This is a genomic window from Shimia sp. (assembly GCF_039969785.1).
In the GTDB taxonomy this organism is placed as follows: domain Bacteria; phylum Pseudomonadota; class Alphaproteobacteria; order Rhodobacterales; family Rhodobacteraceae; genus Shimia.
On record NZ_JBDVNC010000020.1, the window covers coordinates 1 to 56,270 of the forward strand.

Sequence of the window (56,270 nt, forward strand, 5' to 3'; positions counted from 1 at the left end):
TTTGGAGGGACACACTATGATCAAATTCATCAAAAACTTCCGCAAAGACGAAAACGGCGCTGTAACTGTTGACTGGGTTGTTCTGACCGCTGCTGTTGTTGGCCTGGCTGTTGCCGCATACACAACCATCGAGACAAACACCAAAACTCTCGCAGATGCAGCCGGTGGCCGCATCCTGACAGAAAACACCCTGGCCGCTGACTAATCCCAGCCGTCACTTAGGTATGGAAGGGGGCCGCGTCATTTGGCGATCGGCCCCTTTTTTCGCCTCTTTTGCTGTTTAACACCCTGTTTACGAGTTGCTGCCAATCAAGTCGGACCTGAAGCAAGACCAACCTGTTTTGCATATCCGGCCATTTATCCATTGAAAGGGTATCTGCATGAAAAAATTCCTAGCGCGCTTCCGAGTGAGCGAAAATGGTGCTGTCTCGGTGGAATGGGTTGTCCTTACCGCCGCAATGGTCGGCCTGTTGTTTACAATTATGAACACTCTGGGGGCGGATGCCAAAAAATCCGCCAGCGACACCGGAAGCTTTATTGGCGATCGCGCCAGCTTCTGACGAAACACCGCGCCCCAAGGAACAAACCAGCCACGAAAGATGCTTTAAGCGACCCTCAAATCGCCACATTCGTCTCAGATACTAGGCCGGTACAAATCCCCGCACGGGATAGAAATCCCGGCACCAGATGGAAGATGAGGTAACGAGACATGCGTGCGATATTTGCAGTAGTGCTACTTGTCGGCCTGGGACTCGCAGGGTTTGCGGTCTACATGGCCCAGAACTATATTCAGGGATATCAAGCCGCGCTGGCTAAGGAACGTGCCGGGCGCCAGGATATTGAACTTGTGGACGGTTACACCGTCTCCCGCGCCATGAAATACGGCGAAACCCTCCTGAAAGAAGACGTCCGGATCGTGAAATGGCCCGCCGCCGCCATGCCCGAAGGCATGTTCACATCCGTAGAAGAGTTGTTCCCCAAGGGTGATAATCGCAGTCGTGTCGTTGTGCGCGCCATGGAAAAAGGCGAAGTGCTGATTGCCGCCAAACTCACCAAACCAGGTGAAGAAGCCGGCATCACATCCCGCCTTGCCCGTGGCCAACGCGCTTTTGCCATCAAAGTGGACGTGGCCAGCGGCGTTTCGGGCTTTCTGCGCCCCGGTGATCGTGTTGATGTCTACTGGACCGGCCGCGCAGGCAGCAAAAATGACAGCCGTGGTGACTTTACCAAACTGATCGAAGCAAATGTGTCGCTGATCGCAATTGACCAAACTGCGGACGAAGAGGTCGACACCGGCAACATCGCCCGAACAGTCACGGTTGCCGCCTTACCACAACAGGTTGCCGCACTGGCGCAGGCTCAATCAACCGGCAGTTTGTCTCTGTCGCTCGTTGGTGCCGAAGATGACACGATCGCGTCCGCCATCGAAGTCGATCAGCGCGCTCTGCTTGGCATTGAGGCCGAAGTTGAAGAAGTTGTGAAACAAGAAGCCAAGGCGCGGGTCTGCACGATCAAAACCCGCAAAGGCGGCGACGTTCTTCAGATCCCGATCCCTTGCACAAACTGATCCAACAGCAATATTTTCAGGGGCGTCCGACGATCGGGCGCCCCTTTGCTTTGCGTCTCTGTGGCACCACACCCACATGCAATATGCCCTCGAAACCATTGATTCTTGCAAAATTTTGCGATCTGGCGCACAGTGCTGACAAATGTGGGCAAAAGACCCGCGAACCGAGGCGTGATCGAGAGGCAGGTCACATGAAATATCACAGTACTCTGGGGGCCGTCCTGTTGGGCGCTACCTTGGCCATTCTCCCTGTTTTGGCGGGGCCATCTTTGGCCGAAACATTGCGCGTTGTGCGCAGTGGTGCATCCTCAACGCTCGGGGTTCCGATGAACCGCGCCGTTGTGGTGGAAAGCGACGTTCCCTTTGCGGAACTCTCTATCGCCAATCCGGCCATTGCCGACATCTCGTCGCTTTCGGATCGAACCATCTATGTCTTGGGCAAGTCGCCCGGCATGACCACGCTGACTTTGCTGGACGCAGCCGGAAAGCTGATCACCAATGTCGAAGTCCGGGTCGCACCGGACATTTCCGAATTCAAAGAACGCCTGCGCCAGATCCTTCCAACCGAGAAGATCGAAGTGCGCACCGCCAATGACGGCATCGTGTTGTCAGGCACTGTAACCTCTGCGCAGAAACTGGAACGCGCCATGGAGCTGGCTCAACGCTATGCGCCCGAGCGGGTTTCCAACCTGATGGTGGTCGGCGGTGTTCAGCAAGTGATGCTCAAAGTACGCTTTGCAGAAATGCAGCGGTCCGTATCCAAGTCGCTCAGCTCATCTCTCGCTATCGCGGGCGAAGGCTTTGGCGTTGAAACCGGCACATGGTTGTCTGGAGACAATGGCATCGGCAATCCAATTACGCCGGCAACCGGCACACTGGGCGCGTTGGGCTTTCAATTTGGTGTCGGCGCGTTCGAAGTCGGAATTTTGTTGGAAGCTCTGGAAAACAAAGGTGTTTCCCGGACGCTTGCAGAACCGAACCTGACCGCATTGTCAGGACAAGAGGCCAAGTTTCTGGCTGGCGGCGAATACCCGGTGCCAGTGGCTCAGGAAGACGGGGCCATCACAGTTGAATTCAAACCCTTTGGCGTTGAGCTCAACTTTATCCCGCGCGTGATCGACAGCGACCTGATCAATCTGGAGCTGACCGCGGCCGTGTCCGCAATCGACAGCACCAATGGCTATTCAGATGGCACGCTGACGATCAATGCGTTCAGCCGCCGTGAAACATCCACGACAGTTGAGATGCGTGACGGCGAAAGCTTTGCCATCGCTGGTTTGCTTCAGGATGATTTTCTGGACAACAATGCTCAGGTTCCATGGCTTGGTGACATTCCTGTGTTGGGCGCCCTTTTCCGCAGTGCGGATTATCAACGCGAACAGTCAGAACTGGTCATTATCATTACGGCCCATCTGGTGACACCGACACGCGGCGAAGCACTGGCCTTGCCCACGGATCGTGTAAAACCCCCGACGGAACAGGATTTGTTCTTGTTCGGCCATGTCGCCCGAGACGCAAAACGCCCCAAAACGGGTGCCGCCGGCGAAGTTGCGAAACAGGACTTTTCCGGGTCCTACGGCTATGTGATGGACTGAGGAGAGACGAAAGATGTGGAAACTTATCGCAGCCTCCGCCCTAATACTGATGAGCGCATGTTCGGACGGCGACCATGACGCCGTTCCATCCTGGTTCCGCGAGGCTGGCGCCGTTGTTGATCCAGGGCACTTTGGATACGCAACCAAAAATAACACCTCGATCCAAAACGGCGACAAGCAATACATCCTAAGCCTTGCCAACCGCTTTTCAGAAGAGGTCAATTCAACTGTAAACTTCGCATTTGACAGCGCGCAGCTGGATCAGAATGCGCGCAACACATTGCGTCAACAGGCCGTTTGGATTCAGCAATTCCCCGAAGTGCGTTTCAAAGTGTTTGGCCATACCGACGCCGTGGGCAGCAACAACTATAACAAATCTCTTGGCATGCGCCGTGCACGGACTGTTGTGAATTACCTTGTGTCTCAGGGTATTGGCCGCGACCGGCTCGAAGCCGTTGTGTCGCTTGGCAAAACCCAGCCATTGGTCGTAACACAGGGACGTGAACGTAAAAACCGCCGCACAGTGACCGAAGTGACCGGGTTTGTCGCCCGCCACCCCACGGTTCTGGATGGCAAATACGCCGCCATTGTTTATCGCGAATATGTTGCAAGTGCGATACCGCGGTCCGGACTTGAAGGCCTTTCCGCAACAGGCACCACAGCAGAATAACAACAAACGTTAAAAATCAAACTCTTAGACCGGCCACTGGCCGGTCTTTTTCATTGCGGAAACGATATTGGAAAATCCCGGGTATCGTCGCACATTTCCGCACAATTTCGGTTTTTTGGCCCCAATGTTGCCTAACTTGCAGGCGACTTTCAGAACAACGGGATCGTTGTGCCAATCCGAGTCGGACAATCGATTCCCAACAAAAGGGAAGTTGAGTTGCTTAGAATTGCGACCAGCCAGCCCGCAGAAGGAATTGCGGTCCGCCGCGAATGAGGATTATGGGGCTTATGACGAGTAGCGAGCCGAACCAGACAGAACAGAGCCCGATCCTGGCATGCACCATTTGCCGGGACGTGCAGAACTTTGAACTCCTTATCGTCGATATGGAGGAGTGTCTTGGCGAGCAATGGGGTGATCTGGGCTTTGAAGACGCTATTCCCTTTATGGAGCAACCAGATGCCGATCATCTGGAATTCATCGCGCTGGCCATTGATGACATGGACGAGGACAACCTTGACCAGCTGACAGAAATCATCAGCGCCGCCCGGGATCGCAATATCCGCACACTTCTGATCGCCGAAGACGTCACTCCGGCCTCGCTGCACCACTTGTTGCGTCAGGGTGCTAACGAATTTATCCCCTACCCGCTCCCGCCGGGCGAATTGCAGTCTGTCATAGACAAACTGCACGCAGAAGAGCCCGCGCCAGCAGCGCCCACCCCACAAAAGTCATCGGTTGCTCTCAGCTCAAACGCGGAATCGCTCGAAGGTGTTCTGATTGCGGTTCAAGGCCTGGCTGGCGGCACCGGCGCAACCACGCTGGCCGTTAATCTGGGCTGGGAACTAGCCACAATCGACAAAAAGAACCCGCCTTCGGTCTGCCTGATCGACCTTGATCTGCAATTTGGCTCTGTGTCGACATTCCTTGATCTGCAACGCCCGGATGCGGCGTTCGAAGTGATCACCGATACCGAGGCCCTGGACAGCGAAAGCTTTGGGCAAGCTCTTCAGACTTACGAAGAACGCCTGCATGTGTTGACCGCGCCACCCGACATCATCCCAATGGATTTGGTATCTCCCGAAGATATTGAACGTGTACTTGGCGTCGCGCGTCGTCACTTTGATTATGTCATTGTCGACATGCCGTCGGTTCTTGTTCAATGGTCCGAAGTCGTGTTGCACGCGGCGCATGTTTATTTTGCCACTATGGAAATCGACATGCGTTCCGCCCAGAACGCCATTCGTCTTAAGCGCGCGCTTCAAGCCGAAGACTTGCCATTCGAAAAACTTCGTTATGTCATGAACCGCGCTCCGAAATTCACAGATCTCAGCGGCAAGAGCCGTGTGAAACGTCTGTCTGAAAGCCTTGGCATCTCAATCGACGTAAATCTGCCGGACGGCGCAAAACAAGTCGCATCCGCTGGGGATCACGGCCAACCCCTTGGTCTGAACGCCCCCAAGAACCCGCTTCGCAAAGAAATCATCAAGCTCGCGACCAGCTTACACGAGCTGGACCAATCCGACGAAAAAGCAGCCTGAGGGAAGGAATAAATAATGTTCTCTCGATACAAGAAAACCGCCGATCCCAAGCCGAACCCGGCCGTCGCCGAAAAGGCCGCCAAATCGATCAAGCGTGGCGAAAAGGCGAAACCCGCTGCGGCGCCCGCCGCCGCGCCAGAGGCTGCGGCCCCAAAATCTTTCATGCGCAAAGCGCCTGCCAAGACAGCCGCACAACCCGTTGCTGGTGACAAGGAACGCCGTCGCAAGGAACGCCTGGGCGAAATCAAACTCGAACTGCACCGCGAACTTCTGGACAATCTCAACCTGTCCGCGCTCGACAAGGCGTCAGAAAAAGAACTGCGCGCGGAAATCGGGTCGATTGCCACCGAGGTTCTTCAGGAAAAAGCCATCGTTCTGAACCGCGAAGAACGCGCCACTGTTTTTAAAGAGCTGTTTGACGAAGTCACCGGGCTCGGCCCGCTGGAAACCCTGCTTCAGGATGAATCGGTCAACGATATTCTGGTCAACGGTCCCAAACAGATATTTGTGGAACGTGACGGTAAACTGCAGCTGACCGATGTGGTCTTCAAAGACGAAAAGCACTTGTTGCGGATCATCGACAAGATCGTGTCCGCCGTGGGTCGTCGCGTTGATGAATCCAACCCCTATGTTGACGCCCGTCTGCAGGATGGATCGCGTTTCAACGCCATGGTTCCCCCGATCGCGGTGGATGGGTCGCTGGTTTCCATTCGTAAATTCAAAAAGGACAAGCTCGGTATCGACGATCTTGTTGGCTTTGGTGCCTTTTCCGAACAAATGGCCGCTTATCTCCAAGCTGCCGTATCAACCCGTCTGAACGTTATCGTCTCAGGTGGTACCGGTTCTGGTAAAACCACAACGCTGAACGCACTTAGCTCCTTCATTGATGACGCAGAACGCATCCTGACAATCGAGGATACGGCCGAACTCCAGCTGCAACAGACCCATGTCGGTCGCATGGAATCCCGCCCACCCAACGTTGAGGGCAAAGGCGAAGTCAGCCCGCGCGATTGTCTGAAGAACGCGTTGCGGATGCGCCCGGATCGCATCATCGTTGGCGAGACTCGCGGCGAAGAAGTGATCGACATGCTGCAGGCCATGAACACGGGCCACGACGGATCGATGACCACCATTCACGCCAACTCGGCGCGCGACGGTGTGTCCCGCCTTGAAAACATGATCGCGATGGCAGGTATCGAAATGCCGCTCAAGGCCGTGCGCTCTCAGATTTCTTCGGCCGTGAACCTGATCGTCCAGGCCTCGCGCCTTCAGGATGGCTCGCGTCGCATGACATCCATTACTGAAATCACCGGCATGGAAGGTGACGTGATCTCGATGCAGGAAGTGTTCCGCTATCAGCGGACTGGCCTGACACCGGAAAACAAGATCATCGGTCACTTTACCGCCACCGGCGTGCGCTCGCACTATTCCGAGCGTTTCCGGATGTGGGGCTATGACTTGCCTGCCGAAATCTACGAACCGACTGCGGGGTAATCGATATGCCATTTTCACCCGAACTCATTGTCTACGGTCTTATCTTTATTGGCGTATTCGTCCTGGTCGAAGGCGCCTACCTGACGATCTTCGGCAAATCGATCAGCCTGAACAGCCGCGTCAACCGACGCCTTGAGATGCTGAACAAGGGCGCACGCCGCGACGAAGTGCTGGAACAGCTCCGTAAGGAGATGAAACAACACGGCGAAAACCGCACCATACCGCTTTATTCGATGCTCGCGGACAAAGCCCAAAAGGCCGCCATTGCCTTTACGCCCAAGCAGCTGATCATGATGATGGGGGCTGTCACGGTATTTGCCTTTGTCGGATTGTCCATTGGCACCCAAACCGCGCCAGCCACAACGGCCGTAATCTCGGTCATGATGGGTGTCGGAGGGGTCTATTTCTGGGTCAGCATGAAGGCCGGAAAACGCGTCGCCCTGATCGAAGAACAACTGCCTGACGCGATTGAACTGATGGTGCGTTCGCTGCGTGTCGGACATCCGTTTTCGTCCGCCATTCAGATCGTTTCCAAGGAAATCGACGACCCGCTGGCCACCGAGTTTGGCGTTATCGCTGACGAAAGTGCCTATGGCCGCGATCTGGGTGAAGCGCTCAAAGACATGGCCGAACGTCTCGACATGCAGGACATGCGGTTCCTGGCCGTGGCGGTCACGATCCAACAGCAGTCAGGTGGTAACCTTGCAGAAATTCTCGCAGGCCTGTCCAAAGTGATCCGCGCCCGTTTCCGTCTGTTTCGCCGGGTCAAAGCCATCACCGCCGAAGCAAAATGGTCCGGCAAATTTCTGTCAGGTTTCCCGATTGCCGCCCTGATCGTGATCAACGTTCTGGACCCGAATTACTATGACGAAGTCAAGACGCACGAACTGTTCATTCCCGGCTGTATCGCTGTTGGCATGTTCCTTGCCGTCAACCTGTTCGTGATGCGCGTTCTGACGGATATTAAGGTCTGAGGAGACGATAAAATGAATACTTTTGAAGCTCTCAACCTGATGCTGACCGACATGCTTGGTCCAAACGGGCCGTTGATCGGAATAGGCGTCGTCGGTGCCTTTGTGATCCTTCTGATTGTCTCTTTGATGCTCAGCCGCAAGGAAGACCCAATTGACAAGCTCAATCGGGTGCAAAAAGAAGGCGCCTCTAAAAAGGACCAGCGCAAAGAAGCCCTGCGTCGCAAAGGCGCCAATGCCAAGCTCGACAAATACAAAGCGTTCCTTGAACCCAAAAGCGAAGAAGAACTCAGCTCTGTTCGCCTTACCCTGATGCAGGCCGGGTATCCTTCGCGGGATGCCGTACGAGCCTATCATCTGGCGCAAATGATGCTGGGGATCGGCGGACTTATCGTTGGGGTTCTGTATTTTGTCTATGTTAAAGGCACCGAAGGCGCGACCACACAAGACACGTTGATGTATACGCTTGGCCCCGGCATCGTTGGGTACATGTTGCCGAAATACTGGGTGACACGTCGGGTCAATGCCCGCAAAGAGGAAATCACATCCGGCTTCCCGGATTCGCTCGATATGATGCTGGTTTGCGTTGAGGCAGGCCAGTCTTTGGACCAGTCCATTGTCCGCGTCGCAGGTGAACTGCGCTCTTCCTACCCAGCCTTGGCCGACGAATTTCAAATCGTCGCATACGAGATGAAAGCTGGTAAAGACAAAGGTCAGGTTTTGTCTGACATGGGCGAACGCTGCGGTGTTCAGGACGTTTCATCTTTTGTAACCGTTCTGATCCAGTCCGCCACTTTCGGGACATCCATTGCCGATGCTCTTCGTGTGTATGCAGGGGAAATGCGTGACAAACGCGTGATGCGCGCCGAAGAAGCTGCAAACAAGTTGCCAACCAAGATGACACTTGCAACAATGATGCTCACGGTGCCGCCATTGCTGATCATTCTGGTGTCGCCATCCATTATCGGCATCAACAACCTTGGTGCGCAATAACGCGACGACACGCATGACAAGAATTTGGGCTCTTGCCCTAAGCCTAGCGCTAGCATCTTTGGCCGCCTGTTCGTCAGGCGGCCTTAGTGCGTCAAAAGAAAGCCCGTTCGCCCCGGATGTCGACACCCGCAAAGACGCCGTCGACGGTTTGCTGGTCGGCTGGCGCCTGATGGAAGCCAATGAATATGAATTAGCCCTTGACGCATTTGCACGCTACGCCGTCGAACATGGCACCACACCTGACGTTAAGGCAGCCGTCGGCACGGCCTATATCGGCCTTGGCCGTTTGGGGCAGGCTGAAAAACTTTTGCGCGAAAGCCTGAAGGAAGATTCTAACCACCCGGAAACATGGAATAATCTCGGGGTCGTTTTGATGGAACGCGGGGAATTTGGCCAAGCCGAACAAATCTTTCGTAAAGCCTATGCGCTCGATAATGGCGAAAGTGACTCGATTCGCGATAATTTACGCTTAGTGCTCGCAAAATCAGAAAATACTGGTTATGATGATGGAAAAACACAAGAATATAAATTGGTGCGGCGAGGCAGCAGCGACTACCTCATCCGGTCAACGCCATAAAAGGGCACGAGCAGTAAAAGGACGCAAAAAATGCGCCATCCTTTCCTTGGGACAGTCTGCATGGCAGCTTTTGCCATCCTGTCGGCATGCGGAAATTCCGACGACGAGAGCGTAGAACGCGCGATCCAGAATGTGAACGCTATCGACGATAGCAACCTGTCAGATGTGATGCTGACTGTTGCTGATCCAAACGAAGGCGTCGTGTATTTCCAACGTACCCTCAACGATCACCCCGAACGCATTGACCTGAGACGCGGACTGGCCATTTCTTATGTCCGCGCCAAACGATTTACCGAAGCCGTGCCTGCATGGGTCAATGTGGTCAAACACAAAGACAGCACCAGCAATGACAAGGTCGATCTGGCAGACAGCCAGATCCGCGCCGGCAAATGGGAAGATGCTGAAAAAACGCTTGATGGCATCCCGCCCACACATGAAACATTCAAACGTTACCGCCTCGAGGCAATGATTGCTGACTCCAATCAGGAATGGAACCGCGCGGACAGCTTTTATGAAACCGCCGTCGGCCTGACCACCCGCCCTTCCGGTGTCATGAACAACTGGGGGTATTCCAAACTCACACGTGGCGATTATGCCGAGGCTGAACGTCTGTTTGGCGAAGCGATCCGACAGGACAGCACCTTGTTTACCGCCAAGAACAACATGGTTCTGGCCCGCGGCGCCCAGCGAAAATATACCCTGCCTGTGATCCCGATGGTTCAAACCGAACGCGCGCAATTGTTGCACACAATGGCCCTCTCGGCGATCAAACAAGGCGACACCGAAACCGGCAAAACGCTGTTGCGTGACGCAATTGAAACCCATCCCCAGCATTTCGAAGCCGCGGTGCGCGCTCTGCGTTCACTGGAAAACTCGTAAGAGCCTCTGATGCAGATCACCGCTCTTTCGGCAATGTGGTTCCTGCCCTTCGTACTGCCAATATGCTTTTATGTGGCCTGGTCAGACATGCGCGCCATGCGCATCCCAAATCAGGCTGTGCTGGCCCTGCTGGGAGTGTTTCTTGTGGTTGGCCTAATCGCAATGCCCCTGTCTGAATATGTCTGGCGTCTGTCGCATATCGTCGTCGTTCTGCTGCTTGGAATGGTGCTGAACGCCGGTGGCCTTGTTGGCGCAGGAGACGCCAAATTTTCCGCCGCCGCCGCGCCGTTTATTGCTTTTGGCGACACCCGCTTGATGATGGCAGTCTTTGCCGCAACACTTTTGGCCGCATGGGTCACGCATCGCATCGCCAAACATTCCCCGATCCGCCGCGCTGTGCCCGATTGGGACAGCTGGGATCAGGGCTGGGATTTCCCCATGGGACTCGCTCTGGGGGGGGCTTTGGCCATCTACCTCGTTCTGGGTGCCATGTACGGGGCCTGAGCTGGCCTGAAATTTGCCATGTTCCCATGCTCAAACAGAGTATGGATTTCGGCGCCCCCGGTGCGCCTTGCAGGAGTAGACGCCCATGACCATGCAGTCGTCAAACGTGATGGCACCGCCGCCTCCCAAAAGAATGGAGGAAATGCGTCTCCCCATTGTGATGATGCGGGATATTTTGCTCAAAACTATGTTCCGCAAAAACATCGACATGGTGTCTGACATTGCCACCGCGATCTGCCTGCCCCGCGCTGTGACACAAGAACTGGTCGACATGGCCCGCGAACAACGACTTTGTGAGGCGACGGGCACACTGAACGCCAATAGCGGCAATGAGATGGGCTATCAGCTCACCGATATGGGCAAAACCCGGGCGCAGGACGCCCTGGCGCAATCCGAATACTTTGGCGCCATGCCCGTGCCTCTGGATGTCTACCGCGAACAGATCAAACGCCAGTCGATCCGCAATATTCAGATCACCCGTCAGCAACTGACCGACGCGATGGGCCACCTGATCCTGCCAGACAGCCTGCTGGATCACCTCGGCCCCGCCGTCGGCGCCGGCCGCTCTATCCTGATGTACGGACCTCCGGGCAATGGGAAATCCTCGATCTCCAACGGCATCCGCGATGCCATGGGCGACAAGGTCTATGTGCCGCGCGCCATTGAATACGCCGGTCAGGTCATCACCGTGTATGACCCCATCGTGCATTCTGCCGCAGAAGAGGACGATCAGGACCCTAACAGCCTGCGCCGCGTGTCCCGGTTTGACACCCGGTATGTCAAATGCGACCGCCCCACCGTGATCACCGGCGGGGAATTGTCACTGGATATGCTCGACCTTGTCTACAACCCCACCGCGCGCACCTATCAGGCGCCGCTGCAGCTGAAATCAACCGGTGGCATCTTTATCGTGGACGATCTCGGACGTCAGGCCGAACCGCCCCAATCTCTGGTCAACCGGTGGATTGTCCCACTCGAGGAAAACAAGGACATCCTCGCGCTGCAATCCGGTGAAAAATTCGAAGTGCCGTTTGATACGCTGGTGATCTTTTCCACCAACTTCCACCCAAACGAAATCTTCGACCAGGCCGCGCTGCGCCGGATCTTCTTCAAGATCAAAATCGACGGCCCCAATCAGGAAAACTTCCTGAAAATCTTTGCCATGGTCGCCAAGAAACGCAAAATGCCGCTGGACGAAGAGTCGCTGGTGCATTTGCTCAAGCACAAGTACCCGACCATCGACAACGTCTATGCCAATTATCAGCCGATCTTCCTGATCGACCAGATGATATCGATCTGCGAATTCGAAGGCATCCCCAACCAGATGTCCCCTGACCTGATCGACCGCGCTTGGGCCAACATGTTCGTCAAGGATGAACATATCGTAAAATAATAACCGGCCCCCTTCATTTTGTCAGAAATACTCGGGGGTGAAATGGGCGCTTGCGCCCATGAGGGGGCAAGGCCCCTTTTCCCGGCAGCCTCAATCCCCTAAATAAACTTCATGTCTCCTCTCGCCCATATTGCGGCACTTCCGGTGCGCGCCTATCGTCTGATCTTCAGCCCCTGGGTCGGCTTCAATTGCCGCTATCAACCCACCTGCTCTGCCTACGCGCTGGAAGCCCTCGAACAACATGGCGCGATCAAAGGCAGCTGGCTGGCCATGCGTCGGATCGGACGCTGCCATCCCCTCGGCAACAGCGGATACGATCCGGTACCCCCTAAAGAAGATTAGTTTTCAAATGGTTGAACCCGTTTGATACGGAACAACCCACGGTCCGCGACGCGCGTTTGCAACTCTTCATATCCCATCACCGTGTAAAGAGACGTGACCTGCAACGCGTCTTCAAGAGTGATTGGAGACTGTTCAAACCGGGCGCGCTTAAAACTGCCTTCGGCCGCCTCTGCCGCAATCCTGTCCAACGCATCCGCGCCGTCAATAATGGCCCCGTCAAAATCAACCGACCGCAAGTCCGTGCCGACAAATTCCGGCGCTAACAATACAGTTCCACGAAACGTACCCGCCGAAATCCGCGCGTCCTGAAACTGTGGCTCAACCAGCGTTGCGCCATCAAACTGCACCGCCAGCCCGTCAATATTGCTAAAATCCGGGCGCAGCAAATGCGCGTCGTGAAAATCGACCCCCGCCATATTCGTGTTATAAAACGCCAGGTCCTTGCTATAGGGGGGCCGGATTTCCGAACCGGGCACCGACGCAAAACTGACATCCTTCAGAAACGTGTTTCTCAATCGCGCCCCGGTTAAAGATGCGCCGCCAAAATCTGTCTCCAACATCTGAGAATACGACAAATCCGCATAGGCCAGCCGCGCCGCCTGCGCCGATACATCCGGCAACAACAACCCGTGCGCATAGGCGTAACTCAGGTCCAGCCCATAAAAGCTCAGCACTTCGGTATCACGCACCCCTGACTGCAACAGCGCCGTCAGCAATTGCCCCCGCTCCGGGCTGGCCGGGCGATCAACAAGGTCAAGGCTGTTCGCCACCTCGCCATCCCACCCAAACCCAGCAGACAACGCCGCCCAGGTCTGGGGTAAATCCTCTTTGCGCCGGGCCAGAGCATCTTTCAGAATTGCCGACTGATCTTCGGTCGCAATCCCGCCGCGTAAAAACCGATAGGGCCGCGTCGCCCGGCTGGCTGCGGCAATACGCATGATCAAACCCAGATCCAGATCCTGCAAAGGATCAAGCACCGGCACCACGCTCTCCACACTGCGCAGCCCTGTCCCCGTTTCCGGCACGCCCTGCCGGATCATCGCCCGGTCGACCGCCTGCCCCAGTTCTGTAGCAATCGCAGTGATTTCGACCACCAATTGCGCATTGCGCGCCGCTTCTGCCAATTGCACAGTGTACCGATCCAGCTCGATCTGCTGATCAATCCGGACGTTCTGTTCGGCAAACAACTCTGACTGATCCTGCAACAACTCGTTCTGACGAAACAAAAGCGCGGTCCCGGCCAATGCCGCCATCGCCGCAATCAGCGCGGTCAGCGACCCGATGATCCAACGGCGCGTCGAAATCCACGCATAGCGCGCCAGCGCCATATGCACCAAATCACGCGCCGCATCCGTGGCCCGTTGCGGGTTGCGATCCACCGCCCCGCGCGCCACCTCGGCCAAAGGCTCGGCAAACCCTTCCAGCTCGGTCTGCGCCAAACCAAACAACCGCCGCATCAGCGGCTTGCGAAACAAAAACAACACCAGCCCCAGCGCGCTGATAAACATCAGAACCGTCAGGAAAACCAAAAGCAATATGCCCGCCGCGTCCTCGAGCACTCCCAGCCCGGAAAACGCGATCAGGAACCCAGCCGCCACGCCGAACCCAAACACCAAAAGCCCAAGCGAGCTCGAATTGAACCACTGTCCGCGCCTTAGCGTCGGTTTCACGACCTCAGAAATTGTCTCGGTGTCGCTCATTAAATGTCCCAATCATTAAAAAAGGGTGGTAAATCAAACGTAAGCTGACAAGTTTTCCCATACCAGAAAAATTAGTTTTCTTTTCGAAATTCTCGGAACACCGACGAACCGACGAATGGCTCTGGACAGCAATCCATACGGCTTCTAGCGTGGTTGTGTTCATTTAAAACGGGAGTTCCCCATGAAATTTTCAACCAAAATTGCAATCACCTTGACAGCCGCCTTTTGCGCCACATCTGCACTGGCAGAAAAGTTCGTAGGCTATGGTGCCATCGAGGGCTGGAACGTCTATGTCGACACCGAGCAAAAGACCTGCATGATCGAAACCAAAGACGATTTTGACAATGTCGTTCAAATGGGCATGACCAAAGAACCCGGTGTGGCCTATGTCGGCGTGTTCACCAAGGCAGAGACCAAAATCCGCAAAGGCCAGAAAGAAGCCGTGGCGATTCTTATCGGTGAAAACCTGTATGTTGGCGAAGTCACCGGCATGCGCGGCAACATCACCAAGGGCTATTCCGGTGGTATTGTCAAAACCGACGACCCCGAGGTGTTTGACAACATTGCCAAAGCGCACACCATGACGGTTTTCCCGGAAACCAGCTATTCGTTTTTTGTCGACCTGACCGGCACATACAAGGCCATCGAACTGGGCCGCAAATGTATAGCTGAGCAGGCCGGTTCCTAAAGACACAGTTTCGGGGGCTTTTTGCCCCCGGCACCTGGCCAAAAAGCTTCAAGTTGCAGACCTTTCGACATTGCGGCGCGCTTTTGCGCGACCATGTTTTTAACGTTTGACCGCGTGACGCTTGCCCGTCAGCCCGCTTTCCCCTAAATCCCCCACATGCTTGACGATCTAGATGATATCCACCCGCTGTTTCACGGCGCGCCCTCTTCGGCCAGTTTCAAGAAACTGCGCAAGCGCATTGTGCGTCAAACCCGCGAGGCGATCGACCAGTACGGAATGATCGAACGCGGCACCCGCTGGCTTGTGTGTCTGTCCGGCGGCAAAGACAGCTATACGCTGCTGGCCGTTCTGCACGAACTGAAATGGCGCGGCCTTTTACCTGTGGACTTGCTTGCCTGCAATCTGGATCAGGGCCAGCCCGGTTTTCCGTCTACAGTCTTGCCGGAATTCCTTGAAAAGATGGGGGTCGAACACCGGGTCGAATATCAGGACACGTATTCCGTGGTCAAAGACAAGGTGCCGGCGGGGCGGACCTATTGTGCGCTGTGTTCACGTCTGCGCCGCGGCAACCTGTATCGTATCGCGCGCGAAGAAGGCTGCTCGGCGGTTGTGCTGGGCCATCATCGCGACGATATTCTGGAGACGTTTTTCATGAACCTGTTTCATGGTGGACGACTGGCAACGATGCCGCCCAAACTGGTAAATGAAGAGGGCGATCTGTTTGTTTACCGCCCGCTTGCCCATGTCGCCGAAGCCGATTGCGAAAAATTTGCGCGCGACATGAAGTACCCGATCATCCCATGCGACCTGTGTGGCTCTCAGGACGGTTTGCAACGCCAGCAGGTCAAGCAACTCCTTGATCAATGGGAGAAAAATAGCCCCGGTCGCCGTCAGGTGATGTTCCGGTCGCTGATGAATATCCGGCCCAGCCACATGCTCGACCCAAAACTATTCGACTTTGCGGGGCTAATGCGCGGGTCTGTCAAATTTGAACAAATAGACACGGAAATTCCACAGTTGCGTTAACCGACGGCTTAAGAAGTGGCCCTAGTCTTGGTGGGAATCGTTGCCATCAGGGACACATCAGATGCTGCTGCAGCTGGGATCGTTACAAAACGCCCTCCGAACTTGCGCCCGCAAGGTTTTTACCCTGTGGTGGTCGCTGCCTGTCGCCGTGCCATTGCTGACGCTCGCCACCTGGGCAGTGTGGGGGGAAACCGGGCTGTTGGTTGCTGCGATGTTCCTGCCGCTTCCATGGATCATGAGACGGAATATTAGTGCTGGAACGTCGCGCAAACCCGCGCCGGAAACGGACGGACTGACCGAACTTCTGCTGCCAGCCGCATTCAATCGAAAATTCACAGCACTGGTATCGTCCCTGCCAAAAACCGGATCCACAACCGCTTGTTTTTCAATCCGAATTGACGAATACGCTCGTATCCGTGACACTCACGGCGATGCGGATTGTGACGCAGTTTTGCAAATCACCGCCAACCGAATTCGCGGCGCTTTGCGCGCCGATGATCTGGTCGCGCGTTCCGGTGATGCAACTTTTTTAATTGCGCTTGACCCGGTGCGTCTGATCGATCTGGAAACGGCCCTGCAAATGGCGATACGAATACAAACAGCCGTCGAAGAACCCATCCCGCTCAGAATGGCTTCGATCTACACAACCTGTTCGATGGGGTTTTGTCTGGCATCCCGGTTGCGCGATGTCTCGGTCAAGGCGCTGACCCAATGTGCCGATATGGCCATGGCCGAGGCACGTCGCGCAGGCCCTTCCAACATCCGTGCCTATACCGTTGACATGCGCCACAAGGTTGTGACCCGCCGCAAAACCGAAACCGAAGCCGCCCACACGTTAGAACGGGACCAAATCAAGGCCTGGTACCAGCCTCAGATTTCCACCGACACCGGCAAAGTGACCGGGTTTGAAGTGCTTGCCCGTTGGGATCATCCAACGCGCGGAATTCTGGCGCCCAGCGATTTCCTGGATGTGTTGCAACAAACCGGCCAGATGTCACGCCTTGCCGATTACATGTTACGTCAGGCCCTGAACGCACTGCGCGCATGGGACGAATCCGGCCTGAGTGTGCCCCGCGTCGGCGTGAACTTTTCCGGGGACGAGCTGCGCAGCCCATCTCTTATGGATCGCATCCGTTGGGAACTGGACCGCACCGAACTTGACCCGGACCGGCTCGCGGTAGAAATCTTAGAAAGCGTGATCGCAGGTACGCCCGATGATATGGTTGTGCGCAATGTCGAAGCACTGGCAAAGCTGGGATGTGCCATCGATCTGGATGATTTTGGCACCGGTCACGCGTCGATCTCATCTATGCGGCGCCTGCCGATCACCCGGCTCAAGGTCGACCGGTCCTTTGTCACCCATATCGACAGCGATCCCGAACAACAACGCATGATCGCCGCCATCGTCACTATGGCAGAACGACTTGGGCTGGACACATTGGCCGAAGGGGTTGAGCACGCCGGCGAACACGCCATGCTCTCTCAACTTGGATGCCGCCACGTTCAGGGCTTTGGCATTGCCCGCCCTATGCCGTTTGCCGATACGCTCGGTTGGATCGAACGCCACCGGGCAAAACTGTGCACTCCTCCCGAAATCGGAAGAAAATCGGGGTGAGGCCGCCGATACGACCCGGCAGAACCGATATATGGCCACAATCCACTTGACCTTTGGGGCGCACCTCTGTTGAACCACTCCAAAGTTTCAAAGACAGGTGGCCATTGGCTATGGACGATCAGAACAAAAACCTCATCCTCGCGACTGCTCTTAGTTTTGTTGTGATTCTGGTTTGGTTTGTCTTGTTTCCGCCCCCGGAACCAGGTGTGGACGACCCCAACGCCCCCGTGGCATCTGCTGACGGCACAACTCCGGTTGCGCCTTCTGCATCCGTGCCCGCGACAACCGACACATCCGAGCCGGTCACGGCAACGGCGGATGACGTTACCGACGCGCCCCGGGTTGAGATTGCCACTGACCGCCTCAGCGGATCAATCTCGCTGGTGGGGGGGCGTATTGATGACCTGAAACTGAACGACTATCGCGAAACGCTGGACGAAGGCTCACCGATTGTTTCGTTCCTGTCGCCCTCTGGCCAACCCAATGCGTATTACGCACTGTATGGCTGGGCGCCCGGCGCGGGCCTGACGCATGATCAGGTACCCGGCGCCAACACGGAATGGTCTGTTGAACAAGGCGACGTACTGACCCAATCATCCCCGGTTAAGTTCAAGTGGGACAATGGCGCGGGACTGATGTTCCACCGCACGGTTTCACTGGACGAAAACTACATGTTCACCGTCGAACAATCGGTTGACAACATCGGCGCTGGCACCGTGTCCTTGGCACCTTACGGCATTCTCGCCCGTCATGGCGAACCTGCCGACAAGAAAAACTTCTTCATCCTGCATGAAGGTTTTGTAGCCATGTCCGACGGCGAACTGACCGAAGCCGACTACGACGACATGACCGAGTTTCCGTTCGAACAACGCGAGGGCGCACGCGCCGAGGTCACACAGGTTACCGAAAATGGCTGGGTCGGCTTTACCGATCACTACTGGATGGCCACGCTTGTGCCCCAACCCGGCAGCGCCTTTAAATCGGTCGCCAAATACGACGAACGCCGCGATATTTACCAAACCGAAGCCGTGATGCCGACGCTAACGGTCGAACAGGGCAAGACTGCTGCCACTGCGTCGCAACTGTTTGCAGGCGCCAAAGAATGGGCCACCATTCGCGAATACGAAAATGAAGGCGGCGTGCAGGGGTTCCTCGATTCCATCGACTGGGGTTGGTTCTTCTTCCTGACCAAACCGATTTTCGCCGTCCTGCACTGGCTGAACGGCATCATCGGCAACATGGGCTGGGCCATTATCGGTCTGACCATTACGATCAAAATCATCGTGTTCCCGCTGGCCTACAAATCTTACGCCTCAATGGCCAAGATGAAAGAGCTTCAGCCGCAGATGGAAAAGCTCAAGGCCGACGCGGGAGACGACAAACAGAAGATGCAGCAAGCCATGATGGAGCTGTACAAGAAGGAAAAGGTGAACCCGGCTTCCGGCTGCCTGCCCATTCTGATCCAGATCCCGATCTTCTTCTCACTCTACAAAGTGATTTTTGTCACGCTGGAACTGCGCCATGCCCCATGGCTTGGCTGGATAACCGACCTCAGCTCACCTGATCCGTCTTCAATCCTGAACCTGTTTGGTCTGTTGCCCTTTGCTACGCCCGATCCGGAATCGTTCATCGCTATCATCAGCCTCGGCATCCTGCCGATCCTGCTTGGTATCTCGATGTGGTTGCAGCAGAAACTCAATCCCGCGCCCACGGACCCAACGCAACAAATGATCTTTGCGTGGATGCCATGGGTCTTCATGTTCATGCTGGGCAGTTTTGCCAGCGGTCTGGTGCTCTACTGGATCACCAACAACGTGATCACGTTTACGCAGCAGTATCTGATCATGCGCAGCCACGGCTATAAACCGGATGTGTTTGGCAACATCACGTCCAGTTTCAAACGCAAGTCCAAGTCGGATACCAAGTAATGGGCCACATCGCGGCCCTCTGGCGTCACCCGATCAAAGCCCACGGACGCGAATCCGTGAGCCAGGTCTCCCTGATCAAAGGGCAGACTTTTCCGGGTGACCGCCGCTGGGCCGTGGCCCATGAAGCCGCCAAAACCGATGGCGGCGAATGGGCTAAATGCGCCAACTTTTCGCGCGCAGCCAAAGCCCCGGCCTTGATGGCCATCACCGCTCAAACGGATGAGGCCGCTGGCAAAATCACGCTGCGCCATCCTGACTTGTGGGATCTGACAATCGATCCGGCAACCCAGGGCGACAAGCTGATTGAATGGGTGCGCCCGCTGATGCCCGCCGACCGTGCCGCTTCGGCCCGGCTGGTGCCTGCGGGCGAACATGGCATGACCGACAGCATGTTCCCTTCGATTGCCATTCATACCATTGCCTCGCATCAAGCCATTGAGGACCGTCTTGACCGCAAGCTTTCAACCGAACGCTGGCGCGGCAATATCTGGCTCGACGGCTTTGCCGCGTTTGAAGAATTCGACTGGATTTCAAAGACCCTGCGTATCGGGCAGGCGGAAATCGAGATCAGAGAACGCATTACACGCTGCCTTGCAACCACGTCCAACCCAGACACCGGAATACGCGATGCTGACACGCTGGGCGCATTGAACGGCGGCTTTGGCCATCAGGATTTTGGCGTTTACGGCGTGGTCACAAAAGCTGGCGCAATATCCCTGAACGATCCTGTCGAGGTGCTTTGATGCAACTGCCCTTTCCACTTGTTGATGACCTTGACGCCAGCGCCCTCGAAAAGGGTCGCAAACTCTTTGCAGGCAACAATTCCGACTTTCTCAAGGGCGTCGTCGCCATGTCCGGCCTGCCCCCGGCGGACCGGATCGAGGTCTGCTTTGCAGGGCGCTCAAACGTTGGAAAATCTAGCCTGATCAATGCAGTCACGGGGCGCACCCGCCTGGCGCGCGCCTCCAACACCCCCGGGCGCACACAAGAGATCAACTTTTTCACCCTGACCGATAGCCACTATCTCGTCGACCTGCCCGGCTATGGGTACGCCAACGCGCCGCTGGCGGTGGTCGAAAAATGGCAGCGACTGCTGAAACAATACTTGTCCGGTCGCGCGAACCTGCGCCGCGCGTTTGTGTTGATCGACACGCGTCACGGCATCAAATCGGTCGACGAAGAAATCATGAGCCTGCTCGACAGCTCTGCAGTAACGTTTCAGGCCGTGCTGACCAAAGCGGATAAAGTCAAAGACAAAGATCGCGAAAAAATCCTGTCACAGGTGCGCGAAAAACTGTCCAAACACCCCGCGGCCTTCCCCGAGATCGTCCTCACCAGCTCCGAAAAAGGCGACGGCATTGCCACTTTGCGCGCCATTATCGCCGGCCTTGATTGACCTCACAGTCGCTGCTCAAACGCCCGGCACCAGATCAAAGCGCAACACCGCCCCTTCATTTTGCCAAAAATACTCCCGCCGGAGGCCTCCCGTCCCCGCCCCGGATCACACCACCCGTTGCACCACGCCCTCATTTGCGGCATGACGTGTTTATGACTGCCCACACCCGCGCCCTCGCCGTTCATCTCTTCACTGCCACAGGCGCGGTGTTTGCTATGCTGGCCATGCTCGCAGCCGTGGATGGCAAATGGAGCCTGATGTTCCTGTGGCTGGTGGTCGCGTTTGTCGTAGACGGGTTCGACGGCCCGCTGGCGCGCCGCTATGACGTCAAGAAATACGCTGGCGAATTTGATGGCGTTCTACTTGATTTGATCATCGACTACCTGACCTATGTCTTCATTCCCGCCTTTGCCCTGTTCAAATCGGGTCTCATGGCGGGCTGGACCGGTTGGGTTGCGATCATCGTGATCACCTTTACCTCGGCGCTCTACTTCGCTGACACACGCATGAAAACAAATGACAATTCCTTTTCCGGCTTCCCCGGATGCTGGAATATGGTGGTGATTGTAATCTTTGCGGTTGAGCCGAATTTCTGGGTCAGCCTCGCAATGGTCACGCTGCTGGCCATCGCCATGTTCCTGCCGATCAAATTCGTGCATCCGGTGCGCACCGATCGCTGGCGTGTTGTGTCACTTCCCATGGCAATCGCGTGGACATTTTTTGCAGGCTGGGCCGCGTGGGTGAACTTCCACCCCGAAAGCTGGGCGCACTGGGGATTGGTTGCGACATCGCTCTATCTCATACTGGCCGGCGCCGCCCAACAGCTCATATATCACGAAAAACTCTGACCTGCCGTCAGCTGTGTTTCGCAATAAACGCCAACGCCTCGTCGCACATGCTGTCAAATGTCGGCGTGCCTTCGACAATAAAATGGTTTTCGCCCGGTAGCTCGACATATTCCGCACCATCGATCAATCGTGCGATCAATCGACCTTCTGACGCCGGTGCCACACGATCCCCAACCGCGTGCAGAACCAGAACAGGTACCGTCAGCTTTTTTGCGTCTTCGCTGACATCCATCAAACCGTTCATCTCAAAAATGCGCAACGCGTTGTCCGGTGAAACACTCACCCGCTGCAATTCGTCAAAGGCTTTCTGCAGGTCTGGCCCGACTTCCGGCGCAAAACTCGACGTAAAAAACTGCCGGAAAATTGGATTGGTCGCACCCCAGCCATCCCGGATCATCCGGCAAGCTGTTTCATAAAGCATCGTCTGTTCCTGGGTTTTACGCGCCAACCGGCCGCGCACATACCCACCCCAGATCACGATGCAACTTACCTGATCCGGGTGCGCCAACGCATAACGCACCGAAAACCCGGCCCCCTGACTGGCACCAAACAGCGCAAACCGCTCCAACCCGGCAGCCGCAACGACCGCCTCCATATCTGCCAGCATCGCCGCTTCGGATATCTCCGGAACCTCCCAATCCGAAAGCCCGTTGCCACGCTGGTCAAACCGCACCAGCCGCACCTCGTCGGTAAAGCGTTCCAAAAACCCGGACCACATCGGGTTGCCCCATTCATATTCCAGATGGGTCATCCAGTTGGGTGCCTTTAAGACCGGCACGCCCCTGCCAACATCCGCCCAGGCAATCTGGACTCCGTCCGCCGATGTGGCGTATCGCACCCGCTGACTGTGGGCCGTGTCGTGGATGTCCACCGTCGCAGGCGCCTCACTTTGCCACTGCCAGACGCGGATGGGGCGCGAAAGGTTTTTGACCCGCTGCTGCCCCATGTCACGGAAATAGCCGCCCAACCGGTCCAGAACAGTCTGATGCACAATGTCCGAAATACACACGCTGCCCGGCTCTGCCAGCGCCTCCAATCGCGCCGCGACGTTGACACCGTCTCCAAAGATATCGCCATCCTCAAAGATAACGTCACCAATATTGACCCCGACACGGTACTGTATCCGGTGGTCAGGATCGCTGTCCGCCTCGCGCCGCTGCATGTTTTCCTGAATGTCGATGGCGCACCGCACCGCGTCCTGTGCCGAAGCAAACTCGGCCAGCATCCCGTCGCCCGTGGTTTTGACAATCCGCCCCCGGTTGCGCGCAATTTCGGGGTCAATCAATTCAACACGATGTCGCTTCTGACGCACCAGAATGGCTTCTTCATCCGCTTCCATCAATCGCGAATAGCCCACCATATCGGCAGCAAGAATGGCGGCAAGACGGCGTTCCATGGGGCGGTCTCCTGTTTTGCGCCTGCTCAGCCTAGCACAGGGCCTGATCCCCACAAAGCGTCAGATCAACAGCCCCCCAGCCTTCTCATGGCGCAACAGCCAGACCTTGCTTTCAACGCCACCCGCGCCGGAAAACCCGGTCAATCCCTTGGCCCCCATCACCCTGTGACACGGGATAATGATCGGGATCGGATTGCCGCCACAGGCTTGCCCAACCGCCTGCGGCATCGCGCCAAGGTCTTTGGCAATCTCGCCATAGGTGCGCGTGTCGCCCAACGGAATAGCCAGCATCGCGTCACACACGGCCTTTTGGAATGCCGATCCGGCGACACGCAACGGCAAATCAAACGGCGCACGCTCGTCGCTAAAATACGCGCTCAATTGGCGCTTGGCTTCGCGCAACAATTCCGACCCTTCCGGTGACGGCTCTGGCGTGCCACCCCAGTCCAGCCGCACAATCGCGCCGCCCTCTTCAACAATCCGCATCGCCCCCAAAGGGCTGTTCATCCACACTTGTTTCATGCCGCCATCCTGCACAACGTAAAAACGCCCCGCAAGCGGGACGTCTTCTTTTGCGCAAGAATCAGAGTGCGGGGCCGGTTTTCCGGGCTCCCCCGCGGGGGCCGGAAAACCGACATGCTTAGCTCAACGCGTCATTACAACGCCCACATACCGCGTCATGCGCGTGGTTGCCGACATCCGGCAGGATCTTCCAGCAACGCTGACACTTTGCGCCGTCTGCCTTTTCAAACACCACACCAACACCCTCGGTTTCCGGCATCCGAAACGCTTCTGCGGGCAACGGATCGCCAGACAGCACAATGTCAGATGTGATGCAGACATCTTCAAAGGCCACGCTCTTGAGCGCATCCAGAACCGCCGCGTCACGAACATGCACCACCGGTGCCGCTTCCAGCGACGCGCCAATGACTTTCTCGGTCCGCTGCACTTCCAACGCCGCTGTCACAACCCGACGCACGTCACGCACCTGTGCCCATTTTGCCGCCAGCGGTTCGTCCAGCCAGTCCGCAGGCGTGTCCGGGAAGTCCTGCAAATGCACCGAGTTCTTGTCACCCGGGAACCGCTCCAGCCACACCTCTTCCATGGTGAAGACAAGGATCGGTGCCAGCCACGTGGTCAGACGTTGGTACACGATGTCCAGAACCGTGCGCGCTGCCCGACGCCGTGCGGTGTCGCCATCGCAATACAGAACGTCCTTGCGAATATCGAAATAGAACGACGACAGGTCCACCGTGGCAAAGTTAAACACGGTCGAAAACACACCCTGAAAATCAAACGCGCCATAGCCGGTGCGCACTTTGTGATCCAACTCCGCCAGACGATGCAGCACCCAGCGTTCCAACTCGGGCATATCTGCGGGGTCCACGCGGTCGGCCTCGCTGAATTCATTCAGCGACCCCAACATAAACCGCATCGTATTGCGCAAACGGCGATAGCTGTCTGCCACACCTTTCAGGATTTCCGGCCCGATACGCTGATCGGCTGTGTAATCGGTCTGCGCCACCCACAGGCGCAGAATGTCGGCGCCATATTGCTGCACAATCTTCTCAGGCACGATGGTGTTGCCCAACGACTTGGACATCTTGTTGCCCTTCTCGTCCAGCGTGAACCCATGCGTCACCACATTGCGATACGGCGCGCGCCCTTTGGTGCCACAAGCCTGCAAAAGCGATGAATGGAACCAACCGCGATGCTGGTCAGTGCCTTCCATATAAACGTCGGCAATCCCGTCCGCGACACCATCTGCGCGATCCCTCAGCACAAATGAATGTGTCGAGCCCGAGTCGAACCAGACATCCAGCACATCAAACACCTGCACCCATTCATCCGCGCTGTACCCATCGCCCAAAAATCGCTGTGCAGCCCCTTCGGCATACCAGCAATCCGCACCTTCGACCTCAAAAGCTGCAACAATCCGGGCATTCACCTCCGGATCACGCAAAAGGAAATCCGGATCATGCGGCATCGCGTCTTTCTTGACAAAACACGTCAACGGTACACCCCATGCGCGCTGACGACTCAGCACCCAGTCGGGCCGCGTTTCGATCATGGAATACAACCGGTTACGCCCTGCGGGTGGGGTCCATTTCACCAGCTTATCTATCGAATTCAGCGCCCGCTGACGAATGGTTTCACCCATTTCGTCCTGCCCGTCCTCAACGTCGCGGTCCACAGCAGCAAACCATTGCGGCGTGTTGCGGAAGATCACCGGCGCTTTTGAGCGCCACGAATGGGGATAGCTATGCGTCACACGTCCGCGTGCAATCAACGCACCAACCCCGGACAGCGCATTGATCACGGCTGTGTTGGCACCGCCTTCCTTGCCCTTGGGCGTGATGATCACTTCACCGCCAAACAGCGGCAGATTAGGCCGGAATGACCCATCTTCGATCACGTTATGGGTCATCAGAAGCCCGTGCTTCACCCCAAGGATAAAGTCATCGGCACCATGGCTGGGGGCCGTGTGCACAAATCCGGTCCCCGCCTCGTCTGTCACGTGGTCACCCGGCAACATGGGCACGTCATAGTCCCACTCACCTTCACCACCCTCAACACCGCGCAGCGGATGCCCACAGATCACCAGATCCAATTGCTCGGCGGATACATCCCGCTTGCGGATATACTCGTCAACCTTGGCGGATTTCATCACCTCTTCGGCCAGATTATCGGCCAAAAGGTAATGATCCCCCTTTTGCGCCCAGTTGCCTTCAGGCGCGGCTGTGACCTTGTAAAGCCCATAAGACAGCGTTGGGTTGAATGCGACCGCCCGGTTTGACGGAATCGTCCAGGGGGTTGTGGTCCAGATCACCACGTTCACACCCAATAGCTGTGACCGCGCCCCGGTTGGCTCCACCGCGCGAACAATCGGGAATTTCACCCAGATCGTGTGGCTCTTGTGATCGTGATACTCGATCTCGGCCTCGGCCAATGCGGTCTTTTCAACCGGCGACCACATCACAGGCTTAGAGCCCTGATACAGCGTGCCGTTCATCAGGAACTTCATGAATTCTTCGGCAATCACCGCCTCGGCATGGTAATCCATCGTCAGATAAGGATCAGCCCAGTTGCCGGTGATCCCCAGCCGTTTGAACTCCTCGCGCTGAATATCGACCCATTTATCGGCAAAAGCCCGGCATTCCTGACGGAACTCGACAACGTCAACCGCGTCCTTGTCCTTGCCCTTGGCGCGGTACTGTTCCTCGATCTTCCACTCAATCGGCAAACCGTGACAATCCCAGCCCGGCACGTATCGGCTGTCAAACCCCATCATCTGATGCGACCGCACGATCATATCCTTGATCGTCTTGTTCAACGCGTGACCGATATGCAAATGCCCGTTGGCATAGGGCGGACCATCATGCAGCGTGAACGGTTCGCGGCCTTCTTTCTCGCGCAGCTTGTCATAAACCCCAATCTGCGCCCAACGGTCCAGCCAGCCGGGTTCGCGCTTGGGCAATCCGGCGCGCATTGGGAAATCAGTTTTGGGCAGGTTCAGCGTGTGTTTGTATTCAGGGGTGTCGGCGCACATGTGTGGCGTCCTTCATCTGTCAGTTCGTATCAGTATCAGGGATTTGGGGGCGGCGTGGTATCCCATACGCCTTGTCCCGGCCGCTCGTCTGGTTCAGAGCGCCGGGCAAATAATTCGAATAATGATCGCAGCAAAAGGCATCATCATGCCCGCCTTATAGGCTTGTGTTGGGGCGGGGTCCAGAGCGTCAACCTCGGTGAAATCATGAGATTGATCGCGCCGCCTAAACAGGCACATCCATGCCGCGACCTGTGCGCGAAGACATCTCGATTGCCTCAATGAGGCGATGGGTCTCCAACGCATCCCGGCCCGACACCAGAGGCGCCCGGTTATTCTGGATCGCCTCAACGAAATCTTCGATCACGCCCAGATGTAACCCGTGCGTAGTCACAACCGGCCCAGCCTCGCCAAGATCCCCCTTGTCAACCACCACCGTTTCCCGCACGCCCGACCGCCAAACCAGATCCAGAGACGTGCGGCCCAGGTGCAACGATCCGCGTTCAAAATGCAGTTTGATAACCTCTTTTCCATGCGGAAATGACGCCGTACTCGCCACCAATGACCCGACAGCCCCGCAAACAAACTGCAACCCGGCCACGGCGAAATCTTCTGCCTCCATTTGATGCAAAGGGCTCGTCGCGGTCATCGCCTGCACACGGGCCACCGGTCCAGCAAGGCTAAGGGCAAGGTTGATTGTATGGATCGCCTGCGTCATCAGAACCCCACCGCCATCACGTTCGTAAGTGCCTCGACCCAGCTCGTCATAGTAGGACTGATCCCGCCAAAGCGGCGCCTCGATCTCAACATGCCCCAGTCTGCCCAGCTCACCCCCCGCCACATAGCGCTGCGCCGCCTGCGACGATTCTTGCACCCGGTGCTGAAACAGCATCCCCAGCTTGACGCCAGCACGCTCACAGATATCAACGACATCCTCCGCCTCGCCCGTTGTGCGGGCCACTGGTTTTTCAAGAAGGATATGTTTACCCGCCATCGCCAGTGGTTCAATCAGACTGGCCCGAACACTGGGCGGCGTGGCGACGATCACCATGTGGATTTCAGGGTTATCAACCACACTCGCCAAATCCGCAGAAAACGACGGCGTCGGCCCGGCATAATACTTGGCCAGGTATTTCGCTTTTTCCGGGTGGCGCGAGATGATGCTGATCAGCCGAACCCGATCCTGAGCAGCAGACAGCGCCGCAACATGGGTCTGTGCAATCATACCTGCCCCAATCAATGCGACTCCAACGCGTTGAGCACCAGGTGATTTGGACATGACCTCTCCCTTCAGAATTCTGCATTTGCCGGGCGACCCCACGGCTGCCCCGGAAATAGCATATCTGCCAAAGGCTTGTAAGTTATGGCCCGCGCATTGAAGCAACAAGGCTGGCGTCTTGCTTCAGTCTATGTCTTTCTGGCCAGACTTTCGCACTTGCCCAAGGCCCACGCATGTCCACGATACCGCCGCGTTTTGACATCTCCCGCGCAGAAATCGCACGAGTTGTGCACGCCTTTTACGAGTTGATCCGCCAACACCCTGCACTGGGACCAGTCTTTGCAGCGCATGTCACCGACTGGCCCGCGCATGAGGAAAAGATCACCCGGTTCTGGGCCAATGCGATTCTTTTTGAGCGCAGCTATGACGGCAATCCGGCGCAGATCCACAAAGACGCGAAAAACGTCCGGCCCGGCATGTTCGAACCATGGCTCGCCCTGTTTGACCTGACCCTGCGCCAGGAACTGACCAAAGATCAGGCTGCCGCATGGTCTGCACTGGCCCACAATATTGGGCGCAGCCTGCGCGCCAGCGTGGTCGAGCGCACCAAAGGGCCAAGCGGCGTACCAATCCTTCGCTAGGTGGATTTGCTATGCGCTGTTCTGACACCGACGCAATACCGACGTGAGACCGACGCAATACCGAAGCGGCTTTAGGCGTGAAACAAAGAGCCCACCGCAAACGCGATCCCGGCGGCGGCGCCACCAATGGCCAGCGTTTCGCACCCGGACCGCCACCAAGGCTCCGGCGACCACCGCGCCTTGAGCGCGCCGATGATAAAGAAGACGACACCTGTCATGGTCGCGGACCATCCGAACGCATTCAACATACCGAAAACAAACGGCAATAACGGCACCAATCCGGCCACAAGAAACGCCAGAAACGTCGCAACAGCCGCACGCATCGGGTGTGGATCAACCCCGGCCAACCCATATTCGCCTTCCAGCATCAACTGAATCGCTGCCTCCTCATTGGCTGCAATTGCGTTGGCCGCAGCCTCCAGAACATCGCCCTCAAGCCCTTTCAGGCGCAAAATCTCACGAATCTCGCGCAGCTCGCCTTGCGGGTTTTCCTCAAGATGGCGTTGCTCCACCGCGCGCAACCGTTGCGCATGATCCAGCTCGGCTTTGGTGCCTGAATAATTCCCCGCTGCCATCGAAAAACCGTCGGCCAAAACATTGGCCAGTCCCAGGGCAACAATGATCACCGGCGACAATCCGGCACCGGCGACACCTGCCACAATGGCAAAGGTCGTCACCGACCCATCGATGCCGCCATAGACAACATCGCGCAAATATCCGCGCCCGGGCGGCGCACCAATCCGCGCCTCAACTTCGGTCTGAGAATGCCCGTGTTCCTTCATGCAACCAGCCTGACAAAACTGCGCTATGCCAGCCATGCGTCAGATCAAATACGAGTAAAAAGCCCTGATTTAGCGGGCGTTACCGGTCAAATAGCCCCGTCAGCGCACGTTTAACCAGCCCCGAAACACGCGGCTTTTGACCCTCGCCAAATGGCAAAGGTCGGCACACTTCCATGGCCGCAACCCCGACCCGCGCGGTCAACGCACCGTTCACCAGCCCCTCACCAAACCGGCGGCTCAGCTTGGCCAGCGCGCCGCCCCCTGCCATTGTCCCGATCAGATCGTCGCCCGCCGCCACTGCACCGGTGGCCACCAGATGGGTCATCACGGCGCGAAACAATCGCCAGCTTCCCAGCGTTCCGGCGCGACCTCCGTAGATTTCGGCCACGCGACGGATCATGCGCATATTGGACGTCAACGCCGCGACCACATCGGCCAGCGCCAAAGGCACCAACGCAGTGACGGCCGCCACCTGTCGCGCCGCCGCTTCGACTTCGCGTTGTGCTGCCTGATCCAATGGCGACAACATTTCGGTTTCCGCCAAGTGTAACAGCGCGTCACTATCCATGACCTCGCCGCGTCGCTCGGCGATTCGATCACGTCCCCAGGCCGTATCTGATCGTCCTTTGTAAAACGCCAAAAGCCGGTCAATCACATCACGCGCGTCACTCAGATTACCACTGGCCAGCGCGGTATCCGCCCGCGCCCGCAGCTGATCGACGCGCCGCAAACGCGCAAACCCAGCCAGCTCGCGCACGAACATCGCCATCGCCACCAGCAGTAAGGCCGCGCCAATTCCCGTGACGGTCCAACCCAACACTGGCGAGCGTGTCACCAACCCGGTGACGAAATCCCAGGCCGCAACAGACACAACCGCGCTGATAAAGGCCCCCAACAAGCCCCAGAACCAGCGCGCCAATCGCGAAGGTCGACGCGCACCCAGCCGCGCGGCCACCTGCATTGCCTGTCCCTTCGGGACAATTGGCATCACGTCGGGCACCGGCGCGGCGTCTTCCACCTTAGGCTCTGGCTGATCCTCCAGATCGATCAAAACGGGGCCGTTGGTCACAAGCGATCTCCAATCAAGAACTGCGCGGCCCGATCCAGCCGGATATGTGGCGGCCCCTCTCCGGGGCGCAGGCTCAGCGGGGCGGGCGCGAATTTCATCACTTCATAATCCTGATCCAGCCACGCCTCCGCGCCCTGGCGCGCTGGCACCAGCAACGCCGCCGGATCGTCTGGCAAAGCCCCCGGATAAAACGCGGCCTGCCGTCCGTTATCCAAAAGCCGACCGCGCACGCAATCCAAATCGCGCCCGCCATGTTGCACAGTTTCTTCCACAGTTGCCCGCACCGACGCCAGCGACACAGCCGACGTATCCGCCCCGGCAAACTGCGCCCGGTCAGCTGCGTCTCGGGTCAGCGCCTGCATAATGCCGGTCAGTTGCGGATGCTGGCTGTGGTGCAAATGATCCGCCTTGGTCGCGGCAAACAGTATTTTTTCCACCCGTTTGCCCAGCAACATGCGGCTCAGAAATGCATTTCGCCCGGGTCGAAATGCGGCCAGTGTCTCTGCCAGCCCGGCACGCAAATCTTCCACCGCGCGCGGGCCGTTGTGGATCGCGCCCAGCGCATCCACCAACACCACCTGCCGATCGATCCGGCTAAAATGGTCGCGAAAAAATGGCTTCACGACCCTCGCCTTATAGGCTTCAAACCGCCGTTCAAACGCCCGCCACAGCGATTTCCGCGACGGCTTTGCCAGGTCTGGCAGCGGTGCAAATGTCAGGACAGGCGATCCCTCAAGGTCTCCGGGCAATAAAAACCGCCCCGGCGTGCAATCATAATATCCCGACGCCCGCGCCGCGTGCAAATATCTGGTAAAGCTCTCGGCAAGCAATTTTGCCTGTACCTCGTCCAGATCCAGTCCCGCGTCTCCCGATGCTACAATGCCACGATATTCTGCTGCTTCTGATCGTGCCTCAATCCGGGACAACACGTCCCGGCTCCACTCGGCATAGCTTTTGTCCAGCAACGCCAGATCCAGCAGCCATTCACCGGGATAGTCTACAATATCCAGATGCACCGTGCGCGGCCCCTGAAGGCCGGACAGCAACCCTGCCGGACGCACCCGGAACGACAGACGCAATTCGCTGATCGTGCGCGTGCTGTCGGGCCAATGCGGCTCGGGTCCTGTCAAGGCTTCCAGATGTCGCTCATAGTCAAACCGGGGCACCGTATCGTCGGGCTGAGGTTGCAAAAACGCGGCCTCAATGCGACCCTCAGACGCTGCCACAAGCTGCCCCATGCGCCCGCGATCCATCAGATTGGCCACCAGCGACGTGATGAATACTGTCTTGCCGGATCGTGCCAAACCAGTCACGCCCAACCGGATCACCGGTTCGAAAAAAGTCTCTGAAACTGTGTCGCCCACGGCTTCAAAGCCGCGCGTGACGCTGTCAGCGAGTGAGGAAATGACCACTCTGTTGGTCCTTTTGCCTGTTTCGCCAGAAACCTAAGCTCTGTCGCGCCGGTTTTCCAGTGGGTTAAGGCGGGTTCAGTTTCCCCCTTGAATGGTCTATCGCTCGGATTATGCCCAGATATGCGCTTCAGATCGAATACCACGGAAAACCGTTTGCCGGATGGCAACGTCAGGCCGATCAACCGTCGGTGCAAGGCGCCATTGAACAGGCGCTGGCCTGTCTTGAACCGGGGCCGCACACGATTGCCGCTGCGGGGCGCACGGACTCCGGTGTGCATGCTTTGGCGCAAGTTGCCCATTGCGATTTGGACAAAGACTGGGACGCATTCCGACTGTCCGAAGCGTTGAATCACCATCTTAAGCCCGCCCCTGTGGCCATTGTGGCGGCCAAAAGGGTCACAGATGACTGGCACGCGCGCTTTTCCGCTGTGGAAAGACGGTATTTGTTCCGCGTCCTGATCCGGCGCGCACCGGCTGCGCATCAGGCCGGGCTGGTGTGGCAGGTCAAACAGGACCTGGATGTCGACGCGATGCAGGCGGGGGCTGACCGTCTGATCGGGCGGCACGATTTCACAACCTTCCGCAGCTCGATCTGTCAGGCTGCCAGCCCCTTGAAAACGTTGGATGAACTGCGCGTCATCAGACACGACACATTGTGGGGTCCGGAAATCCATTTTCACGTGCGAGCCCGGTCCTTTCTGCACAATCAGGTGCGCAGCTTTGTTGGTACGCTGGAGCGTGTCGGGGCCGGCGCGTGGTCGCCAGATGATGTCACCGCCGCGTTAGAGGCATGCAATCGCGCCGCCTGCGGCCCGGTTTGCCCACCCCAGGGACTGTATCTTGCTGGCGTCGGCTATCCACAAGACCCGTTTACCCAAACACCCTCTGCGCCCCTGTAAACAAAGGCCGCACCTCGGCATTGCCTCAGGGGAAACCCTTGACCCGCACCCGTATTCGGGTGCTAGCTGCCAGCCATCCGACCCCAACGAGGCCACACATGTTCCAGCCCGCGATCACAGGCACCGGCGTTTTCACTCCTTCCGAAGTCATCACCAATGATGAACTGGTCGAGGCCTTCAATGCCTATGCCACACTGCACAATGCACGTAATGCCGATGCCATCGCCGCCGGGGATGCACTTGCCATTGAGCCGTCCAACAGCGACTTCATATTCAAGGCGTCCGGCATCGAGCAACGGCACGTGATCGACAAAACCGGAGTGCTGGACCCTGAGGTTATGCACCCACTGCTGCGCCAGCGGCATGATGACGAACCTTCGCTGATGTGCGAAATGGCACTGGATGCCTGCCACAAGGCTTTGAAACAGGCACAAATCGAACCGCAGGACATCGACCTCGTCATTTGCGCCGCATCGAACATGGAGCGGGCTTACCCGGCCATCGCCGTTGAAATTCAACACGAGCTGGGCGCTGGTGGCTTTGCTTTTGACATGAACGTGGCGTGTTCTTCGGCCACATTCGGCATTCAAACGGCAGCAGACATGATCCGGTCAGGCTCTGTCCGGCGCGCCATTGTTGTGAACCCTGAAATCTGCTCGGCCCATCTGGAATGGCGTGACCGGGACTGCCACTTTATTTTTGGCGATGTGGCCACCGCTACGATACTGGAACGCCGTGACGACGCACAAGGGCCCTATTTCGAGATCCTCTCAACCCGATGCGCCACGACATTCTCAAATAACATCCGCAACAATAATGGTTTCCTGCGCCGCTCTCGCCCAGATGGTGTCAAAGACCGCCGAGATATGCAGTTTATGCAAAACGGCCGCAAAGTGTTTAAAGAAGTTTTGCCGATGGTCGCGTCTCACATGCTGGCTCACCTTAATGACGAAGGTATGGATCGTGACGCGTTGCGCCGCCTCTGGTTGCATCAGGCCAACAAGACCATGAACGATTTCATCGGCAAAAAGGTGTTGGGCCGCACACCCGCTCCGGGCGAACAGCCCAATATCCTTCAGGACTATGCGAACACATCCTCGGCGGGCTCCATTATTGCCTTCTCAAAATACTCAGATGACCTTTTGCCAGGCGACCACGGAATGATTTGTTCCTTTGGCGCCGGATACTCTGTTGGTTCTGTATTGATTCGACGTCAATCATCCCAATGATTCGGCTGCAGACCGCTAAACCGCGTCAGCCTCATGTCAGTAATGACAGTCAAACCGTCAAAAGCTGTAAGTAATGACAGTCTATAGTCACCCAATAGTTTGGGTTTCCCTACCAGACACCATCGATGCCCTAGGGTAAGCTTTATCTCGGAAGGCGCGAATGAGCACATGGTCACTTCCCCAGGTGATCGCAAAATTCGCAAATGGTGTCATCTTTGACTAGTCCGACTTCCACTCTGTGCTGTCCCGTGCAGAGCGGTGATCGAAGCGCACACCCGTGCACATCGGTTTTCCTTTAGGTCATTTTAGCATGATCGGGTGTCTCGGTTTACCGGGGCACCCTATATTTTTCCGGGACAGTCACGGTCCCAAATAAAAATCAGCGGTGTCGGACTTTACCATTCCCAGCTTCGGAAATACCCATTTCCACAAGAACGGAATCCTCGTCATCTGACAAATGGCTCAATGGATCGGGCAAAAGCCCCATACTCATCGCAAGCGCGGCCAACTCTGCCCGGTTTCCCAGGCCCGTCTTATTCAGAATCTGCTTCATGCGCTGACGCACAGCGGATACCGTTACGCCCAGTTCTTCAGCTATATTTTTGTCCTGCATGCCGGTACCGATCATTTTCAGCAATTCCAGCTGCTTGTCGGAAATTGCATTTCGCTCGGTGAATTCAGACGAAAAATGCATCATATAGCGATGATGTCCCATAACCGCAGCGGTGTTCAGCACCCAGCCCTGGGTCTGAATAATGTGTTTCATCTCGCGCTTTGATTGTCCCCCGCCAAACGTAAGCAACGCGGATTGCGGAGGCGCATGTACCCGCAATGGGATCGAGAACCCCGACCTTATGCCACGCGCTGCGGCCTCGCGCAAAACCTTGTAACGTTCTTCGGGAATGTGGTGGTATTCATCCACAAATTCCAACCCCACGGCAATCGGCGTCAGACAGTGCATGGCATGGGTGCGAAAATACGACCACTTTGCCAGATCGGGATTTTTATTTACCGCATGCAACCAAGTTGAATCATAAGACGTTCGAATGAAAAGGGTCTTTTTCCAGTTGACGTAATTGCTGGCTGAAATGAAATCGATATAGGGCAGGTTCAGCGTGCGCCCCAGCGATACAATCAACCGCCAAACGTCCGACGAATGCGTCGTCCCTTCCAAATCTACCAAGAAATTCTGAAGTATTTCAGGTACATGGCGTTCCGCATCAATCAGCGGCCGGCGTGTAACCTCCCTAACCATCGGCTAGATCGTTTCCTCTTCGAGGTGTAACTTCATGTCAACCAGCACCTGCTGCAACGCCATTGTTTCACGCAACAAACGCTTGGCTTCGTTCACCGTGATGATGCCATCTTCAATCGATTGGCCGTACTCAGCCATCAATACGGCAAACCGCTGACTCAACGCTACCACATCCGAGTTCACACCGCCTTTGTCATCGGTGTTTCGACGCCGTTCATCATAAGACAGCGTGATCCCTTTAAGCTCAGCCAGAGCCGACGTAACATGCGGATAAGACGATGCTTCTTCCAATGCGGCAACTGCGTCGATCGGCATAAACCGGTCAGTGTGTTCATCATGCGCCGAATAGTATCGACCCAACGTCGCCTTGGATTTGCCCGTCAACTCACACGCCGCTTCAATTCCGACATCCTTGACCAAGGCCTCCGAATGCTTTTTCAGATAGCTCCCGACAACGCTCATACTCATGCTCCGTTCTGACCACGCCCCTAACCGACAGGGGAATGTAACAAGTCTTTTCCCATTAATCACTTACACTGGATTTGTCATTTATCAAATGTCTCGTGACGTCACGGACCGTTGTCAGTATCCGGCACTGTTATGCCGGGCGCCGCGGTTGCGCCTCCTCAGCCCCAAAAGTCGGGGAGGCGCATGCCAGGCCGGTCACTGCGGACGGGTTTTGCCCATCCCCATGAGGTCACTGCCTCTTTGAACCGGTTTCGCACAGGACTGGCTGAGGGAAGGGGAGCGGAAAAAGACGCTCCCCGCCGCGTGTGTGTCAACGCAATTCGCCCCTTGCACCACCAGCGCACACCGGATTATCACCCAGACATGGCCAAGCTGTACTTTCACTATTCAACCATGAATGCCGGTAAATCGACCGTCCTTTTGCAGGCATCGCACAACTATCGCGAAAGGGGAATGCAGACTTATCTGCTGACCGCTCGATTCGATAACCGCGCTGGGGATAGTAAGATTGCGTCCCGCATCGGTATTTCCTGTCAGGCCGATACGTTCGATGCACAATCCGACCTGTTTGCTCAGATTCAAACGCGCATTACACAAGATCCCGTCGCGTGTGTCTTTATCGACGAGGCACAATTCCTGAGCGAAGATCAGGTCTGGCAACTGGCGCGGGCGGTGGATGATCTGGATGTGCCGATCATGTGTTATGGGCTGCGCGTGGACTTTTTGGGCAAGCTGTTCCCAGGCTCGGCCGCTTTGCTGGCACTTTCAGATGAAATGCGCGAAGTGCGCACAATCTGCCACTGCGGAAAAAAGGCCACAATGGTTGTGCGACAGGACGCGTCAGGAAATACCCTGCAAGAAGGCGCTCAAGTCCAGATTGGCGGCAACGAATCCTATGTGTCGCTGTGCCGTCGCCACTGGCGCGAAGCGATGGAAGACCCGGCGACTTCGACTGCCACAAAAGACATCTCCTCCGCCAGGGCGGGTTAAAACACTTCAGGATTTTACGACCAGATGCGCGGATGGGCGGCTTGCCCCTCGGCAGACCGCTTTCTATAAGCAGACCAGTCGCCTCTCTGGGAGCCCGGTCATGACTTTCCGCCAAAAACACCTTCTCGGGATAGAGCATCTGCACCCCGACGAGATCACAACCCTGCTTGATCTCGCCGACCAGTATGTCGATCTGAACCGGCGCGACGTCAAACATTCGGACGCGCTGACCGGACTGACTCAGATCAACATGTTCTTTGAAAACTCGACCCGCACCCAGGCCAGCTTTGAGCTGGCAGGCAAACGGCTGGGCGCGGATGTGATGAACATGGCGATGCAGGCCAGTTCCATCAAAAAGGGCGAAACCCTGATTGATACCGCCATGACTCTGAACGCGATGCACCCCGACCTTCTGGTCGTGCGCCATCCGCATTCCGGCGCTGTTGATTTGTTGTCGCAAAAGGTGAATTGCGCCGTTCTGAATGCGGGCGACGGGCGTCACGAACACCCGACTCAGGCATTGCTGGACGCGCTGACCATCCGCCGTTCCAAAGGACGCCTGCACCGCCTGAACATTGCGATTTGCGGCGATGTCGCCCATTCGCGTGTGGCGCGCTCGAACCTGATCCTGCTGGGTAAAATGGAAAACCGGATCCGTCTGGTTGGCCCGCCCACGCTGGTGCCTTCCAGTTTTGCCGAATTCGGCGCTGAGATTTATGAAGATATGGAAGAAGGTCTGCGGGATGTGGATGTGGTGATGATGCTGCGCCTTCAGAAAGAACGCATGGATGGCGGCTTTATTCCTTCTGAGCGCGAATATTATCACCGCTACGGGCTGGATGCTGCAAAGCTGAAAGTGGCCAAGCCGGATGCCATCGTGATGCATCCCGGCCCGATGAACCGTGGCGTCGAGATCGACGGCGAGATTGCCGACGACATCAACCGCTCGGTCATTCAGGAACAGGTTGAAATGGGCGTCGCTGTGCGCATGGCCGCCATGGACCTGCTGGCGCGAAACCTCAAATCCGCACGCGCGGCCCATTCGATAGAGGTTTAAGATGGAAGATCCCAAAGATCCACGCGCCTCTGGCATGGTCGCCATGGTTGCCCTGATCGTGATGTTTGCGCTTGTGGGGCTGATGATCTGGATTGGCGGATGACAGCTCTTGCAGTTGGCGAAAACGAAATTGGGGTGATCCGCGTCTTCGCGCTGGACTTGCCCGAACGCGATCTGCGCAAACTGACCAATCCGGGCAAAACCGATCCAAACCCACAGGCCACCGTGGCCATGCTGGTCGGGCTCGACTGGTTACAGGACGGCGGTTTTGAAATCTTTGACCCGGAAGTGCTGGGCGATCTGGGCCTGTCTGGGTATCTGCGCGACGGCGGCGGCGTTGCCGCGGCTGCCCTGACAAAAGACCAAACCCGCCTTGATGCGGTTCAGGGCCCGGTCCTGATCCTTTATTCAAGGGCGTTCAGCGGTCAGGCCTGTACACTCAAACCTGCGCCATGCCTGTCCCATATCGGCACCTATGCCGAAGACACGCCCCCGGTGCATTTTGAAAAGCTGACCAGCGACGCCTCAGTTGGAGTGGCAACAGGCGCGCCTGGTTCCGACCCGACCAAACCCAACCCTCATCTGACCCTGTTAATGGCCATTCTGGTATTGCCACTACTCGCAATAATCTTAGGTGCCATTTACCTTATGGTGATCCGATGAAGCCCGTAGCCCAGTCAGAATTCTCTGCAGAACCGCCCTTTGTCGACCTGCGCCCTGACGAATCCGTTTTGGCAACATGGCGACCGCAGTTGCGCTACTTCCTCTACAAAGCGGCGTTTGTGTCCGGGCTGACTGCGCTGTGTCTGGGGTCCTGGGCAGAGTTCAGTTTTCAAACGGCGGGGGTGTTGATCTGGCTGGCCTCTCTTGTGGTCTCTGCCCTGTTTTATGCGTTCATTTTTGATGACTTTCAGGAATGGCCCGCCCGGCGTGACGATGTCTGGGTCCTGACCAGTCAGCGCCTTGTGTACTTCAATCCATACGAACAGGAGTTTCCGACGGATATGCCGCTGGATCACATCCTCAAAGTACAGGTCTGGATGTTCTGGGGTGTACGCGTGCGTCTGATCCCGCGCGACCAGATCATGATGCAGTTTCTGCCGGACCGCGCCGGTGTTAAAGTCGCAATCAAAGACGCGCTCGCCAACCTGAAAAGCAGCCCGCAACCACAAGGACCCGTCTGATGAGCCAATCCATGACCCCGGATACGCCGCTGGCCGAAGGTGAAGAAGTGCTGCACAGCCTGCGGGCTGATCGTGCTACATATGTGCGAACCAACGCATGGCTGGCTGCATTTGCGATGGGGGCGGGTATGCTCATCCTGTGGATGCTGGACAATCCTTACGTCTGGACAGGCGCCATTGGCGGTTTGGCTGCCGTGACCGTGCGTGCGTTCTACATGATGTCCGAAGAGCTCTCGGTCCGCTGGGATATAACCAACCAACGGGTACTTGGCCCGATGCAGCGCGCCATTCGTCTGGGCGAGATCAGGACGCTTAAGACAATGGGCTCGGTTGTTCAGATCGTGACACAATCTGGCGACAAACACCTGATCAAATATCAGGCCTCTCCCAAAGACACGGTTTCCCTCATCCGCCGCGCCAAAGACACAGGTGCAGCATGAAAGACGGCTGGGAAGGTCTCTTGGATCCGGACGAAAAAATCCAGTGGCAGGGTCGCCCGGACGGAGCCTTTACTTTTAACTGGGATCACGGCATCCCGTTTATCTTCGGCCTGTTCTTTGCCGGGTTCGCGCTGTTCTGGATGATCATGGCTGCGCAGGGCAGCGGCGGGTTCTGGATGTTCGGCCTGTTACATTTTTTGGTCGGTCTCGGCATCGCACTGGGCCCGGTCTTCTGGCCAACTTGGCAGCGACGTCACACCTGGTACACCCTGACAAACAAGCGCGCCTTTATTGCCAGCGACCTGCCTCTCAAAAACAAACGGCTTGACAGCTATCCCATCACAGCCGGAACGGTTTTTTCATTCTACGATGAACCCCTCGCCACCATTCACTTCGCCGAAACCTCCAAGCGCACGAAAAAAGGCACCCATACGGTTAAAATCGGCTTTGAACGCATTCCCGAAGGACGCAAAGTGCTCAGCTTGATGCGTGACATTCAGGACAAAGCCCGGCAAAAGCAGCACGACGTAAAGAGAGAGCCTTGATGACCACGCTTTTCACCAATGCCCGCCTGATCGACCCTGAAACCGGTACCGATGCCCCCGGCTGGTTGCTGGTGGAAAACGACATGATTGCCGCCTCTGGTTCAGGCGACGCACCCGACGCATTTGAAACGGTCGACTGCCACGGCAAATGCCTCGCCCCCGGCATTGTCGACATTGGCGTCAAGGTTTGCGAACCCGGAGAACGCCACAAGGAAAGCTACAAGACCGCTGGTCTTGCCGCTGCGGCAGGTGGTGTGACCACAATCGTCACCCGCCCCGATACACTTCCGGCAACAGACACCCCCGAGGCGCTGGAGTTTGTAGAACGTCGCGCCAATCAGGCCGCTCCGGTCAACGTATTGCCGATGGCTGCCCTGACCAAAGCCCGCGCTGGCAAAGAAATGACAGAATTTGGCTTTCTCATGGATGCCGGGGCAATTGCGTTTACCGATTGCGACCATGTTGTCACCAACACCAAAGTGCTCAGCCGTGCCATGACCTATGCGCGCTCGCTTGGCGCGCTGGTGATTGCGCATCCTCAGGAACCTGTTCTGTCGGCGGGCACCGCCGCAACGTCAGGCAAATTTGCCGGATTGCGCGGGCTTCCGGCCGTGTCCCCTATGGCGGAACGCATGGGACTGGACCGCGACATTGCGCTGGTCGAAATGACAGGTGTGAAATACCACGCCGACCAGATCACCACCGCTCGCGCCCTGCCCGCCCTGGAGCGGGCCAAGAAAAATGGTTTTGACATTACCGCAGGCACATCGATCCACCATCTCACGCTGAATGAACTGGACGTTGCCGATTATCGCACCTTTTTCAAGATCAAGCCCCCTCTGCGCTCGGAAGACGATCGGCTGGCTGTGATCGACGCGGTCAAAACCGGTCTGATCGATACCATTTCGTCGATGCACACACCGCAAGACGAAGAATCCAAACGCCTGCCCTTTGAAGAGGCCGCCTCGGGCGCTGTGGCTCTGGAAACCTTGCTACCGGCCGCCATGCGGCTCTATCACGGTGGCTATCTGACATTGCCTGAACTGTGGCGCGCGATGGCTCTGAACCCCGCCAACCGGCTTGGGCTTGCATCCGGGCGGATCGCTCATGGCGCACCGGCGGATCTGGTGCTGTTTGACCCTGATGCTCCATTTGTGCTCGACCGTTTCAAGCTTCTGTCCAAATCCAAAAACACCCCGTTTGACGGACAAAGGATGCAAGGTAAGGTGCTGGCGACCTATGTTAGAGGCAAACCTGTATACCGGAGAGACTGATGCCCTCGCTGATCGATCACAGCCTGTTCACGCTCCTGCTCTGGGGAGCGGTTGGGTATCTGTTGGGATCCGTCCCGTTTGGTATGATCATCAGCAGCGCCATGGGCCTGGGCAATCTGCGCAATATCGGGTCCGGGAATATTGGCGCGACCAACGTGCTGCGCACCGGGTCCAAAGGCGCTGCCGCTGCTACCCTGCTTCTGGATGGCGGCAAAGGCGCGGTGGCTGTCCTGCTCGCGCGTGCTGTTGCCGGTGACGGGGCTGCGCAATTGGCTGGCCTTATGGCTTTTCTGGGCCATTGTTATCCGGTGTGGCTGGGCTTCAAGGGTGGCAAAGGCGTGGCCACTTTCCTTGGTATCATGCTGGCGCTGGCCTGGCCGGTTGGCCTTGCCTGTTGCCTGACTTGGCTCGCCACGGCGTTCACGTCTCGTATCTCTTCCCTCTCGGCGTTGGTTGCCGCCGCCGCATCGACCTTCTGGATGGTTGTGCTTGGCCATTCCTACGGGTTTCTTTTGGGGGTGTTGCTTACCTTGATTGTTTTCTGGCGCCATCGCGAAAATATTCGCCGGTTGCGCGCCGGTACCGAGCCATCCATAGGACAGAAATAGCAAATGAGCCCTCACCGCCTTGCCTTGTTTTCTCCTTGGTTTGGACGGTGGCCCGAATGGATTAATCTGCATCTGGAAAGCTGCCGGAGGAATCCGAAAGTGACATGGTTCGTGCCGACAGATCAGGAACCACCCAAAAACCAGCCGCCAAATGTTCGGTTTTTGCCGATGACGATGGCACAGTTTGTCGCGCGCGCCGAACAGACCACCGGACATCACCTGACGCCGGAAAACGCCTACAAGCTGTGCGACTATCGCCCCTTGCTGGGCGAGATGTTTTTCGATGACATCACTGACTTCACCCATTTCGGGTATGCCGACAATGATGTGATCTTTGGCCAGCTCGATTGTGAACTGTCTCAAAACCGACTGGAGACATATGACATCATCTCGGGCCATGGTGACATGCAGGCCGGCCACCTGAGCGTTCTTAAAAATACATCCCGGATACGCAGTGCATGGCGCAGAACACCAAAGTGGAAGTCCAAAGTCCTGCCGCCCAGCCACTTTGCCTTTGACGAAGGCCGGTTTGGGCGCCACCTCAACCCGTATAAATGGCACCCTCCCTGGCGACGTTACAAGGTGCTCTGGCACGAGATGCACTCAATGCCGGACCGCGCCCCTGTGTGGCTGGACGGCGGTCCGAACCCCACTGAGTTTCATTGGAAAAATGGCATCCTGACCGAGCCACGTTGCGCAAAACCGCAATATGCCTATTTGCATTTCATGTTGTGGCGTGACCGACGGCATCGACATGGTACGCCTGCCCCGTGGGAAGCTCTTTTATCTGTCATGAAAATCGCCTGGCGCGACGCCGCAGAAAAAGGGTTCGTGATTTCGCACAACGGCTTTACACTCTGACCAACAAGGTAGGTCGGCATGCAAACGCCCCCATCGACAGGCCCGCATAACTCCACCGCACGGCGCAGCCTGCGCGCGCGTCTTGGTTTGCCTGTGTCTGTACGTGTCGGCCTGCCCATCGCCTATAGTGCGGCCCTTCTTCTGGCCCCTTTCGCGGTTGCAGCACTTGGGTTCTGGGCGATGCTGATCCCTGTGTTTGCCATCTGGTTCGGCGCCATACCTTACCTGTGCCTTGCCGGGCCGTTTTTTGCGTTGGCCCTGACTCGCTACGAACCGGACCCGTTTACCTTTGCCCTGATCGCCCTGTTTCTGAACGTCGCCTCCCCACTACCATTTGCGCTGTTACTGCTCAGTCTTGGATACCCGCTTGACTGGAGCATAATTGCGCCGCTGTGGCAGTTTGGCTTCTATATAGCGCCGTTCTGGGGTGGTGCTTTTGCCATTCTGTACCGCGGCTTGCGCCACTTGCTGACGGCGCCAACTGACAGCGTCTGATTGCGCGTATCTGCACAACACCTCTGCGTCCAAACACAAACACATCATGTTGTTTTGAATGTGAACAATGGCCCCTCCACATCTGAAACAGGCCAGCGCAATATCGCCCGGCTGATCTTATAAACCCAAGCGTTGCGGAAATTTTCGCCGCATCACCAGATCAAGGACCAAACACATGAACTATGTAAAATCACTAATCACCGGCGCAGCTCTGGCCGCCACCCTGACAACCTCGGCTTTGGCCGCAGGCGTGGACGTGAATGCCACCCCAACCGGTCTTGCCCTGCAAGGGTATGACCCGGTCGCGTACTTCACTGAAAGCGCGCCGACCAAAGGTAACTGGCAAATCACGTCCTCTCATGACGACGCGACCTATCGCTTCGCCAACAAAGCCAACAAAGCCGCGTTTGACGCTGACCCGGACGCTTATCTACCCCAATACGGTGGCTACTGTGCCTTTGCCACCGCGATGGGATTCAAAGCTGACGGTGATCCAACCGTGTGGAAAATCGTAGAGGGCGAATTGTTCCTGAACCTCGCCCCCGAAGTTCAGGTACGCTGGGAAACTGACATTCCGGGCTTTATTGTCAAAGCAGACGCACAATGGGTCGATATCGAAGACAAAGACCCCGCGATCTTGCAAAACTAAGTATCAAGGAGCCTGCCCCCAGCGGTCAGTACAACAGAAAAAATTGCGATCCGCCAATCCATTGGCGGGTCGTTTTTTTTGTAGATATTAGGTGGTGGCAGACCAATCCAAACGCATCTCGGATGGGCAGTTGATATCGGGACTGATCTATAAGTAGCAAACAGAGGTGCGCTTTGTTATCGACAGGCGTTACAACCACGCTCTTCCTTTCATAATCGAGTTTCCCCTGACATCACCAGTGTGCGAGCTATTACTGCGACTTGCGGTGGGCGAGTGCCGTAAACCAGTCCGCCACGGCCAGAACCAAAGCAGCAAAAAGCAACATACTCAAGACCGATGCTACTGGCCAAAGGGCCTGTAATTTGGGTGCCTCACCCTGGTTAACCTGAGCGATCAACTTCTGCAGGATCAGCAAGAGCGCGAACACCATCGACACCCCCAATAGTCGATTGCGCAGGGCAACAAAATCAACGCGGCCGCGTCCGTCCTCGGGTTCGGCGTCAGGCGCAAGGCCAGGCAGGAATATTTGATATCCTGTGTGCAACAATAAAAGAACCGCCTGAGCCGCGACCAACACCAGACCTAACGACAGAATGGGGATGAGCGTATCGACTGCATTCATCTGGAATAGCTCTGGCAATCCGTTGAAAAAATCGCGGACAAACTGTACCAACAAAACAATGAGCATCAGAGCCAAACCAAGATACATTGGTGCGAGCAGCCAGCGTGTCGCGGCAATCCCATGATGCACCGTTTTTTCAAATTCTCCGCTCATACTGTCCTCATTTGGTTTCGACATTCACCCTATATTTTAGCGTTTTACCCCAACGAAAGAAGCCGTCGACATACCCCAAAGTTTCTTTCTTTCAGATCAGGTTGCGGCTTGCGAGGTTGCGCATCAGGTGACTGACCCCAAAGGTCCACGGCGTGCATTGTGTCGACAACCGCACAGTATTGCGCAGCGCCCCAAACCCCTCGGAAGATATGGTCACCACATCACCCTGCTTATGAGTAAACCCTTCGCCGGGCACATCGCGATCTTCGGTCGGAGCAAAAAGCGTTCCTAGGAACAACATGAACCCGTCTGGGTATTGATGATGCCGCCCGATTGTCTGGCGCACCAAATCCTCGGGGTCGCGGCTGATTTTTTTCATCGAGGAATGCCCGTGCAACACGTATCCTTCCGGTCCTTGAACCACGAGATCCAGTTCGGCGTTGCGCACGGCATCCAGCGTAAATTGCCCGTCAAAAACACGGATCATCGGCCCAATCGAACAAGAGGCATTGTTGTCTTTGGCCTTGGACAATAGCAGCGCCGAGCGCCCTTCTACGTCCCGTAAATTGACATCATTGCCCAAGGTAGCGCCGATGATGCGCCCGGCAGAGGACACCGCGAGTACGATCTCAGGCTCTGGGTTGTTCCACTTTGAGATAGGATGCAGTCCGACTTCGGCGTTAGGGCCGACCGAAGACAGCGTTTGTGCTTTGGAAAATACTTCGGCATCCGGCCCGATCCCTACTTCTAGGTATTGAGACCACAAACCCTCTTCGATCAGAGCCTCCTTGACCTTAGCCGCTTCGTCCGAGCCAGCCTGAATATTGCGCAGGCTGTCACCAATCAGGTGGCCAATACGCTCGCGAATAGTTTCTGCTGCACCCGGATCGCCCGCGGCCCGCTCTTCGATCACCCGCTCGACCATCGATTGGGCAAAAGTGACGCCACAGGCCTTGACCGCCTGTAAATCGCAAGGAGCCAGAAAATGCAGGCGTTCCATATTTCCAACCGACGCCTCGGATATTTCATCCAGCGATCCCAGATTACGACCCGGAGCTTGCTTCAAATAGGATACCGGATTATTCATCTCGCAAATGTCCCGCACGGTCGGCGCCGCGCGCGACGTGATATCTACAACTTGTCCTTGGCGTAATGTCACCACCGCAGGTCCACTAACTTCGGGATCCCAAATGCGCCCGACAAATAAACCTTCGGCCTCCAGAGTTGTGAGAAATGCACTCATGATCCTGCTCCTGCAATTTGGCTTTCCAGAAACTCTAGTCCGAATTGGTCGGATGGAGTTCACTTTTAAGCTCGGGAATTCAAAAAATGAGAGCCTGGGTTATGCCGCGAGCTTTTCAATCCTTTAGCCTAAACAGGAAGAGCCGCCAAATTAGGCTTAAGGACAAATAATTGAGGTTCAATATGACGTATTCAGGAACAAGCGCTGTTGTAACAGGCGGAGCACAGGGGATTGGCCTCGCAGTGGTCGATGCATTTTTGATAAAAGGCGCAAGGGTCGCGATCTGGGATTCAAACGCGCAAGAAGCGCAGGCAGCAATTGACGCGGTTCCGTCCCGAAAAGGGGCATTAGCCATTCAGTGTGACATCACCGATTGGGAACAAGTGCAGGGCGCGGCGCGGCAAACAGTTGGTGCATTCGGACATATCGACAGTCTTGTAAACAGCGCGGGCGTCGCCGGGGCGATCGCAACAGTCGAAGACTATGACAACGCAACATGGCAGAGCATAATCGACATCAACCTGACCGGTACATATTTGGTGAACAAGGCCGTGATTGCAGGCATGAAGGCGCGCGATTATGGGCGCATCGTCAACATTGCTAGTATCGCCGGCAAAGAAGGCAACCCGAACGCCTGCGCCTATTCCGCGTCCAAGGCAGGCGTGATCGGTTTTACAAAAACACTGGGCAAAGAATTGGCGGATTTTGATATCTCTGTAAATTGTGTAACACCCGCAGCTGCCCGAACCCCGATTTTTGATCAAATGAGCAAAGAGCATATTGACTATATGCTGTCCAAAATTCCACGTGGACGTTTTCTTGAAGTAGCAGAAGCCGCGGCCATGATATCCTGGCTGGCAGGGCCTGAGAATTCCTTTTCGACCGGCGCGGTATTTGATCTGTCAGGTGGGCGCGCCACCTACTAGCTGCGCATAGGCGTCGATCAACTCAGCGCGGCAATCACTGTATCGACATCTGTCACTTCCGCCACGTTTTGCATCGCATAGTTTATCGACGCGTAGTGCCAGTCGGCGTTCATTGTCGAACAGGCGTCTTCCGGCAGGATGACACGAAACCCTTTGTCCGCAGCCGTTCGCGCTGTGTGTTCAACGCTCATGTTCGTCCAGGCTCCAGTGTTGATAATCGTATCGATGCCCTTAGCTGCCAGAATAGTCTCCAATCGTGACGAAGGCCAAGCCGACATGCTCATTTTTTCTACGACCATGTCGCCATTTTGGGGTTCCAACCCGGCAGCGGGTTGCGCGCCCCAAGTCCCACGTACCAGCGCATTGGCTTCAACCGATCCTCGAAACAGATTGCAATTAGTCGGCATTCCCGGATGCCCCGGCTCGCACACAAACCAGACATGCAACACGCTCACGCCCGCTTTACGGCAGGCCTCGGCCAAGCGTCTTGAGTTTTCAACGACGTTTTGTTCGCGGGCATGATCAGGCGAGCCGGTATCTGCAAATGCCCCGCCGTCGATCATAACATCGTTCTGCATGTCCTGAATGATCAGAGCGGTTTTACGTGGGTTTATCCGCATGCCACCGATCTCATCACTGCCGCCGATGCCCTCCGTCCGCATAAAAGCTTCTTCGCGACCTCGTGTTTTGGTTTGAACAGAATATAGCCCGGCACAAGCGCACATGAACAAAGTATCCCAGTTGTCACCGCCCCAATGAAGGTTGGCCACCATTTCCGGCACTTCGATCTCACCCAGCTTCGCCCCTTCGAAAGAATAGGCCCACACACCGCCGGGGGCGGTGACATAGACATTGCCATCCTTGTCGGCTTTCATGCCATCCGGCACGCCCGCACGAAGCGCGTCCTTGATCCCGCTCGCGAAAATGCGCGGGTTTGAAAGACTGCCATCTGGGGCGACATCGAACATCCGGATATTTGCCTGATCCGTGTCGTTGACCCACATCCAGCGTTCGCACGGGCTAAAGCACAGCCCGTTTGGCTGGGTAAACATATAGCGGTCACTCACCAGAACCGCTTCGCCCCCCGGCTTGTGATCGGGTGGCAGCATATAGACACCTTGAAAGCCCTGTTGGAGAGGGCGTTCCACCCCAAATCCCGGTTTGCGACCGTAAGTTGGGTCGGTGAAATAAATCGAACCGTCCGATCGCACACAAATGTCATTCGGCGAATTCAGCTCTTTGCCTTCGAAGTGACTGCTAAGAACTTCGCGGGTTCCGTCCGGGCGGAACCGGGCAACTGAACTGGTGGCGTGTTCGCAAACCAGCAGGTTCAGGTCCGCATCGTAGGTCATACCGTTGCCCTTGTTGGATGGGCGCAATACCTCTGTGACCTGACCATCGGGCGTCCAGCGCCGCCGGACATCTCCGGGCATATCCGAGAACAACAGATGCTTTTCAACCGGATGCCACAGCGGCCCTTCGGTAAAGGTATATCCGGCCCCAAGCTGCCTGACCGGCGCATGAATGTCGATCAGCGAATTGAAACGGGCATCAATGGCTTTATGGGGCATCTTTTTGTCCTCGGATTGGTGTTCAGATAGGCGTCCGTGTCAAAACTAAAGCGTCAAACCGGGAACCATTGCCGCTCTGGCAAGCTGGCCGTCATTGGCCCCGGTACAGACATGCCCAACCGCCCGACAACCTGCTGGTTTTCGATTTTGGCGGGTTGATCATGAACCGGCAGAAGGAACGTGTAGTTGTTCAACAGCTTCTTAATCGCGGCTTTTTCCTCGCGCTTTGAGCCTGAATGATTGCCGGTGACCTGTGGTTCCATAAAGTTATTTGTGCGCACGTGGTTTACGATCTGATCGTTGAAGTCATAAATGACATCGCCGCAAATACAGGCCAGCCCTTCGGCGGTTTCCACGATCACATTCATTGAACCTTCTGTGTGCGCGCCGGCGGCTTCGCACCAAACGCCGGGAATAATTTCTTCGGCTTGCGTGATTTCCAGATCAAGGAAACGCATCGCTCCGTCTTCGTATATCCGGTCAACCAGATGCTTAATATCAGGTTTTGGGTATTGCGGATACATGATGCCGGAGACCGAGAACTCCATTTCGCGGCGGTTCAGTACAACCGTGGTGTTCATCGGGAACAAATCATCTTTGCCCGCATGATCGATGTGCAGATGGGTGTGCAGGATGTAGCGGATATCACCCAGTTTCAGCCCGTGCCTGGCCAATTGATTTTCGATCATGTTGTCGTGGAATTGTAGCCCGCGCATGCCAAGCGTTTCCATGATCGCGTTGTCACGATAACCGGTGTCCACCAACACCGGGTACGCACCCCCCAAAATCAGGAAACCGTAGACCGGAACGCGGCGCACCCGACCGCATTCATGGCCCAGAACCAAAAAGGATGTCTCCAGCTCGATGTCTCCGTAGTCGAGCACATGAATCGTCAATGCCATCGTGTTATCTCCCTGTAGTCACGGGGCTGTCGCCCAGCATTTGTTAAAGTCGGTAGACCCGCATTGCGGTGTCGTGAAAAATCGCCTCTTGTGCGGATTGTGAAAGATGCGCAGCGCCCTGACGAAACGCGTCAAACAGATCGCTGTAACGGGTCCAGAGCTTTTCGATTGGGTAATTGGAGCCAAACAGACAGCGGTTGGCGCCGAATATCTTTTCGGTTTCCTCGATCATGTCACGGATAAAGGTCACGTCATTGCGGTGGGTGAATGTGCCAAAGGCTGACAGTTTCGTAACGACGTTGTTACATTCGGCTAAGCGCCGCATTCCGTCGCGCCAAATGAGCCAACCTTGCTCAGACGTGTCTTCCAGCATGCCTGCATGTTGCAAAACGAAGGTCACGTTTGGACACGCGCGTGCCAGTTTGGCCGCAACGGCCATCTGCCCGGGAAACACTTGTAAGTCAAAACTCCAACCGTAATCGCCCAGCATCGCGATATTGCGCTGAACAGTCGGATTTGCTGGCAAATTCGGGCTTGCCGCGAATTTATACAGCGGGTTTTCGTGCCAATGGAATTGTTGCCGAATACCCCGCATCAGCGGATACGCCTTTAGCTTGTTCAGTTGCGGACGTACGTCCTCAACGGTGAAATCCGCATAACCGACGATGCCATGTGGCCACCCATGCTGATCAGCCACGTCCTGCACCCACGCCACTTCGTCCACAAAACGGTCCGTGGCCCAATTGGCCTGAACATATACGGATTTGGTGATGCCAGTGCCTTGAATATCCTCGAGATATTCATCGATCAGGTAGTCGCGTTTGATATCTGCATAAGGCCCAAAAATACGCGGCTGCTCGGGTCCTAAAAGCCAGGGTAAATCCTGTTGCCGCCAGATATGGTGATGCGCATCGATCATGCCACCCTCGCCAAATTCAAAACATGGGTGGCGATGGCGCTGGTTCGGCTGCCATCTGACAAAGAATCGAGCCAAGGCAAAACCGCCTGTAATGCCTCGGTGCGCGGTGCATAGGCCGCGTCACCGGCCAATGGTGTCAACCAGTCCAGCCGCCACGCAAGGCGCGACATCCGTTGCACCGTCGAAATCATCACCGCAGGGTCACCCCGCTCCAACCCATCCGACAAAACGATCACGGCTGCACCGCGTGCAAATCCCGCAAATCGCGGTACATTTAGAAACGCGGCCAGTGCGTCGCCGATCCGCGTGCCACCGTCAAAATCCGCGACCAACGAGCCAGTGCGTGCCAAGGCGTCAACCGCATCGCTGACTTTCAGCGAGGACGTGACACGCGTCAGGCGTGTTCCGAGAGTAAAAACTTCAAACCGATCCGCGGACTGCGCCAATGCATGGGCAAAGCGTAAAGATGTTTCCGTCCGATCCTTCATTGATCCCGAGACATCGACCAGCAGTACAATCCGACGTTGCCGGGTTTTGCGCCGGGTTTTGGGCAGTGTGAACACTTCACCATCCCGCCGCACTGCCTCGCGCAAGGTCTGACGCATGTTGAGCTTGTCTCCATGCCGCGCAGGGGCTCGGCGATAAGACTTGCGACGCGGCAGTCGCGCTTTGGCCTGCCTTGCGAATTCTCGCAGCACGGCATCCTCGGTTTCTTCGGGAAATTGTCGGTGCGACAGACGCTCGCCACTCACGGCCTCAGCGCCGACTTCGCTTTCTTCTTCCTCTGCATCAACTTCACGGGTGCCGCCGCTGGGTTCGTGCACCTGAACCTGGTCATCCTCTTCGCCCGCCGCAGGGGCCGAAATTGTCTGCCCCATAAAATAGCCACGAAACAGGGCGTCATATTCTTGTTTTCGCTCGTGTGGGATTGCCAACATGGCCAACCCGGCGGCATGCACGTCCAAAATACTCTGCGGGCCCAATAGCCCGACGGCTTGCAAGAATCCGATAGTCTGATCCGGAGCGACCGAAAACCCATGACTCCGCAAAATAGCAGGAAACTCGACAAAGGGATGTGCAGCGCGCGGAAGTGTCATACGGCCATCCCCGGAATGACACTGCCGAGATTCGGCTGCATATAAGTCAGGTCATCGTGATCCTTAAGCGCCACACCAATCGAACGCAAAAATGCGTCGGGCCAGGGATTGCCCTGCGTGTTGAGCAATGTCGCAGCTTCGGCCCATTCGACGGTTTCAGCAACGCCCGGAGGCTTGGCCAGCGGCTCCTGCCGAAGACGGTTCACGGCTGACACAACGGCGTCTGCGGTGGTTTGCGCCACGGTCGAGGCACGAGCCATGACGATCTGAGCCTCAAGTGCAGGATCCGGGTAATTAATCCAGTGATAAACGCAGCGGCGGCGCAACGCCTCGTGCAAATCTCTTGTCCGGTTTGATGTCAATACAACAATCGGATGTTGCGAGGCACGAACCGTGCCGGTTTCCGGAATAGAGATTGTGAAATCTGACAGAAATTCCAACAGGAACGCTTCGAATTCATGATCCGATCTGTCGATCTCGTCGATTAACAGCAACGTATCGGACGGAGTACGCAAAGCACGTAACAATGGGCGCTCCAAAAGGAATTCGTCGCCGTAAATGTTTACAAATTCTTCGCCCGCCTGCCGGATGGCCAACATCTGCCGTGGGTAATTCCATTCATAGATCGCCGCCGCCGCATCAATGCCCTCAAAGCATTGCAACCGGCTGACTTGACGCGAAAACACCGCGCCAATCGCTTTGGCGGCTTCTGTCTTGCCTACACCCGGCGCACCTTCAAGCAAAAGAGGCTTGCCCAAGGCGAGCGCCAGATAGGCGGCCGTTGCCAAGCCATCATCCGCGAGATACTGCGCATCTTGCAGCGCATTCTGCAAGTCAGCTGGCCCGGAAATACCGGATATGGACGCCTGCACCGCCATGGATCAAAGCGCTCCTTTGGGCTGTGCACCGCCATTTGCCTGAAGCCCCCGCAAAACCTTTTCGGGCGTGATTGGTAAGGTGTCACAGCGCACACCAACAGCATTGTAAATCGCATTGGCCACCGCAGGCAGGACAGGGTTGGCGCACATTTCGCCGGGCCCCTTTCCACCATAAGGCGCGTCTTCGGCAGGGCGTTCCAACACAGCGATATTGTGGGTCGCCACGTCGCCCGGTCCCGGTTGAAGATATTCTACGAAATCGCCGGGCGCGTTTTCACGACGCGGGTAATAGGGTTCAGTTGTTTCATAAAGAGCATGGCTCACCCCCATCCACGCACCACCAACCAGTTGCTGTTCAACCAGTTTTTCGTTCAGGGCACGCCCCACTTCATAGGCCGAGTTAATTTCATTGACGGTGACTTCTCCGGTTTCATCATCCACGTCCAAATCCACCACCAAGGCCGCGTGGGCGAAACAGGTGACAGGTGACATTTCCCCGGTATTCGGGTCTGCATCCGATGGTGGAACAAGGAAAATGCCCCGTCCCGACAGGGTTCTTCCTTGTTTGAACTGTGCGGCTTCGGCCGTCTCTTGAATTGTTATGGACCGCCCCGGGGCACCCTTGATCTGGATGTTGCCCTTACCGTCAGTCTCCAGATCGCCTGCATTCACTTCCATCTCTTCCGCCGCTGCTTCCAGCAAGGCCTTGCGCGCCTCGGTCGCGGCACGGATGACGGCATTGCCCATCCGATGTGTCCCACGAGACGCAAATGACCCCATGTCATGTGGTCCGGTATCGCTGTCAGCTGTGTCGACATAAACATCAGCAACCGGCACACCCAGCGCTTCGGCCGCTATCTGGCGGGTGACGGACTTCATGCCCTGCCCCAGATCGATCGCTGACAAAGTCACCTTAAACTTTCCGTCCGGCGTAGAATGCACCAACGCCTGACTTGGGTCCCCGCCAAGGTTCATACCAATCGGATAGTTAATGCAGGCAAATCCACGGCCTTTGTGAATGGTCATTTGCTACCTCCTTGTCCCGGAAATAAACCGCGATACACCCGGGCGTTTCACGCCGCGCTGAAAGGGTTTTTCCGGCTTGTACGGCGCAGGCTGCCCATGTGTTGGCGCGGCGGGCTCTGCGAATGTTGAAAGCGCGGGCTGCGTAGCTGAACCTTCGGATTGAGCCGGGGCCTGTAGCGCTGCTGCGGGCAAAGTCAGTTGCCGGGGCCGTGGCGCAGGTTGTGCAACAATGGCTTGAGATACAGAATGGCCAATACGCGTTGGGTCGATTTGCATGTCTGTATCCTGAACTTCTGATGCCACGACATTTTCACCCATTGTCCCGGCTGGAACACGGCCTTTGGTTGTTGCACCTCCCAACGGTTGAGTTGGTATTTCTTGACGTTTGCGATCCCCAATCTTGCCCATGTCGTCGGTCAGAGTTTCGGGAACTTCTGCGCGCCAACCGATGCCACCGCCAACAGTGCTCGAGGCATTTTTCGCCTCTGGAGACAAACTCAGACCAGCCTTTTGCGAAGCAACCTGACAGCATTCGATCAACGCGCAATTCTTGGCGAAACGGCGATGTGCTTTTACGTCCCCATCGCGGTAAGCATTCAGAATACGCAGCTCGACCGGGTGCATGCCCACGGCTTCAGCCACTTTGTCCATATGGCATTCGATGGCGAAATCTACGCCGGTGATACCAAACCCACGCATGGCCGTCGCCGGTGTGCGGTTGGTGTAAACACAATAGACGTTCGATGACACATTGGGGATCGTATAGGGACCGGGCAGATGACCTGTGCCTTTGATGATCGCATAGGAACTGAGGCGCGTGAAAGCACCGCTATCGAAAAAGCCAGTGAACTCGCGCGCAATGATGCGTCCATCCTTCATGACCCCATCGCGAATACGCCAGCGTTCCGCACCACGCGGTGCACCGACGCGCATTTCCTCAGTCCGGTCCCACATGTATTTGACAGGCCGTCCCGTCAGCATCGCGCCCAGAACCGCCAAGGGTTCGTGATGGCTGTCGACCTTGCCACCAAATCCACCGCCAACAGTGCCGCCGATAAAGTGCAATCGCGACGATGGCATATCCAGCATTTTGGCCGTGGTCCCTAGTGAAAAGAACAAAGCCTGGGTTGAGGTATGACAAACAAAGCGGCCATTTTCCTCGGGCGCGGCGATCGCGCCGCATGTTTCCACCGGCGCCTGTTCGATCGGGGACATTTGATATTCCCCTTCGACGACATGATCGGCCTCTGGCAAAGCCGTCTCAACATCACCAAAGCGCAGTTTTTGGTGATCGTAGAGATCGTGATAGTCAAAGGTATTGCCGGGATAGACCTCATTCACCACAGGCGCACCGGGCTTCAGGGCCTCTTCGACATCCAAAACATGTGGCAGCTCTTGCCAGTCTACCCGAACGGCGGCCACGGCGTCTCTGGCTTGCCGTTCAGTATCGGCCACAATGGCAAGGATCGGCTCTCCCATGTAGGAGACTTTGTTTGCACTCAGGAGCTGTTCGTCATCCAACCCAAAATTAATAAGTGACAGCAGCGTGTTCAGGTTTGAAGGCACGTCTTTTGGCCAGATCACACGTCGTACGCCGGGCATACGTTCTGCCGCAGAAACGTCGACCGAGCGTATTCGCGCATGATGATGAGGAGAGCGCACGCAACGCATGTGGAGCAGCCCTTCAAAAAGGTGATCATCATAGAACTTGGATCGTCCCGTCACGTGGCCAACGATATCCTGACGAACGGTCGGTTTGCCGATCTCGTTCAGGTCATCTTCCCGCTCATCTGCGAATAGGTCCTTGCGAAATTCGATACTGCTCATGCGGCACCTCTTCCCCGCATTTCGACCGCTGCAGTCAAAATCGCGTTGATGATTGGCTCGTAGCCCGTACAGCGACAGATATTGCCGGAAATTGCATCAGCTACCTGATCGCGGGTCGGGTTCGGGTTGGAGCGCAGCAGCGCCTTAGCCGCCATCAGCATACCAGGACTGCAAAACCCACATTGAGCGGCAAAGCCTTCGACAAATGCCTTTTGCAAGGGATGCAAATCAGGCCCGTCCTCCAAATCTGCGGCGGTTTGAACCTGTTTCCCTTCGACGGTTTCGGCTAACGTCAGGCACGCCAGATGCAGCTCTCCGTCAATTAGAACCGAACAAGCACCGCAGCCACCTTGGGCGCAGCCTTGTTTCGCGCTCAGGTCACCTGCACCGCGGCGTAAGACATCCAACAGATTGGCCCCTGTATCGGCAAAAACGCCGGTTTCAGTACCATTCAGGGAAAATTGTATTGGGGTTTTGGTCATTTCAACTCTCCTCACCCAGCAACAAGCGGCGCAAATGCACGGGCGCGACCTCGCGGCGGTACCAGGCCGACGCTATGGAATCGTCTTGGGGATTAAGCCCGTTGCAACACATTTCACAGACCCGCTGTACGGTATGAGCGTCGAGACTGCCCCCCTCCAGCGCGCGCTCAGCGTCCTTGGCGCGCAAGGGCGTGGATCCCATAGCCCCTAAAGCAATGCGTGCCCCGCTGATCCGATTGCCACCAGGAAGGTGAGCCGCAATCGTCACCACCGCAGCCCCTTTGGGTTTGGTGCGTACAACCTTCCTAAATCGAAAGGCTCCATGTGCCGAGCGCGGGATTATCACCGCTGAAACTAGGCCCCGCAAATTTTCCCGCTGTCTGTAAAAATCCTCGATTGGCAGCATCTGGCCATCCGACATCTGCACCAAAGCATCCAATGCCAAAAGCGCCACGCCAAAATCCCCAAAGGGAGAACACACAAACAGATTACCGCCGATGGTAGCCATGTTGCGCACCGCAGGTCCACCGACCGCGCGGGCGACCGGTTCCAGAAATTCTGCGCCGCTGGCTTGCATCAGACGGGCCATGGTCACACCCGCCCCAAGTTTTATCCCATTTCCTTCGGGTCGGATTTCTGAAAGCGCTGAATCAGTGCTGCGAATGACTTTGTCAAAGTCCGGCGACGCAAAGTTTAGCCCACGCACAACCATAGTGCCGCCCCCTAGGAACTGGCTTCCGGTGCGCATGGCGGACGCGGCTTCGCCAAGGGTGGGATAGGTATCAATAGTTATCGTCATGCGGCCTCCAGTCCCATATGCGCGCGGACCGCGTCGAACCCCGCGCTGTAGATTTCGGTGCCGACCATTTCGGCCAGTTGA

Annotated in this window: 58 protein-coding genes (1 of these 58 running past the window's edge); 36 read left to right on the top strand and 22 right to left on the bottom strand. The window is 56.5% G+C overall.

Annotated features, from left to right (window positions below):
- Positions 1-16: 16 nt before the first annotated feature.
- The 14 genes from ABJI08_RS10905 to yidD all read left to right on the top strand — a co-directional run bounded on the left by ABJI08_RS10905 (position 17) and on the right by yidD (position 12,523).
- The gene (locus tag ABJI08_RS10905) at positions 17-205 is read left to right on the top strand and encodes a hypothetical protein (RefSeq protein ID WP_348401935.1); all 189 of its coding nucleotides are present in this window, start codon (positions 17-19) and stop codon (positions 203-205) included.
- Between the two features lie 175 nt (positions 206-380).
- Positions 381-560 carry a hypothetical protein gene (locus tag ABJI08_RS10910; protein WP_348401868.1) on the top strand — a complete coding sequence of 60 codons (180 nt, stop codon included), beginning with the start codon at positions 381-383 and terminating at the stop codon, positions 558-560.
- Between the two features lie 149 nt (positions 561-709).
- A complete protein-coding gene (gene cpaB, locus ABJI08_RS10915) occupies positions 710-1,567 on the top strand; it encodes a Flp pilus assembly protein CpaB (RefSeq protein WP_348401869.1) in 858 nt (285 codons plus the stop codon).
- A gap of 191 nt (positions 1,568-1,758) precedes the next feature.
- Entirely contained in the window at positions 1,759-3,162 is a 1,404-nt protein-coding gene (locus tag ABJI08_RS10920) for a type II and III secretion system protein family protein (RefSeq protein WP_348401870.1), read from the top strand.
- Positions 3,163-3,175: 13 nt separating this feature from the next.
- On the top strand, positions 3,176-3,832 hold the full coding sequence (locus ABJI08_RS10925) for an OmpA family protein (protein WP_348401871.1): 657 nt from the start codon (positions 3,176-3,178) through the stop codon (positions 3,830-3,832).
- 287 nt (positions 3,833-4,119) lie between these two features.
- Positions 4,120-5,370, top strand: coding sequence for an AAA family ATPase (locus tag ABJI08_RS10930; protein WP_348401872.1), 1,251 nt, complete (start codon positions 4,120-4,122; stop codon positions 5,368-5,370).
- A gap of 15 nt (positions 5,371-5,385) precedes the next feature.
- Positions 5,386-6,864: a CpaF family protein gene (locus tag ABJI08_RS10935; RefSeq protein ID WP_348401873.1), complete on the top strand. Its 1,479-nt coding sequence runs from the start codon at positions 5,386-5,388 to the stop codon at positions 6,862-6,864.
- A 5-nt stretch (positions 6,865-6,869) separates the two neighbouring features.
- Positions 6,870-7,838: a type II secretion system F family protein gene (locus ABJI08_RS10940; protein WP_348401874.1), complete on the top strand. Its 969-nt coding sequence runs from the start codon at positions 6,870-6,872 to the stop codon at positions 7,836-7,838.
- A 12-nt stretch (positions 7,839-7,850) separates the two neighbouring features.
- Entirely contained in the window at positions 7,851-8,828 is a 978-nt protein-coding gene (locus ABJI08_RS10945; protein WP_348401875.1) for a type II secretion system F family protein, read from the top strand.
- Between the two features lie 13 nt (positions 8,829-8,841).
- Positions 8,842-9,405, top strand: a complete 564-nt coding sequence (locus ABJI08_RS10950) for a tetratricopeptide repeat protein (RefSeq protein ID WP_348401936.1) — start codon at positions 8,842-8,844, stop codon at positions 9,403-9,405.
- Between the two features lie 30 nt (positions 9,406-9,435).
- Entirely contained in the window at positions 9,436-10,284 is an 849-nt protein-coding gene (locus ABJI08_RS10955; RefSeq protein ID WP_348401876.1) for a tetratricopeptide repeat protein, read from the top strand.
- Between the two features lie 9 nt (positions 10,285-10,293).
- Entirely contained in the window at positions 10,294-10,788 is a 495-nt protein-coding gene (locus ABJI08_RS10960; protein WP_348401877.1) for a prepilin peptidase, read from the top strand.
- An 85-nt stretch (positions 10,789-10,873) separates the two neighbouring features.
- On the top strand, positions 10,874-12,181 hold the full coding sequence (locus ABJI08_RS10965) for an ATPase (protein ID WP_348401878.1): 1,308 nt from the start codon (positions 10,874-10,876) through the stop codon (positions 12,179-12,181).
- 111 nt (positions 12,182-12,292) lie between these two features.
- Positions 12,293-12,523, top strand: a complete 231-nt coding sequence (gene yidD / locus ABJI08_RS10970; RefSeq protein WP_348401879.1) for a membrane protein insertion efficiency factor YidD — start codon at positions 12,293-12,295, stop codon at positions 12,521-12,523.
- Here the strand turns inward: yidD and ABJI08_RS10975 are convergent.
- Entirely contained in the window at positions 12,520-14,223 is a 1,704-nt protein-coding gene (locus ABJI08_RS10975; RefSeq protein ID WP_348401880.1) for a pentapeptide repeat-containing protein, read from the bottom strand. The two genes, yidD and ABJI08_RS10975, sit on opposite strands and share 4 nt — an antisense overlap.
- Before the next feature lie 181 nt (positions 14,224-14,404).
- Between ABJI08_RS10975 and ABJI08_RS10980 the strand changes: the two genes are divergently transcribed.
- From ABJI08_RS10980 to ABJI08_RS11010, 7 genes are all read left to right on the top strand, one after another.
- Entirely contained in the window at positions 14,405-14,911 is a 507-nt protein-coding gene (locus ABJI08_RS10980; protein WP_348401881.1) for a hypothetical protein, read from the top strand.
- Between the two features lie 156 nt (positions 14,912-15,067).
- Positions 15,068-15,937, top strand: coding sequence for a tRNA 2-thiocytidine(32) synthetase TtcA (gene ttcA / locus ABJI08_RS10985; RefSeq protein ID WP_348401882.1), 870 nt, complete (start codon positions 15,068-15,070; stop codon positions 15,935-15,937).
- A gap of 61 nt (positions 15,938-15,998) precedes the next feature.
- Positions 15,999-17,552, top strand: coding sequence for a bifunctional diguanylate cyclase/phosphodiesterase (locus tag ABJI08_RS10990; protein WP_348401883.1), 1,554 nt, complete (start codon positions 15,999-16,001; stop codon positions 17,550-17,552).
- A gap of 110 nt (positions 17,553-17,662) precedes the next feature.
- The gene (yidC, locus tag ABJI08_RS10995) at positions 17,663-19,480 is read left to right on the top strand and encodes a membrane protein insertase YidC (RefSeq protein ID WP_348401884.1); all 1,818 of its coding nucleotides are present in this window, start codon (positions 17,663-17,665) and stop codon (positions 19,478-19,480) included.
- Positions 19,480-20,223, top strand: coding sequence for an MOSC N-terminal beta barrel domain-containing protein (locus ABJI08_RS11000; RefSeq protein ID WP_348401885.1), 744 nt, complete (start codon positions 19,480-19,482; stop codon positions 20,221-20,223). Before yidC ends, ABJI08_RS11000 begins: the two co-directional genes overlap by 1 nt.
- Entirely contained in the window at positions 20,223-20,876 is a 654-nt protein-coding gene (gene yihA, locus ABJI08_RS11005) for a ribosome biogenesis GTP-binding protein YihA/YsxC (protein WP_348401886.1), read from the top strand. Before ABJI08_RS11000 ends, yihA begins: the two co-directional genes overlap by 1 nt.
- A 152-nt stretch (positions 20,877-21,028) precedes the next feature.
- Complete coding sequence (locus tag ABJI08_RS11010; RefSeq protein ID WP_348401887.1) at positions 21,029-21,724, top strand: CDP-alcohol phosphatidyltransferase family protein; 696 nt, start codon at positions 21,029-21,031, stop codon at positions 21,722-21,724.
- A gap of 7 nt (positions 21,725-21,731) precedes the next feature.
- Here ABJI08_RS11010 and ABJI08_RS11015 read toward each other — a convergent pair whose 3' ends face one another.
- The 4 genes from ABJI08_RS11015 to ABJI08_RS11030 all read right to left on the bottom strand — a co-directional run bounded on the left by ABJI08_RS11015 (position 21,732) and on the right by ABJI08_RS11030 (position 27,946).
- Entirely contained in the window at positions 21,732-23,120 is a 1,389-nt protein-coding gene (locus ABJI08_RS11015) for an alpha/beta fold hydrolase (RefSeq protein WP_348401888.1), read from the bottom strand.
- Between the two features lie 60 nt (positions 23,121-23,180).
- Positions 23,181-23,642: a methylated-DNA--[protein]-cysteine S-methyltransferase gene (locus ABJI08_RS11020; protein WP_348401889.1), complete on the bottom strand. Its 462-nt coding sequence runs from the start codon at positions 23,640-23,642 to the stop codon at positions 23,181-23,183.
- Between the two features lie 118 nt (positions 23,643-23,760).
- On the bottom strand, positions 23,761-26,670 hold the full coding sequence (gene ileS / locus ABJI08_RS11025) for an isoleucine--tRNA ligase (protein ID WP_348401890.1): 2,910 nt from the start codon (positions 26,668-26,670) through the stop codon (positions 23,761-23,763).
- Between the two features lie 223 nt (positions 26,671-26,893).
- Positions 26,894-27,946: a Gfo/Idh/MocA family oxidoreductase gene (locus ABJI08_RS11030; protein ID WP_348401891.1), complete on the bottom strand. Its 1,053-nt coding sequence runs from the start codon at positions 27,944-27,946 to the stop codon at positions 26,894-26,896.
- Positions 27,947-28,119: 173 nt separating this feature from the next.
- Here ABJI08_RS11030 and ABJI08_RS11035 point away from each other — a divergent pair, with 173 nt between their 5' ends.
- Positions 28,120-28,527 (top strand): group III truncated hemoglobin, encoded by a 408-nt coding sequence (locus ABJI08_RS11035; protein ID WP_348401892.1) that lies wholly within the window; start codon positions 28,120-28,122, stop codon positions 28,525-28,527.
- 71 nt (positions 28,528-28,598) lie between these two features.
- On the opposite strand, the gene ABJI08_RS11040 is transcribed toward ABJI08_RS11035, so the two are convergent.
- From ABJI08_RS11040 to ABJI08_RS11050, 3 genes are all read right to left on the bottom strand, one after another.
- Positions 28,599-29,309 carry a VIT1/CCC1 transporter family protein gene (locus ABJI08_RS11040; protein ID WP_348401937.1) on the bottom strand — a complete coding sequence of 237 codons (711 nt, stop codon included), beginning with the start codon at positions 29,307-29,309 and terminating at the stop codon, positions 28,599-28,601.
- A 79-nt stretch (positions 29,310-29,388) separates the two neighbouring features.
- Positions 29,389-30,378 (bottom strand): TIGR01620 family protein, encoded by a 990-nt coding sequence (locus ABJI08_RS11045; protein ID WP_348401893.1) that lies wholly within the window; start codon positions 30,376-30,378, stop codon positions 29,389-29,391.
- Positions 30,375-31,790 carry a YcjX family protein gene (locus tag ABJI08_RS11050; RefSeq protein WP_348401894.1) on the bottom strand — a complete coding sequence of 472 codons (1,416 nt, stop codon included), beginning with the start codon at positions 31,788-31,790 and terminating at the stop codon, positions 30,375-30,377. Before ABJI08_RS11050 ends, ABJI08_RS11045 begins: the two co-directional genes overlap by 4 nt.
- A gap of 110 nt (positions 31,791-31,900) precedes the next feature.
- Between ABJI08_RS11050 and truA the strand changes: the two genes are divergently transcribed.
- Together truA and ABJI08_RS11060 are read left to right on the top strand one after the other, a co-directional pair.
- Positions 31,901-32,689: a tRNA pseudouridine(38-40) synthase TruA gene (gene truA, locus ABJI08_RS11055; RefSeq protein ID WP_348401895.1), complete on the top strand. Its 789-nt coding sequence runs from the start codon at positions 31,901-31,903 to the stop codon at positions 32,687-32,689.
- A 98-nt stretch (positions 32,690-32,787) separates the two neighbouring features.
- Entirely contained in the window at positions 32,788-33,918 is a 1,131-nt protein-coding gene (locus ABJI08_RS11060) for a beta-ketoacyl-ACP synthase III (protein WP_348401896.1), read from the top strand.
- A 379-nt stretch (positions 33,919-34,297) separates the two neighbouring features.
- On the opposite strand, the gene ABJI08_RS11065 is transcribed toward ABJI08_RS11060, so the two are convergent.
- Positions 34,298-35,056: a LuxR C-terminal-related transcriptional regulator gene (locus ABJI08_RS11065; RefSeq protein WP_348401897.1), complete on the bottom strand. Its 759-nt coding sequence runs from the start codon at positions 35,054-35,056 to the stop codon at positions 34,298-34,300.
- Positions 35,057-35,176: 120 nt separating this feature from the next.
- Positions 35,177-35,635 (bottom strand): hypothetical protein, encoded by a 459-nt coding sequence (locus tag ABJI08_RS11070; protein WP_348401898.1) that lies wholly within the window; start codon positions 35,633-35,635, stop codon positions 35,177-35,179.
- Positions 35,636-36,004: 369 nt separating this feature from the next.
- Here ABJI08_RS11070 and ABJI08_RS11075 point away from each other — a divergent pair, with 369 nt between their 5' ends.
- The 11 genes from ABJI08_RS11075 to ABJI08_RS11125 all read left to right on the top strand — a co-directional run bounded on the left by ABJI08_RS11075 (position 36,005) and on the right by ABJI08_RS11125 (position 43,744).
- Complete coding sequence (locus ABJI08_RS11075; RefSeq protein ID WP_348401899.1) at positions 36,005-36,631, top strand: thymidine kinase; 627 nt, start codon at positions 36,005-36,007, stop codon at positions 36,629-36,631.
- A gap of 100 nt (positions 36,632-36,731) precedes the next feature.
- Positions 36,732-37,688: an aspartate carbamoyltransferase catalytic subunit gene (locus tag ABJI08_RS11080; RefSeq protein WP_348401900.1), complete on the top strand. Its 957-nt coding sequence runs from the start codon at positions 36,732-36,734 to the stop codon at positions 37,686-37,688.
- A 99-nt stretch (positions 37,689-37,787) separates the two neighbouring features.
- Positions 37,788-38,351 carry a hypothetical protein gene (locus tag ABJI08_RS11085; protein ID WP_348401901.1) on the top strand — a complete coding sequence of 188 codons (564 nt, stop codon included), beginning with the start codon at positions 37,788-37,790 and terminating at the stop codon, positions 38,349-38,351.
- Positions 38,348-38,872 (top strand): hypothetical protein, encoded by a 525-nt coding sequence (locus ABJI08_RS11090; protein ID WP_348401902.1) that lies wholly within the window; start codon positions 38,348-38,350, stop codon positions 38,870-38,872. The genes ABJI08_RS11085 and ABJI08_RS11090 overlap by 4 nt, the downstream gene beginning before the upstream one ends.
- On the top strand, positions 38,872-39,312 hold the full coding sequence (locus ABJI08_RS11095) for a hypothetical protein (protein ID WP_348401903.1): 441 nt from the start codon (positions 38,872-38,874) through the stop codon (positions 39,310-39,312). Before ABJI08_RS11090 ends, ABJI08_RS11095 begins: the two co-directional genes overlap by 1 nt.
- Complete coding sequence (locus tag ABJI08_RS11100) at positions 39,309-39,857, top strand: aspartate carbamoyltransferase catalytic subunit (RefSeq protein ID WP_348401904.1); 549 nt, start codon at positions 39,309-39,311, stop codon at positions 39,855-39,857. Before ABJI08_RS11095 ends, ABJI08_RS11100 begins: the two co-directional genes overlap by 4 nt.
- The gene (pyrC, locus tag ABJI08_RS11105) at positions 39,857-41,131 is read left to right on the top strand and encodes a dihydroorotase (RefSeq protein WP_348401905.1); all 1,275 of its coding nucleotides are present in this window, start codon (positions 39,857-39,859) and stop codon (positions 41,129-41,131) included. The genes ABJI08_RS11100 and pyrC overlap by 1 nt, the downstream gene beginning before the upstream one ends.
- Entirely contained in the window at positions 41,131-41,739 is a 609-nt protein-coding gene (gene plsY, locus ABJI08_RS11110; protein WP_348401906.1) for a glycerol-3-phosphate 1-O-acyltransferase PlsY, read from the top strand. The genes pyrC and plsY overlap by 1 nt, the downstream gene beginning before the upstream one ends.
- A 3-nt stretch (positions 41,740-41,742) precedes the next feature.
- Complete coding sequence (locus ABJI08_RS11115) at positions 41,743-42,600, top strand: DUF6625 family protein (protein WP_348401907.1); 858 nt, start codon at positions 41,743-41,745, stop codon at positions 42,598-42,600.
- A gap of 18 nt (positions 42,601-42,618) precedes the next feature.
- The gene (locus tag ABJI08_RS11120; protein ID WP_348401908.1) at positions 42,619-43,095 is read left to right on the top strand and encodes a hypothetical protein; all 477 of its coding nucleotides are present in this window, start codon (positions 42,619-42,621) and stop codon (positions 43,093-43,095) included.
- A 175-nt stretch (positions 43,096-43,270) separates the two neighbouring features.
- Positions 43,271-43,744, top strand: a complete 474-nt coding sequence (locus tag ABJI08_RS11125) for a YHS domain-containing (seleno)protein (RefSeq protein WP_348401909.1) — start codon at positions 43,271-43,273, stop codon at positions 43,742-43,744.
- A gap of 250 nt (positions 43,745-43,994) precedes the next feature.
- Here the strand turns inward: ABJI08_RS11125 and ABJI08_RS11130 are convergent, their stop codons facing one another.
- The gene (locus ABJI08_RS11130) at positions 43,995-44,519 is read right to left on the bottom strand and encodes a YqhA family protein (RefSeq protein WP_348401910.1); all 525 of its coding nucleotides are present in this window, start codon (positions 44,517-44,519) and stop codon (positions 43,995-43,997) included.
- Positions 44,520-44,610: 91 nt separating this feature from the next.
- Positions 44,611-45,762 (bottom strand): fumarylacetoacetate hydrolase family protein, encoded by a 1,152-nt coding sequence (locus ABJI08_RS11135; protein WP_348401911.1) that lies wholly within the window; start codon positions 45,760-45,762, stop codon positions 44,611-44,613.
- A gap of 182 nt (positions 45,763-45,944) precedes the next feature.
- Here ABJI08_RS11135 and ABJI08_RS11140 point away from each other — a divergent pair, with 182 nt between their 5' ends.
- Positions 45,945-46,688 (top strand): SDR family NAD(P)-dependent oxidoreductase, encoded by a 744-nt coding sequence (locus ABJI08_RS11140; RefSeq protein ID WP_348401912.1) that lies wholly within the window; start codon positions 45,945-45,947, stop codon positions 46,686-46,688.
- Between the two features lie 17 nt (positions 46,689-46,705).
- Here the strand turns inward: ABJI08_RS11140 and ABJI08_RS11145 are convergent, their stop codons facing one another.
- The 10 genes in view from ABJI08_RS11145 to ABJI08_RS11190 are tightly spaced (at most 53 nt apart) and all read right to left on the bottom strand, a layout consistent with a single transcriptional unit that may run on beyond the window.
- Positions 46,706-48,259, bottom strand: coding sequence for an isochorismatase family protein (locus tag ABJI08_RS11145; RefSeq protein WP_348401913.1), 1,554 nt, complete (start codon positions 48,257-48,259; stop codon positions 46,706-46,708).
- A 53-nt stretch (positions 48,260-48,312) separates the two neighbouring features.
- Entirely contained in the window at positions 48,313-49,161 is an 849-nt protein-coding gene (locus ABJI08_RS11150) for an N-acyl homoserine lactonase family protein (RefSeq protein WP_348401914.1), read from the bottom strand.
- Between the two features lie 43 nt (positions 49,162-49,204).
- Positions 49,205-50,080 (bottom strand): amidohydrolase family protein, encoded by an 876-nt coding sequence (locus ABJI08_RS11155; protein WP_348401915.1) that lies wholly within the window; start codon positions 50,078-50,080, stop codon positions 49,205-49,207.
- On the bottom strand, positions 50,077-51,177 hold the full coding sequence (locus ABJI08_RS11160; protein WP_348401916.1) for a VWA domain-containing protein: 1,101 nt from the start codon (positions 51,175-51,177) through the stop codon (positions 50,077-50,079). Before ABJI08_RS11160 ends, ABJI08_RS11155 begins: the two co-directional genes overlap by 4 nt.
- Positions 51,174-52,055, bottom strand: a complete 882-nt coding sequence (locus ABJI08_RS11165; RefSeq protein ID WP_348401917.1) for a MoxR family ATPase — start codon at positions 52,053-52,055, stop codon at positions 51,174-51,176. Before ABJI08_RS11165 ends, ABJI08_RS11160 begins: the two co-directional genes overlap by 4 nt.
- Before the next feature lie 3 nt (positions 52,056-52,058).
- Positions 52,059-53,081, bottom strand: a complete 1,023-nt coding sequence (locus tag ABJI08_RS11170) for a molybdopterin cofactor-binding domain-containing protein (RefSeq protein ID WP_348401918.1) — start codon at positions 53,079-53,081, stop codon at positions 52,059-52,061.
- A 3-nt stretch (positions 53,082-53,084) separates the two neighbouring features.
- Complete coding sequence (locus ABJI08_RS11175) at positions 53,085-54,908, bottom strand: molybdopterin cofactor-binding domain-containing protein (protein WP_348401919.1); 1,824 nt, start codon at positions 54,906-54,908, stop codon at positions 53,085-53,087.
- A complete protein-coding gene (locus ABJI08_RS11180; RefSeq protein ID WP_348401920.1) occupies positions 54,905-55,390 on the bottom strand; it encodes a (2Fe-2S)-binding protein in 486 nt (161 codons plus the stop codon). Before ABJI08_RS11180 ends, ABJI08_RS11175 begins: the two co-directional genes overlap by 4 nt.
- 1 nt (position 55,391) lies before the next feature.
- Positions 55,392-56,189 (bottom strand): FAD binding domain-containing protein, encoded by a 798-nt coding sequence (locus ABJI08_RS11185; RefSeq protein ID WP_348401921.1) that lies wholly within the window; start codon positions 56,187-56,189, stop codon positions 55,392-55,394.
- On the bottom strand, positions 56,186-56,270 hold the 3' portion of the coding sequence (locus tag ABJI08_RS11190) for an SRPBCC family protein (RefSeq protein WP_348401922.1). It continues 362 nt past the right edge of the window; only the last 85 of its 447 coding nucleotides appear in the window; its start codon lies beyond the right edge, outside the window; it ends in the stop codon at positions 56,186-56,188. The genes ABJI08_RS11185 and ABJI08_RS11190 overlap by 4 nt, the downstream gene beginning before the upstream one ends.

What these genes read in the sequence shown, in the direction of transcription:
- ABJI08_RS10905 (WP_348401935.1), top strand. Translation starts at nt 17, where the DNA reads ATGATCAAATTCATCAAAAACTTCCGCAAAGACGAAAACGGCGCTGTA.
- ABJI08_RS10910 (WP_348401868.1), top strand. Translation starts at nt 381, where the DNA reads ATGAAAAAATTCCTAGCGCGCTTCCGAGTGAGCGAAAATGGTGCTGTC.
- cpaB (WP_348401869.1), top strand. Translation starts at nt 710, where the DNA reads ATGCGTGCGATATTTGCAGTAGTGCTACTTGTCGGCCTGGGACTCGCA.
- ABJI08_RS10920 (WP_348401870.1), top strand. Translation starts at nt 1,759, where the DNA reads ATGAAATATCACAGTACTCTGGGGGCCGTCCTGTTGGGCGCTACCTTG.
- ABJI08_RS10925 (WP_348401871.1), top strand. Translation starts at nt 3,176, where the DNA reads ATGTGGAAACTTATCGCAGCCTCCGCCCTAATACTGATGAGCGCATGT.
- ABJI08_RS10930 (WP_348401872.1), top strand. Translation starts at nt 4,120, where the DNA reads ATGACGAGTAGCGAGCCGAACCAGACAGAACAGAGCCCGATCCTGGCA.
- ABJI08_RS10935 (WP_348401873.1), top strand. Translation starts at nt 5,386, where the DNA reads ATGTTCTCTCGATACAAGAAAACCGCCGATCCCAAGCCGAACCCGGCC.
- ABJI08_RS10940 (WP_348401874.1), top strand. Translation starts at nt 6,870, where the DNA reads ATGCCATTTTCACCCGAACTCATTGTCTACGGTCTTATCTTTATTGGC.
- ABJI08_RS10945 (WP_348401875.1), top strand. Translation starts at nt 7,851, where the DNA reads ATGAATACTTTTGAAGCTCTCAACCTGATGCTGACCGACATGCTTGGT.
- ABJI08_RS10950 (WP_348401936.1), top strand. Translation starts at nt 8,842, where the DNA reads ATGACAAGAATTTGGGCTCTTGCCCTAAGCCTAGCGCTAGCATCTTTG.
- ABJI08_RS10955 (WP_348401876.1), top strand. Translation starts at nt 9,436, where the DNA reads ATGCGCCATCCTTTCCTTGGGACAGTCTGCATGGCAGCTTTTGCCATC.
- ABJI08_RS10960 (WP_348401877.1), top strand. Translation starts at nt 10,294, where the DNA reads ATGCAGATCACCGCTCTTTCGGCAATGTGGTTCCTGCCCTTCGTACTG.
- ABJI08_RS10965 (WP_348401878.1), top strand. Translation starts at nt 10,874, where the DNA reads ATGACCATGCAGTCGTCAAACGTGATGGCACCGCCGCCTCCCAAAAGA.
- yidD (WP_348401879.1), top strand. Translation starts at nt 12,293, where the DNA reads ATGTCTCCTCTCGCCCATATTGCGGCACTTCCGGTGCGCGCCTATCGT.
- ABJI08_RS10975 (WP_348401880.1), bottom strand. Translation starts at nt 14,223, where the DNA reads ATGAGCGACACCGAGACAATTTCTGAGGTCGTGAAACCGACGCTAAGG.
- ABJI08_RS10980 (WP_348401881.1), top strand. Translation starts at nt 14,405, where the DNA reads ATGAAATTTTCAACCAAAATTGCAATCACCTTGACAGCCGCCTTTTGC.
- ttcA (WP_348401882.1), top strand. Translation starts at nt 15,068, where the DNA reads ATGCTTGACGATCTAGATGATATCCACCCGCTGTTTCACGGCGCGCCC.
- ABJI08_RS10990 (WP_348401883.1), top strand. Translation starts at nt 15,999, where the DNA reads ATGCTGCTGCAGCTGGGATCGTTACAAAACGCCCTCCGAACTTGCGCC.
- yidC (WP_348401884.1), top strand. Translation starts at nt 17,663, where the DNA reads ATGGACGATCAGAACAAAAACCTCATCCTCGCGACTGCTCTTAGTTTT.
- ABJI08_RS11000 (WP_348401885.1), top strand. Translation starts at nt 19,480, where the DNA reads ATGGGCCACATCGCGGCCCTCTGGCGTCACCCGATCAAAGCCCACGGA.
- yihA (WP_348401886.1), top strand. Translation starts at nt 20,223, where the DNA reads ATGCAACTGCCCTTTCCACTTGTTGATGACCTTGACGCCAGCGCCCTC.
- ABJI08_RS11010 (WP_348401887.1), top strand. Translation starts at nt 21,029, where the DNA reads ATGACTGCCCACACCCGCGCCCTCGCCGTTCATCTCTTCACTGCCACA.
- ABJI08_RS11015 (WP_348401888.1), bottom strand. Translation starts at nt 23,120, where the DNA reads ATGGAACGCCGTCTTGCCGCCATTCTTGCTGCCGATATGGTGGGCTAT.
- ABJI08_RS11020 (WP_348401889.1), bottom strand. Translation starts at nt 23,642, where the DNA reads ATGAAACAAGTGTGGATGAACAGCCCTTTGGGGGCGATGCGGATTGTT.
- ileS (WP_348401890.1), bottom strand. Translation starts at nt 26,670, where the DNA reads ATGTGCGCCGACACCCCTGAATACAAACACACGCTGAACCTGCCCAAA.
- ABJI08_RS11030 (WP_348401891.1), bottom strand. Translation starts at nt 27,946, where the DNA reads ATGTCCAAATCACCTGGTGCTCAACGCGTTGGAGTCGCATTGATTGGG.
- ABJI08_RS11035 (WP_348401892.1), top strand. Translation starts at nt 28,120, where the DNA reads ATGTCCACGATACCGCCGCGTTTTGACATCTCCCGCGCAGAAATCGCA.
- ABJI08_RS11040 (WP_348401937.1), bottom strand. Translation starts at nt 29,309, where the DNA reads ATGAAGGAACACGGGCATTCTCAGACCGAAGTTGAGGCGCGGATTGGT.
- truA (WP_348401895.1), top strand. Translation starts at nt 31,901, where the DNA reads ATGCCCAGATATGCGCTTCAGATCGAATACCACGGAAAACCGTTTGCC.
- ABJI08_RS11060 (WP_348401896.1), top strand. Translation starts at nt 32,788, where the DNA reads ATGTTCCAGCCCGCGATCACAGGCACCGGCGTTTTCACTCCTTCCGAA.
- ABJI08_RS11070 (WP_348401898.1), bottom strand. Translation starts at nt 35,635, where the DNA reads ATGAGCGTTGTCGGGAGCTATCTGAAAAAGCATTCGGAGGCCTTGGTC.
- ABJI08_RS11075 (WP_348401899.1), top strand. Translation starts at nt 36,005, where the DNA reads ATGGCCAAGCTGTACTTTCACTATTCAACCATGAATGCCGGTAAATCG.
- ABJI08_RS11080 (WP_348401900.1), top strand. Translation starts at nt 36,732, where the DNA reads ATGACTTTCCGCCAAAAACACCTTCTCGGGATAGAGCATCTGCACCCC.
- ABJI08_RS11085 (WP_348401901.1), top strand. Translation starts at nt 37,788, where the DNA reads ATGACAGCTCTTGCAGTTGGCGAAAACGAAATTGGGGTGATCCGCGTC.
- ABJI08_RS11090 (WP_348401902.1), top strand. Translation starts at nt 38,348, where the DNA reads ATGAAGCCCGTAGCCCAGTCAGAATTCTCTGCAGAACCGCCCTTTGTC.
- ABJI08_RS11095 (WP_348401903.1), top strand. Translation starts at nt 38,872, where the DNA reads ATGAGCCAATCCATGACCCCGGATACGCCGCTGGCCGAAGGTGAAGAA.
- ABJI08_RS11100 (WP_348401904.1), top strand. Translation starts at nt 39,309, where the DNA reads ATGAAAGACGGCTGGGAAGGTCTCTTGGATCCGGACGAAAAAATCCAG.
- pyrC (WP_348401905.1), top strand. Translation starts at nt 39,857, where the DNA reads ATGACCACGCTTTTCACCAATGCCCGCCTGATCGACCCTGAAACCGGT.
- plsY (WP_348401906.1), top strand. Translation starts at nt 41,131, where the DNA reads ATGCCCTCGCTGATCGATCACAGCCTGTTCACGCTCCTGCTCTGGGGA.
- ABJI08_RS11115 (WP_348401907.1), top strand. Translation starts at nt 41,743, where the DNA reads ATGAGCCCTCACCGCCTTGCCTTGTTTTCTCCTTGGTTTGGACGGTGG.
- ABJI08_RS11120 (WP_348401908.1), top strand. Translation starts at nt 42,619, where the DNA reads ATGCAAACGCCCCCATCGACAGGCCCGCATAACTCCACCGCACGGCGC.
- ABJI08_RS11125 (WP_348401909.1), top strand. Translation starts at nt 43,271, where the DNA reads ATGAACTATGTAAAATCACTAATCACCGGCGCAGCTCTGGCCGCCACC.
- ABJI08_RS11130 (WP_348401910.1), bottom strand. Translation starts at nt 44,519, where the DNA reads ATGAGCGGAGAATTTGAAAAAACGGTGCATCATGGGATTGCCGCGACA.
- ABJI08_RS11135 (WP_348401911.1), bottom strand. Translation starts at nt 45,762, where the DNA reads ATGAGTGCATTTCTCACAACTCTGGAGGCCGAAGGTTTATTTGTCGGG.
- ABJI08_RS11140 (WP_348401912.1), top strand. Translation starts at nt 45,945, where the DNA reads ATGACGTATTCAGGAACAAGCGCTGTTGTAACAGGCGGAGCACAGGGG.
- ABJI08_RS11145 (WP_348401913.1), bottom strand. Translation starts at nt 48,259, where the DNA reads ATGCCCCATAAAGCCATTGATGCCCGTTTCAATTCGCTGATCGACATT.
- ABJI08_RS11150 (WP_348401914.1), bottom strand. Translation starts at nt 49,161, where the DNA reads ATGGCATTGACGATTCATGTGCTCGACTACGGAGACATCGAGCTGGAG.
- ABJI08_RS11155 (WP_348401915.1), bottom strand. Translation starts at nt 50,080, where the DNA reads ATGATCGATGCGCATCACCATATCTGGCGGCAACAGGATTTACCCTGG.
- ABJI08_RS11160 (WP_348401916.1), bottom strand. Translation starts at nt 51,177, where the DNA reads ATGACACTTCCGCGCGCTGCACATCCCTTTGTCGAGTTTCCTGCTATT.
- ABJI08_RS11165 (WP_348401917.1), bottom strand. Translation starts at nt 52,055, where the DNA reads ATGGCGGTGCAGGCGTCCATATCCGGTATTTCCGGGCCAGCTGACTTG.
- ABJI08_RS11170 (WP_348401918.1), bottom strand. Translation starts at nt 53,081, where the DNA reads ATGACCATTCACAAAGGCCGTGGATTTGCCTGCATTAACTATCCGATT.
- ABJI08_RS11175 (WP_348401919.1), bottom strand. Translation starts at nt 54,908, where the DNA reads ATGAGCAGTATCGAATTTCGCAAGGACCTATTCGCAGATGAGCGGGAA.
- ABJI08_RS11180 (WP_348401920.1), bottom strand. Translation starts at nt 55,390, where the DNA reads ATGACCAAAACCCCAATACAATTTTCCCTGAATGGTACTGAAACCGGC.
- ABJI08_RS11185 (WP_348401921.1), bottom strand. Translation starts at nt 56,189, where the DNA reads ATGACGATAACTATTGATACCTATCCCACCCTTGGCGAAGCCGCGTCC.